This window comes from bacterium (assembly GCA_024228115.1).
Taxonomy (GTDB): Bacteria; Myxococcota_A; UBA9160; order UBA9160; family UBA6930.
This window is the reverse complement of sequence record JAAETT010000128.1, coordinates 1-42,680: the sequence shown is the minus strand read 5'-3', so window position 1 is coordinate 42,680 and position 42,680 is coordinate 1. Positions and strand designations below refer to the sequence as shown.

The following is a 42,680-nucleotide window of genomic DNA, read 5'->3' as shown; positions in this document are numbered from 1 at the left end:
GGCCTCAGGGGCGCGCCGAGCTGCGGATCGCTGCCGAGGCCTCCACCCGCCAACGATTCAATCGGGCCATCGAACAACTCGCCGCCTGACCCGGACCGATACCCTCAGGGGCCCGGATCCAATGACGGATTGGGGCTAGCCGGCAGAGCCTACGAACTCGACGGCTAACCGGCAGAGCCCACGCGTTCGACGGCTAGCCGGCTGAACCCACGAGATCGACGGCTCGGCCCAGGGTGTCGAGCTTGTCGCCGGCAGTTTCGCCATGAGGGTCGAGGCGCAAGACGCCGATTCCGGCCTTTCGATACAAGGCGATGCGCTCGGCCACATGCGCTTCGTTTCCGAACAAGCACGTCTGCTCGATCATGGCGTCGGGAACGGCCTTGGCCGCTTCTTCGCGCTTTCCGGCCACCCAGAGCTGCTGGACCTCGTTGGCCGCATCCTCGAAGCCACTGCGCTTGTAGGCGTCGTTGTAGAAATTCGTCTTTGCGGAACCCATCGCGCCAAGGGTGAATGCCATCTGCGGCTTCGCCCGCTGCACGAAAGGCGCGGGATCGTCGGTGAAGGCCACTGCTGCACCGACGCATAGCGTCAGATCGTCGAGGCTCCGCCCCGCCTTCTCCGCGCCGCGACGCAGATGTTCCAGATGGGCTTCGGCGCGCTCCGGAACGAAAGAGGTACCGAGCCAGCCATCCGCCAATTCACCGGTCAGCGCCAGGGCTCGCGGCGAGAGCGTGGCCAACCAGATCGGCAGGTTCTCGTTCGGTGGCTGGGAGATCCGCAATGCCTTGCCCTCGCCTCCCGGACGCGGCAACACGTAGTGCTCACCCTGGTGCTCCAGCTTTTCTCCGCGGCAAGCCATGCGCACGATTTCGATCACCTCGCGCATCCGGGAGAGGGGCTTGTAGAAGCGTTCGCCCTGCAAGCCCTCCACGACCTGCGGCCCGGAGTTGCCGAGACCGAGGATGAAACGATCCCCCGTCAATGCGGCCATGCTCAGCGCCGTCATGGCCGTCATGCTAGGCGCCCGCGCACTCACCTGCATGATTCCCGTGCCAAGTGTCATACGCTTCACGTGGCCTGCCAGAAAGGCCAGCGTACTGACCGCATCGAGGCCCCAGGCCTCCGCTGTCCACGCCTGATCGACCCCGAGCTTCTCCGCCTCCACGGCGAAGGCCACCGTGCGATCGAAATCCCGCTTCCCGCCGGAGCCTGCGCCCCCTGCGCCGATGGCCGTCTTCACGCTGCAGCTTTCTCCACGCGACAAAGGGTGTACTTGTGATGGGGGCAGCCCGTGATCGGATCCCGGTCGGCTGCATCCGAGATTTCGTTCAAGTTGGCACCCTGAACCTCCAACTCACCGCCGGGCCCACTCGGGTATGCCATGCCGAAGCCATTCGGGACCCACACATGGCCCGCCTGGAGCCGGTCGTCCACGGCCGCAGGCAGTTCGACGGCCCCCCGCTTCGTCGCAAGCCGTACCTGCTCGCCTTCCTCGATGCCGAGCCGCGCCGCATCTGCAGGAGCCAGGTGCAACGAGCAATGAGGGCCGCGGCCCTTTCGCCATTTCGGATCGCGCTGGACCGTGTTGCAATTCCATCTCGTGCGTAGACCGCTCGCCAGCACCATGGGGTATTCCGGGTCGGTCGGCAGCGGTGTGTCGATCGCACGAGCGATCTCGGGCAGCATGTCCTCGGGCGCCAGACGGATCTTCTTGTCTTCCCAACCGACGCATGCGTCGAACGCCTCGCCCGCCGGAACCGTACGGGCGATCTCGACGCCTTCCGGATGCTCCAGCACCCTGCGATAGATCTCCATCGCCAACTCGAACGGCCCGACGTCCTTCCAGGTTTCACCGAAGCTGCGCACGACGGAATCGCGCCGGCCGAAGGCATTCTGCAGAGCCGTCACCCAGATCGCGATCAAGGAGGGCGCTGCCAGCTCTGCCCCGAGACTGCGGTAACCCCAGAAAAGGATCTCGGTGCGGCTCGTCGCCAGCTCCTGCACCTTCCCGAAGATCGCAGCGGCACCCTCGGCCGTAGTTCCGGCCGGGGCCAGCTCGCAGAGTTCCGCCGGGACCTCCCGGACGAGACCCATCGCCTCGGCCAGCCGGACGTAGATCTCGGGCTCGGGCAGCGCTTCCTCGGGTCCCGGGATGATCGGCGGCCGCAGTTGGAGGAAGACCGAGGACGACGAGCGCGGAAAGCCCGATGTCTCCCATTTTTCGTACCCACACGGCGTCGGCAACACGTAGTCCGCCAGCAGGGCCGTTTCGGTCATGGCCGGGTCGATCACGACCAGGAGATCGAGCTGTTTGCGCGCCTCTCGAAATGCGTTTGCGTCCGAGTACGAGAGGATCGGATTGGCTCCCTCCACGATGAGCCCGCGAATGCGCTCCGGATGGTCGACCGTGATCTCCTCCGAGAGCAGCGTCGGTGAGTACATCGGGAAACCGCCGATTGCGGCAATGCCCCGTATCCCCGCTTCGCGGGTGGCCGGAAGCGGCGCCCAACGTTTCGGGCTCCACTCGGGCGGCGCCTGGGTTTCCATGAAGAGGTTCCCACCCGGTTGAACCGCGTTTCCGGTAAGGGAAGAGATCACCCGGATCAGATACGAGATCAGCGTTGAGTGGGGCAGCTGCTCGACGGCCAGATCGAACATGATCGCGGCCGAATCGGAGCTGGCCAGCTCCTGGGTCACGCCCTGCAGCTCATCCAGCGTGATGCCACTACGCTCGGCCATCTCAGCGACGTCGACCTCGGCCAGGCTCTTCTGCAGGACGTCGAAATCCCTGGTGTGGGCCTGGATGAATGCCGCATCGGCCAACCCTTCACTGGTCGTCAGCGTCGCGGCGATCCCGAGCAGGAGAAAAGCGTCGCTTCCGGGCTTCGTCTTGAGATGGCGATCTGCTTGACGGGTGGTCTCGGTCTCCCTCGGGTCCACGACGATCATGCGTTGGTCCGGGTTCTCCGAGAAACGCTTGAAGGTGTCGTTGGCATTATGCCCACGATTCGAGATCCGGGGGTTCGTCCCCAACGCGAGCAACAGCTTCGTGTTCTCGATATCGGGGTGGAACCAGTTCTGCGGCGGCGAGTCGAACATCCACTGGTCGACCAGGAAGTGTTGCGTCTTTTCCTGGCCCAACGCGTTGAACCACCAGGGTGAACCCAACCCGCTCAGGAACGACAACGCGTAGTTGCCATCCATGTGATTGGCCTGGCCCCCGACACCCGCCAGGGCAATGGCCCGCGGCGAGTGCTCCTCCCGGATGGTGGAGAGCTTCTCGCCGATCTCGCGGATCGCCGTATCCCAATCGATGCGCTCGAAGGAACCGTCCGCGCGGCGTCGCAGCGGATGCTGGGTGCGCTGCTCATGGTGCGCGTAGCGCGCGACACTGAAGCCCTTGTTGCAGATGTAGCCCTTGGAGATCGGGTTCGTCTCGTCGGCCCGGACCTTCTCGATCTTCCCTCCCTTCACATCGATCTGGATCCCGCAGTTGTGGCTGCACAGGACGCAGACGGTGGAGAGGCCCTTCGCATCGAGCGGAAGCGGCGTCTTCGAGACGGAGGGATCGACCTGGGCAACGTCGTTCATGAGGTTTCCTGGGCGCCTTGGAGTGAGTTGCAAAATGAAACCATATATGATCTCCTTTCACAACCATGAAATGGGATGAAATCGGCAGCCAGACCTGCTCCATTGCCCGAGCGCTGGGGGAGGTGGGCGACCGCTGGAGCCTGCTCGTCCTGCGGGAGTGCTTCCTGCGCACCCGACGCTTCAAGGATTTCGTGGAGCGCACCGGAGCTTCGCGCAACCTGGTAGCCGATCGCCTGGAAAAGCTGGTGGCTGCGGGGATCCTGGAGCGCCACCGCTACCAGGAGCGTCCACCGCGCGACGAGTATCGACTCACCAGGAAAGGCCTGGATCTCTATCCGGTCATGATGGCGCTCGTGCGTTGGGGCGACCGCTGGCACGACGATGGCCGCGGCAAACCCATCGAGCACCTACACCGAAGCTGCGGGCACATCATACATGCGGAGCCGAGTTGTTCCGAATGTGGCGAGCGCCTGGATCCACACGATGTCGAAGTGCGCCTGGGACCGGCGCTGCGAGACACTTCGGCGACGCTGGGCGAGTAGCGAAGATCCCGAGAACGGTTGGCGGGCCACGACGACGGGGCGGGGTATTGTTCTCCGTGATGCGCGCCCTCCTGTTCGGTTTCGCGTTTCTCGTCGCCGGCACCATCCAAGCTGTCGCGGAAGGGAACGCCACGAGTGCGGGCCCCATGGTGGCCAGCTCTCATTTGCGGGGCGGGGGCACGGCCGGAAACGTCTTCTTCCTGCCTGGCGCCCATGGCACGGTCGCAGTCGGCGCCGCCCATTCCTTCGACCGCACCCAGTTGGCTGAATCGGTCGAGGTCTCCTTCCACACCGCTTCTGGAGGAGCGTCGATCGGACGATCTCGTCGCTTCTTCGCGGCGCCGGGGCGCGCCTATCACGCACCGGGGGCGACGCTTCGCGATGACTATCTGGTCTTCGCGCTCGAGGCGCCGCCGGTTGGCGTGCGCGTGCTCACACCGGCCGTCGACCTGCCAGCCCGTGGCGATCGAATCCTCATCGTCGGTCTCGGGGAGACCGAACGGCTGCCGGGCACGGTCATCCGCAGCGAACCCGAGAGAATCGAGATCGATCTCGAGGGTCTGCCCGACCTGCGGGGTTGGGGCGGAGCCCCCGTACTCGAAGCGGGGACGGATCGCGTCATCGGCCTGCTTCAAGCGGCCTGGCCGGCCGGTGGAGGCTGGCGCGTCGGAGTCGGGCCGATCCTCGGAGCCCAGGAGGCCATCGCCCAGCCCTACGAAAAGGGCCTTGGACGACTGTTCTCGACAGGCGCGCCCCAGGCGAGCGCCGCCAACAGCCCCCTTGCGCGACGTCGGGTCGCCACGGGGTCGGCCCACGGCGACCAGGCACCGGAGCGAACCCGGGCTGAAGTCCTGGCAGCCGCCAAGAAGCTCGAACAACAGGTTGCCATGGCGCCGGCTCCCCCCGCGGTGGTGATCGAGCACCCTCCGCCCGGGAGCCAGATCGGAGATTCGGGCACGGCGTTTCTCGCCGGTCATGCCACCGCCTCGGGAAGCGGTCGCCAGAATTTCGACCTCGTGATTGCCCTCGATGTCTCCGGCTCGACGGCCTATCCCGCGGGCAATGACGTCGATGGAGACGGCGTCGTAGGGAGACCGCTTCCTGAACGCGACGGACGAAGCAGTGACCCGGGAGATACGATTCTCGCTGCCGAAGCCGCCGCTGCAAGCCGGGTGCTCGCGGGACTCGACCCCGGGCGGACACGGGTCGGCTTGATCGTTTTCGGAGGTGACGTGTCGGCGTCCCCGGGGCTGGGCCGTGGCGTCGTGCACATCGAACGTGCCGCCCTGACCGTGGAACCACTCACGGCAGACGTAGCCCGTATCGAGCGCGCACTGAGAGAGCTCGTCGTGCCGGGCGTCGCGGAAGGAACGCATATGGCCGCGGGGGTCGACCACGCCGTGCTGGAGTTGCTAGGCCTGCCCGGCTCGCTCTCGCGTGCGGACCCGGAGAGCCAGAAGGTCGTCCTCTTCTTCACGGACGGCCAACCCACCCTGCCGGTTCCGGATTCGGACGGGGCCAACGTGCGCGCAGTTCTCGACGCGGCGGGCCGCGCCCGGCGAACGGGTGTGCAGATCTACTCCTTCGCGATCGGCCCGGAGGCCCTCGCTGGCCCGATCTCGACGGTGGAGATGGCGGCGATCACGGACGGGCGCTTCACCCCCGTACGAGACCCCGGGCGGCTCTCGCGCTTCGTCGACACCCTCCAGTTTGCGCGGATCGAACGGGTCGAAGTGCGAAACGAGACGACCGGACGCTTCGCGCACCAGGTGACACTCCACGCAGACGGAACTTGGGAAGCCCTCGTACCCCTCGCCGAGGGCGAGAATCTCCTAAGCGTGCGCGTACGCACCCAGAAGGGCGAGGAAGCCCGAGAGGAGCGAACCCTCGTGCACGCCAAAGCCGCGCAGGAGCCCCCGGTACCCGCCGAGTTGGTGGGCCGGCGCGGAGATCTGCTCCGCGGCCGACTGGAAGCCCTGGAGTTCGAGAGAGTCGAACGGATTCGAAAAGACCTGGTGATCGAGATCGAACGCGAACGGGATGCCGCCGTGAGACGCGCCGCCCAGATGCGCAAGGAACTGCAGATCGAAGTCGAAAAGCGTCCCGCAAGCGGGCCCAACGCCGACCGGGAAACCCAGGATGACGTGCCTCGAGCTCGCGCCCACTAGGGTTCCACTTCCGAAGAAGCCGCGAACGCTCCGAGCGCGAGGCCCATCCCGTACCATGGCCGCTCGATCTTGGCCTAGGATACCCGCCCACTCACAGGAGAAGCATCGATGTCGCAGCCGGTCTGGCGTGTCTTCGAAGTGGAGGACGTGGTCGAAAACCTCGAAACCAGCGGTACGCCCTACAAGGAATTCCTGCGCGTACCGTCCCTGTCGTGCGGCATCTACCGCCTGGCGGCCGGCGCCAAGGACCTCCAGGGCCCCCATGATGAGGACGAGGTCTATTTCGTCCTCGACGGCCGCGCCCGCCTCCGCGTCGATGGTGAGGAGCAGGACGTCAAGCGAGGCTCGATCCTCTATGTCCGTGCCACTTCCGAGCACTCCTTCGTCGAGATCGTCGAGGACATCACCCTGCTGGTGTTCTTCGCCTCGGGCGGCCCCGGAAACAATTGACCTGCCTGCCAGAAGCGACACCTTTCGACCCATACGTGAACCAAATTGCCCCATTTCCATCAGCCACATCGCCCCAGAATGAGGACCCGGGCTGCCCGGAGTGCCCCCGAGCCGGGCATGCCGCTTGCGTTGGCGTCCCTCCAATATGCAGGCTGATCTGCGCCCTGGCCCCTCCGAGCTTGGAAGCACGATTCCGGAACCGTCCCGGCTCCGTGAGTTGATTCGACGCTATAGCGGGCCGGGGCCTCGCTACACGAGTTACCCCACGGTCCCCGAGTGGAGCACCGATTTCGGGCCCGAGGACTATCGAAGCGCGCTGGCGACCTGTGACGCCCGCAGCGTCTCCCTCTACGTGCACGTCCCCTTCTGCGAGCGGCTCTGTTCGTTCTGCGCCTGCAATCGCACGATTACGCAAGATCACGAGATTGCCGGGCCCTTCCTGGACCGGATCGAACGGGAAGTCGACCGGGTCGCCGATGCGCTGGGCTCCGAGCGCCCCCAGGTTCAGTTGGCCATTGGAGGTGGCAGTCCCAACTTTCTACGCACCCACGAACTCGACCGGCTGATCGGAATCATCGACTCTCGTTTTCCTCCCGAGGCCGACGCCGAGCGCAGCATCGAACTCGACCCCCGCCGTACACAGGAAGAGCAGCTCAAGTTGCTCATGGCCCGCGGCTTCAACCGCGTGAGCTTTGGCGTCCAGGATCTCGACGAGAAAGTACAACAGGCGATCAATCGCCATTCGCGCCCGGAACGCCTGGCGGCTCTCGTGGACCGCGCGCGCAAACTCGGAGCGAAGGGCATCAACTTCGACTTGATCTACGGGCTGCCAGAGCAGAACGTCGATTCGTTCCAGGAGACCCTCCGCCAGGTACTGGAGCTTCGGCCCGATCGGATCGCCCTGTACGGCTACGCGCACGTCACGTGGATCTCCAAGGCCCAGCGCAGCTTCGAGAAGAAGGATCTGCCCACCCCCGATCTTCGGCTTGGCATCTTCGCCGCTGCGATCGAGCGTCTATGCGGGGCAGGCTACCGCTACCTGGGCATGGACCATTTTGCGCTCCCGGATGACAGCCTTGCCATCGCCGCAAACGAGGGACGCCTGACCCGGAATTTCATGGGCTACACGGTGGCCGCCGGCGACGCCCTTCTTGCCTTCGGCCCGAGTGGGATCTCCGAGCTTGGCCGCGAGTACGCGCAATCGGAGAAGGACCCGGACGCCTGGGCCGAGAAGATCGACCAGGGCGGCCTCCCGATCGTTCGGGGAATGGTGCTCAGCGACGACGACGTGGAACGTCGCTGGCTGATTCGGATGCTCCTGTGCGCAGGCCGCATCTCCGACGACGCTTTCACCAACACCTTCGGCGTCGCCCTCCGCGAGCGCGTTCCAGGGCTCGACCGGGAGCTCGAAGGCTTCGTGACGGATGGCCTGCTCGAAGCGGACGGCGGCGGATACCGCGTCACGCCTGGAGGCCGTCTCTTCCTGCGACCCCTGGCCATGACCTTCGACGCCTACTTGAAGACCTCCGAGGATGCGCCTCGGCGCTATTCGTCCACCGTCTAGGCGGGCCCCGCGAAAAGCCTCCTTCCGATAGGCCACGAAAACGGGGCTGGGGATGTTTCTCGCCGCCGCTTCCGCCTCCTGTCCTACAATGGGGCCTCGGAGGCCCCCCATGGCGGTAACCTACGAAGAGTGGATGAGCGACGGCGACGCGTTGATGTGGAACATCGAACGCGATCCGATCTTACGCTCTACGGTGTTGAGTGTCTGGATCCTCGACCGCTCGCCGGATCTGGAGCGCTTCGAGGCCACCTTCGACCGTGCTGTCGACACGATCCCGCGGCTTCGCCAACGGGTCGTCGCTGATGGACTGGGCGTGGCGACACCGCGCTGGGAAGAGGACCCGCTCTTCGACCGCACCTATCATGTGCGGCGCCTGCGCGCGCCCGGCGAAGGCGACCTTCGGGATCTACTCGACCTCGCCGCACCGATCGGATCCCAGGCCTTCGACAAGGACCGTCCGCTCTGGGAGTTCCATCTCGTAGAAGGCCTCGAAGGCGGGCGCGCGGGCGTGATCATGAAGATCCATCACGCGATCTCGGATGGCGTCGGAATGATCCGCATGACCAACTCCCTGATCGAGCGCTCCCGAGATCCGGAGCCCGGTTGGGACCGGCCGCGAACCCTGGCCGAGGGCCCGGACGCCTGGCACCGTGCCACGGAAATGGAGCAGCTGGCGTCCGCGGTGCAACATCGGGTGAAGACCGCCACCGAACGCGGCCTGAAGCTGAGCGAGGCCCTTGGCAGGGGCCTTTGGGAAGCGGCGAAGGATCCCACCGGCGCCGCCCGCAAGATGGCTGAGACGGCGAGCTCAGTGGGCCGGCTGGTCAAGCCCGCGACCGAGCCGCACTCTCCACTCTGGACCGAACGCTCGTTCTCGATCCACCTCGATGCGCTCCTGGTCTCCTTCGACGCATTACGCGCTGCGGCCAAGGCTGTGGACGGAACGCTCAACGACGCATTCGTAGCCGCCATTGCGGGCGGCCTGCGCCTCTACCACGAGGGGCATGGACGTCCCGTGGAAGCCCTGCGCATGAACATGCCGATCAACATCCGCGAGGGCGACGAAGGCAAGAAGGCCGGCAACCAATTCGTCCCGGCCCGTTTCGATGTACCGATCGGGATCGCGGATCCGAAAAAACGCATGAGGGCCATCCGGAAGCTGGTACGCGACCAGCGGTCGGAGCCCGCTCTTCCCCTGATGGACGAGGTCTCAGGCGCGATCAACCGACTGGGTGTCGTGGCGGCCACCTCGTTCGTCAGTGGCATGATGAAATCCGTCGACTTCGTGACCAGCAACGTGGCCGGCCCGCGCTTTCCCGTCTACACCGGCGGTGCGCGCATCGAGCAGATGTTCCCCTTTGGTCCCATGGCCGGCGCCGCCGTCAACGTGACGCTCTTCAGCTACGACGGCCAACTCCAGCTTGGAATCAACACGGATCGCCACGCGGTCCCCGATCCGGACGGTCTTCTCGAGTGCATCGAAGCCGGTATCGACGAAGTCACCGCCATCGCCTGAGCCCGGAAGACCCATCCGACGCTCAACGCTCCTGTCGGGCTCCGGCGTAGATCGCCACCATGGCACCGACGACTCCGATGATCGCGGCGATGAAGAGCAGGTAGACGAGGCTGTTCCAGCTCACACCGCTGAATGCCAGCCCGCGGGTCTCCGAGAGCGGGCCGATCCAGGACGCGGTGACGTTCCCCCATGCACACACGAGCAGACCCTTCGTCACCCATGCCGCGCCGCGGGGGCCGAGCTGAAGAAGCGGCGCCGCCGCGGCGACGCCGAACAGAAGCATGCCGTTCAGGATCCCTTCGAGATGGGCCATTCTCCAACCGCGCACGTCTCCGGGCGGATCGAAATCGAAGCCACCCGGGATCGGCCAGAGTTCGACCCTGCCGAGGATCTCGAAGCCGAAGGGTAGACCCGCCATCAGCCCGACCAGGAAGACGAGTGCACCGTGGGCCACCAGGGTTCGTCGGTCTCGTTCTGTCATCGGGCCTCCTGCCTCCAAGCGCCTCACGAACGTGCGAGACTTCCGGGATGATGCGTCAACTACGACTCCTCGGCCTCGTTTTCCTCCTCTTGTCCGGCCCGGCCGGAGCCTCGGCCGAAGCCGGGTGGGAACTCGTACTTGCGGGCGGGCGGGTCCTCGACCCGGAATCGAATCTCGATGCCGTTCGATGGATCGGCATCCGCGAGGGCCGCATCGGCGCGATCTCTGAAACGCCGCTCGTGGGCACCCAGGTCGTCGACGTCTCTGGTCTGACGGTGGCGCCGGGATTCATCGATCTGCATATCCACGGTCAGGAGCCGCGCAGCTACGACTTCCTCGCTCGAGACGGTGTCACCTCTGCCCTCGAACTCGAAGCGGGCGTCCACCATCTGGACGGCTTCCTTGCACGACGCGAGGGCCGTGCCCGCGTCCACTTCGGTGCCTCCGCCGGACATATTCCGGCGCGTGCCTTCGTCTTCGACGGAGTCAAGCTCGAACATTTCCTGACCGCACGCACGATGGAGCGCGGGCTACGTCTCTTGTGGACCGGCTTTCGGGTCTGGGCTTTCTCTTCGCCGATCTATGGGTACGTCGTCGCCGACCGGGAACATCGCGACCGCATCGTGGCGGCCCTTGCCGAAGAGCTCGACCAGGGGGCGATCGGGATCGGAATGGGACTCGCCTACACCCCCGGCGCCGACGGCCCGGAAATCAGTGCGGTCTTCGAGCTGGCTGCCGAGCGCGGCGTGCCCTGCTTCGTCCACCTGCCGATGCAGGACAGTCCACTAGATACAAAGCCCCTCGAAGAGGTTCTGGGCTTTGCTCGCCAGACGGGTGCGGCGTTGCACGTGGTGCACGTCAACAGCTCGAGCCAGGACGCGGTCGTCGAATACCTGGAACGCATCGAAGAGGCACGGGCAGAGGGCATGGACGTCACGGTCGAGGCGTATCCCTACACCGCGGGTTCGACCGCCCTGGAGTCCGTGCTCTTCGACGAAGGTTGGCAGGAAAAACGAGGCGTGGACTACGGCGATCTCCAATGGGCGGCGACGGGCGAACGACTCACGGCGGAGAGCTTCGCCCGCTACCGAAAGAAGGGCGGCACGGTGATCCTCCACTTCATGAAGCCCGAGATGGTCGCGGCCGCTGTCTCCCACCCGTTGACGATGATCGCCTCCGATGGCATGCCCATGCTGGGCGCGAGCCCGCACCCGCGCGGCGCGGGCACACGTGCTCGTGTGCTGGCTGAATACGTCCGAGAGCGTCAAGCCCTCGACCTGATGAACGCCGTGCGCAAGATGTCCCTGGATCCGGCGCGGCGCCTCGAGACGTTCGTCCCGGCCATGCAGAACAAGGGCCGAATCCGGGTCGGTGCCGATGCGGACCTCGTCGTCTTCGACCCGGCGACCGTTCGCGACCGCGCGACTTTCGAAGACCCCCATCAGCCATCGGAAGGGATTCCCCACGTGTTGGTGGGCGGCGCCTTCGTCGTGCGCGATGACGCGCTCGTGGAAGACGCGACTCCGGGACAAGCTCTCCGCGCAAGCCACTGAACGAACTCAGGCCAGGTTGAAGCCCTCATAGCCCTTCGAAGCCAGCCTCCTTGTGTTGGCCCTAGGCTTCCAATGCCTTGTACGCCGAAAGCACGATACTGCCGCCGCGAACATCACCCATGATGTTCGCGGCCATCTTGTTCATGACGTAGGCGACCGACATCCGGGCGTCGAGATCGATCACCGCGAGAGAACCGCCCCAGCCACCCCAGAAGAAGGTCCGCGGGTTCGGGCTGAGTGGGAATGTCGGATCGACCAGACCGAAGCCCATTCCGAAGCGGATCGGTACGCCTAGCACCCGGTCCTTTCCCTGGGTCTGCTCCTCGAGGGCACGCGCCACCCCGGCCTCGGAAAGCAGCCGCACGCCATCGACCTCGCCACCACAAGCGAGAGCCGAGTGCACGCGCGCCACGGAGCGCGCGTTGCCCTGCCCTCCGGCCGCGGGAATCTCGGCACGGCGCCAGGCCGAGGTCCGCGGCTCTTTCCCGGTGATCGGGCAGCTGGTCATCGTGCGCACGCCGATGGAGTCTGGATCCCCCTGCGCGGCGTTCGGGCTGGAACCAGGCGGGATCAGTTCACCGACACGCTCGTCATGAACTGGGTCGAGACCGATATGGAAATCCGCGCCAAAGGGCTCGGCCACTTCTTCACGGAAGAAGGCGCCGATGCTCTTGCCCGTGACCCGCCGAATGATCTCGCCCTGCAGGAAACCCTGCGTCACGGCGTGGTAGCCCGAGCCATCGCCGGGCGTCCACCATGGCGTCTGCGCTGCCAGACGGGATGCGACTGCGTCCCAATCGTAGAGGGCAGCCGCCGTTTCGAGCGGCGGGTCGAAGCCCGAGAGCCCGGCGCTATGGCTCATGACGTGCTTGACCAACACTCCCGCCTTGCCATTCGCTGCAAATTCAGGCCAATACGTCGCCACGGGCGCATCGAATTCGAGGCTGCCGCGATCGGCCAGCATCAACATGCACGTCCCGGCCATCGTCTTCGTCGTCGAGTACACGTTGACGATCGTGTCCTCCTGCCAAGGTCGCCCGTCGGAATCCGCATCACCGGCCCAGAGGTCTACCACCGGGACGCCATCCAACGTCACGGCGGCAGAAGCACCGACTTCGTTCCCTCCTTCGAAATTCGCCGAGAATGCCTGGCGAACAGCTTCGAAGCGCGAATCACAATATCCCTGGATGTCCATCCTGCCCTCCCTTGCCGCCATGCTGGGGTAGACCGGAGCGGGAGACAAGGCCTAGGATGTGCAGAGCCGATCGCATGCGGCCGAACATCCCCCGCGCCCTCGGAGCCCCAATGTCCCTTCGCATGAGCAAGACCCAACGCGAGGCCTTCCTGATGGATCTGCACGTCGGGATCATCAGCATCGAACGCCAGGATGCTGCGCCCCTATGCGTTCCCATCTGGTACGACTACACGCCGGAAAAAGGCCTTTGGGTACTTACCGGCGAGGATTCCCAGAAGGGCCGGGCCCTGGCAGCCGCCGGGCGCTTCTCGCTATGCGCCCAGACGGAGGTTCCGCCCTATCAGTATGTGAGTGTCGAGGGTGCCATCACCGAAACCCGTCCCGGTGAACGCGAACGGGATTCCCGCCCGATGGCTCATCGCTACCTCGGCAAGGAATTTGGCGATCAGTACGTGGCGAACTCCGGAAATGACGAAAGCGTCGTCTTCGTCATGGCACCGGAGCGATGGCGCACGGTCGACTACTCGAAGCTCGGGAGCTGATGGCAACGGCCAGCGGGCTCAGCGGCTGTTGAAGCCCCGCTTCGGCGGGCCTTTTCTCGTCAGCTCGAGTGCTCTTTCGGCGAGCGCTCGAGCCGCAGCCTCAGGGCTCTCGTAGGCCTCGTCGATGAGCAGTTCCTTCGCTCTCCGGAGATCCTCCTGGCGAAAGGATTTGTCGACCCGGGGCTTCAGGGCAAAGATGTGCCCCATGTGGACGTCCTTGACGGAGGCCCCCTTCCCGGCGGCTTTCTTGGCAGCCGGCTTCTTCGCGGCCGGTTCCGTGGCTTCAGCCTTCTTGGCCGCTGCCTTCTTCGGTGCGGCTTTCCTGGCCGTAGCCTTCTTTGCCGCGGGCTTCTTCGTGGCGGAAGCCTTCTGGGTCGCAGCCTTCTTCGTTGCTGCCTTCTTGGGTGCAGCCTTTTTCGCCGCGGGCTTCTTCGTGCCGGCGGCCTTCTTCGTCACCTTGCTCGCGCTCTTGCGTGCTGCCATCGACCGATCCTAGCGGTAGAAGGCCTCCAGCACCCCCATCAGCCGATCAGAGGTGCTCGGCCAGCCCCGCCCCGATGTCTTCGGGCGTCGTCGTCGGCCCGTAGCGGGCGATCACTTGCCCGTCCTTTCCGACCAGGAACTTCGTGAAGTTCCAAGCGATCTCCTCCTTGCCTTCCTCATCCGGATTGCCAGCCTTGAGGAATCGGTAGAGGTCGGAGGCCGACTCCCCGTTCACATCGATCTTGGCGAACATCGGGAAATCGATCTCGTACTTGGAGCGCGCGAACTCGAGGATCTCTTCGTTCGTGCCGGGCTCCTGGGCTCCAAACTGGTTGCAGGGGAAGCCCATGACCGTGAGACCGTCGGTGTTCTGATGGAGGGTACGCAGACCTGCGTACTGGCCAGTCAGGCCTCACTGGCTGGCGACGTTGACGACCAGGCTGAGCTGCCCTTCGAACTGGGAGAGAGCGATCTCTTCACCGGAGATGGCGTTCGCCTTCAATTCGTACATGCTGGCCATGAGGTGCCCCGCTGAGTGAAACTGCACGCTACCACATTGCGTGTGGAAGACAGGAGAATGAGTGATGGCAGCATGGGCCTACCGATCCGCGACCGAACTGCTGGCGGCCATGGACCGCGGCGAACTGACCAGCCTGGAGCTTCTCGATCTGTTGCTTGCCCGGATCGAGCGCTGGAACGGCGAGCTGAACGCTGTCGTCACCCTGGCGTCGGACGAAGCGCGAGAGCGTGCTGGCGAGGCGGACGCGGCCCGAGCCCGCGGCGAGTCCTGGGGCCCCCTGCACGGCCTGCCGATGACCGTGAAGGAATGCATCGAGGTCGCGGGCCAACCGACGACCTCCGGTGCTCCCGAGCTTTCGGGCCACGTCCCGACCGAGGATGCCGACACCATTCGCCGGTTGAAGGACGCAGGGGCCATCATCTTCGGTGGAACCAATCTGCCGCTCTACGCTGGCGATTTCCAGAGCTACAACGACGTCTACGGGACGACGAACAACCCATGGAACACGGAGCGCGGCCCCGGAGGCTCGAGCGGGGGCTCGGCGGCCTCGCTGGCTGCGGGCTTCACACCCCTCGAGCTGGGCAGCGACATCGGTGGTTCGATTCGGAACCCGGCGCACTTCTGCGGTGTGTACGGCCACAAGCCCAGCTACGGAATCGTGTCCGGGCGCGGCCATGTCCCCGGCCCCCCGGGCCAACGGTCCCGGGCAGATCTCGCCGTGCTAGGCCCCCTTGCCCGCGCGGCCGACGATCTCGCCCTTGCCATGGACGTGCTGTCCGGCCCGTTCAAGGAGGATGCGACCGCCTGGCGCCTCGAACTGCCTGCCCCCCGCCATCAGCGTCTGGAGGATTTCCGCGTTGGGCTGCTCCTCGATCTTCCGGGCCACCCTGTATCCAGCGCCGTTCGCGGCTGCATCCGAGCCGCCGCCGATGCCGTCGCGGCGGCCGGAGTCACGATCGATGAAGCCGCACTTCCGAAAATCGACTTCGAGACGAGCCACGAGCTCTACACGCGGCTCCTCTACGGCGTAATGGGGACAGGTTTTCCACCCAACGTCATCAAGGACATGGAGGCCGCCGCGGCCAACCTGGCACCGGACGACAACAGCCCGGAGGCGCTCATGATCCGGGGGAGCGTCGGCCCTCACCGAGCCTGGCTATCGGACAACGAGCGCCGCGAGCAGCTTCGCGTTCGCTGGGCCGAGTTCTTCGAGGCCTTCGATCTCCTGTTGTGCCCGATCTCTCCCACGACCGCCTTTCCGCACGATCACAGCCCGATCCCGACGCGCATGCTGCGAGTCGACGACGAGCAGATCTCGTACATGACCCAGCTCTTCTGGGCGGGGCTCGCCACGGTGGCCTACCTGCCCGCCACAATCGTCCCCGTAGGCCAGGCGGAGGACGGTCTCCCCGTCGGAATGCAGTTGATCGGACCCTACCTGGAGGACCGCACACCGATCGAGTTCGCAAGGTTGGCGGAAGCGGCCATCGGCGGCTTCGTGGCGCCCCCCGGCTACGGGGAGTAGATCCGGTGTAGGATGGGGAGGTCGCCGGCGCGACGGGAGGATTCCGATGCAGCAGCTCTCAGGGATGGATGCTTCGTTTCTCAACTTCGAGACCGCCAACGCGCCCAACCACATCGGCTCCTTCACGATCTACGACCAATCGACGGCGCCGGGCGGCCGCGTCACCTTCAAGCAGATCCTCGCGAACGTCGAGAGTCGACTGCATCTGGCGCGCTGCTTCCGTCAGAAGCTCGTCTACGCACCGATGAATCTCGACCATCCCTACTGGCTGGAGGACCCGGAATTCGATCTCGAATTCCACGTGCGTCATATCGCACTTCCCCACCCGGGCGATTGGCGACAGCTCTGCATCCAGGTGGCGCGGATCCACTCGCGGCCCATGGATCTCTCCCGCCCGCTCTGGGAAATGTATGTGATCGAAGGCCTCGACAACGTCGAAGGCATGCCTCCTGGAAGCTTCGCGGTGATGACGAAGATCCACCACGCAGCGATCGACGGCGTCTCCGGCGCTGAGCTTGCCGGGGCCATTCACGATACGTCTCCGAATGCCGAGCCCGCGCCGCCGGACGAAGAGTGGATACCGGAGCGCGAGCCCACCTACCTGGAAATGGCGGCTCGCACCACGCTCAACAACATCCGTAGCCCTTTCAACTTCGTCCGTGTTGCCGGCCAGACCATCCCGGGCGTGGCGAACTTCTTCCGCGGCTCACCCGAAGACGAGATGGATGAGATCAAGGATGTTCCGCGCACCCGTTTCAACGGCACCATCTCCAGCCATCGGGTCGTCGAAGGCCGGAACTTCTCTCTGCAGGATATTCGTGACATCCGCAAGCGAATTCCAGGCGCCACCGTCAACGACGTGATCCTCACCGTCTGTGGCGGTGCGCTTCGAAAGTACCTGGAATTCCATCGTGAGCTTCCGGACGAACCCCTGGTCGCGATGGCACCGATCTCCGTCCGCTCCGATGACGAGGCCGGGAGCGCAGGCAATCGGATCTCGGCCATGTCAGTGACCCTCTACACCGACGAGGGCGACCCGCTCGAGCGTCTGCGCAAGATGCAGCGCGGCACGAAGGCTTCCAAGAAGACGGCAGAGGCGATCGGTGCCCAGACCATGACCGATGTGGCGCAATTCCTGCCCGGCACGCTGGTCGGATTGGCAGCGCGGCTGTACACGCGCCTCGGCCTTGCCAATTCCGTCAAGCCCTTCTGCAATACCGTCGTCACGAATGTGCCGGGCCCGCAGATCCCGCTCTACTTCACCGGGGCGAAGATGTGCGCCCTCTACGGAATGGGGCCGGTGCTGGACGGCATGGGCATCATCCACCCGGTCTTCAGTTGTTCGGGTCGCATCAGCATCTCGGTCACCGCATGCCGCAAGATGCTCCCCGATCCCGGCTTCTACGCCGAGTGCCTCCAGGCGTCCTTCGACGAGCTATTGGAGCAGGCGCTCGAGCCCGCTCCCTAGCGTCAACGTCGGTATGCGACCTCTTCCCGCGCCTGCTCGAGCAGCTCGAGGGCATGGGGGGAGAAGACGCCGGGAGCCGGGGCGTAGTACGGAAGCAGCGTCAGTACTTGACTGAAGCGCTGCACGACACCGGCATCATCGCCACGGCCGAGTTCCACCATGGCAGCCGTCAGCGCGATCTGGGCTCGGGTACTCCGCGAGTCCTCGTCTTCGGGGAGCGCCACCGCGGCTTCCTCTGCGAGTGTCAACGTCTCGAGTGCCCCTGCGTAGTCCTCGTCCTGGCGCTGCCTCTGAGCCAGGTCGATGAGGTCCGTGATCTCTCCGGGCTCAGCCGGGGATTTGGGAGTTGGCGAATCGGAGGCCGCAGGCTCCGATTCCAGAGAGTCGGAGGCCGCAGGCTCGGATTCCAGAGAGTCGGACGCCGGAGACTCGGCGACCACCCTGTCGACCTCAGGCGTGAAACCATCATCGAACTCCGAAGGCTGTATCTGGGAGTCGGCAACGGGAATACGAAGCACCCGGCCGATCTCGAGCTTGCGCGGGTCGTCGATTGGATTCTCCGCAAGCAGCGCTTCGAGGGTGATGCCGTGGTTCTGCGCGATCGACGAGAGCATGTCTCCTCGAACCACCTCGTAGCGCGTGTAGAGAACGACGGGAGCCGAGAGTTCGGGCTGCGTCACCGGTTCCGCCGGAGCCACGGGTTTCGTGGCGCACGCCAACACCGTGGTGAAGAACACCAGAATCGCGGCTCCGGTTCGAGCCGAGCGAGCCAGCTGTTTCTTGGGCGACGCCATCTTATGTCTCCGGACTCCACTCGAGTACATGGATTCTACCTCAATCGTGCCGGGACCAGCCTTCAGATAGGCAAATCCAGGTAGACCTCCGCCAGCCAATCGCGGATCTGATCATCGACCTCGTCGGGCGAAACCAGATCGACGAAATGAGCCATGCGATTCGCGGAAGTCTGGAGACTCTTGCGCACTCGCCGATCGGCGAGGGGGCGGGAGAGCTTGAACGAGAGCGCGACACAGCCGCGGCGGGGGCGGAGCCAGCAGAACGTTCGCGCCCGCTTCACAAGGATGCCGACTTGCACCGGGTCGATGTCGAACATTTTGGGCAAGTCCAAGATGTCATGCTGGGGAGATGCGGGGCCTCTGCCCCAACGTCGAGCTCCCGAGCAGATACGCGGTTTCGTGCTAATCCTCGGCCGTGAACCGGCTCCAGCTCACCTCGATTTTCCTGACCGCGCTCGCTTGCGGTTCTCCTGACCAGGCCACTCAGGCTCCTGAACCCACCGCGGAGTACGTTGGCGCGGAGGCCTGCGCGAGCTGTCACCCGGAGGAAACGGAGCGCTGGCGCGGCTCCCATCACGATCTTGCCATGCAGGAAGCCCGGCCGGGGAATGTCCTCGGTGATTTTGGTGATGTGGCTTTCGAGCATCGCGGTGAGCGTTTCCGCTTCTACCGGCAAGGCGAGGCGTTCTTCGTCGAGACAGCAGGGCCCGACGGCGCGGTCCAGGACTTCGAAATCGCCTACACGTTTGGTGCTGAGCCACTTCAGCAACACCTGGTTCGACTCCCGGGCGGTCGGCTGCACGCGCTCGGTGTGGCATGGGATTCGCGACCCGCAACCGCTGGGGGGCAGCGCTGGTTCCACCTCCATCCGGAAGAGGAGATCCCACCGGGCGACATCCTGCATTGGACGGGTCCGGCGGGAAGCTGGAATGCCATGTGCGCCGATTGCCACTCGACGAACCTCGAGAAGGGCTACCGGCTCGAGGAGGATCGATTCGACACGCGGTGGTCCGAGCTCGATGTCGCTTGTGAAGCCTGTCATGGGCGAGGCGGGGCGCATATCGCGTGGGCCAACGCCGGTGCCGATGCCGCGTTGGCTGATCAAGGCCTCGAAGTCACCCTCGGAAGCGAGCGCAAGTGGGAGTTCCAGGAAGGCGCTCGAATCGCCAGCCGCATTGCGACGTCCCCAGTCGAACTCCATGGGAGGTTGAGTCGGAACGGGGAACTCGACGTTTGTGCCCCGTGTCACTCGCGTCGCACCCGGATTTCACAAGCCGAACCTGGCGACGCGTTCCTGAATCACGCCCGGCCCGCATTGTTGGATGAAGGCTTGTATCACGCCGACGGCCAGATCCTGGACGAAGTCTACGTCTGGGGTTCCTTCGTGCAGAGTCGCATGTATGCGGCAGGCGTGACCTGCAGTGATTGCCACGATCCCCACAGCCTCCGAATCGAGGAGCCCGACGCGGTCTGCGCGGGTTGCCATCGACCGGGAGCTTTCGCCACATCGGTGCACCATCACCACGAACCCGCCACGGCTGGGGCCAGTTGCATCGCCTGCCATATGCCAACGAGTACGTATATGGTCGTCGACGACCGACGCGATCATGGCTTTCGCGTGCCGCGGCCCGACGTGAGCGAGAAGATCGGGGCACCGGATCCGTGCACGAGTTGCCATGCGGATCGAAGCCCTGGCTGGGCGAGCGAGACGATCGCCAGCTGGAACGGAAGCTCCGTGAACCCGGGCGTCCATCCGGGCGAAGTACTGCACGCGGGCCGGCGCCTGTTGCCGGGTGCGGCGGCCGCCCTGGCCGCTCTCGCGAAGGATCCGGAACGATCCTCGATCCTGCGCGCTTCGGCCCTCCGCTTGCTCGGCTCCCAGCTCGATGCCGCCTCGCTGCCGAGCCTGCACGCCGGGCTGCGGGATCCATCGCCGCTCGTGCGATTGGCTGCAGCCAGCGCGGCAGAATCACTTCCACCCCAGGATCGTTGGCTTGCGCTCGAGAGCCTGTTGCGAGATGAATCGCGGGCAGTGCGAATCGAGGCGGCCCGCGCTCTCGCACCCATGCGACGGGAGATCACCGACCCGCGAGCTGCCAAGCCTTTTGACGCGGCACTCGATGAGTATCGGCAAGCGCAGTTGCTGAGTGCCGAGCGACCTGAGAGCCACGTGAACCTGGGCCTCCTGAACGATCACCTCGGTGAGCGCGATGCGGCCCAGCAAGCCTATGAGACGGCCTTGCGCATTGGACCCTGGTTCCTGCCCGGCTACGTCAACCTGGCGGAACACCATCGCACCCGCGGCCGTGAGGACGAGAGCGAACGACTCCTGCGGGAAGCCGTCGGCTTGTTTCCTGACAATGCCGACGTGCATCATGCCCTCGGCCTTCTGCTTGCACGCCGGAGAGCATTGGATGAGGCCCTCGTTTCACTGGCACACGCTGCCGAGTTGGCCCCCGAGAATCCCCGCTACGCCTACGCCCATGGCATCGCATTGAGTTCGACCGGCCAGTTGGAGACCGCACTGAAGGTTCTCGCGGGCGCTCACGAGCGACATCCGGGCAACCTGGACCTGCTGGTCGCTCTTGCCACTCTCCACCGGGATGCGGGCCATTCCGACACCGCACGCAGCTACGCGGCAAAGCTCCTCGCACTTCGACCCGATGACCCGAATGCCCGGGCGCTGATGCGCGAGCTGGAATAGCTGCAATCTTCAGGCGCCATGTACTGGCTCATCTTCGTCCTTCTGCTTGCCTCTCCTTCCCACGCCGATGAAGGGACTTCCGAGCAGAATCCGGCCGCGATTACCCTGCACATCACGAAGCGTGTCCAACCGGTCGAAGAACAGGCGGTCCCTGCGTCGCTCGTCACACTCGACCGGGAGGAGATCCGATTTCGCAGCGTGGAGCGCCTGTCCGATTTCCTCTCCCATGTGCCCAACGTGGAGATCCAGGGCGAGAACGGGCCCATTGCCATTCGCGGCATCGCGCCGAGCCAGGTGTCCGGCTCGCCCGGTGGTTTGGCTTCCCCCGTAGCCGAACATGTGAATGGAATCTTCAAGCCGGCTGGCGAGCTCTCGCTGCTTGGACAGTTCTACGACCTGGAGCGACTCGAATTGGTGCGCGGGCCTTCGGGAACCGTATACGGGCGTTCGGCAACGGCCGGAGCATTGGATCTCCGTTGGCGGCGCCCCCATTCGGGCTGGGAAGCGTTCGGTGACGTCACGGGATCGCGCCCGGATGCCGTCCTCTTCCGCGGCGGACTGAACCTCCCGCTGCTCGGGAAAGGCGACGAGCGTCTGCTTGCTCGCATCTCCGTGCAACGGGAGCGTGCCGACGGATTTCAGGACAACCCCCTGCTTCGCAGCAGCCGAGACCCGGAGAACGGCGACGATTTCTCCGCACGAGCCATCCTCACATCGCATCTCGGTGACGACTTCTCCGCCGAGCTTCGCGCCCACTACCATCGCTCGAAAGCCCTGGGCCTCCAGGGACGACCCGCTACCCGGGTATTTCCGCTTGGTGCCGTGGCGACACCCTTCGGTGTCTTCCCCACCGACCCGTTTGCTGGCGCAGCGCCGGTCTCGAGTGACGAGTTGAAGGTGCGCAGCCGATCCACCGAGCTTGGCGAGCCGATTCTACGCGTGCGTGCAGTCGATGGCGAGCTCAGCTGGCGCCTCCCCACCTTGGCCGCCCTCGGCCGACCGCAACTCACGCTACTCGGCGGCTGGGAACGGCGTGAGCAGGAGAGCATCTTTGACGTCGACGGAACCGAACTCGTCGTTGCCGATGGATCCCTGGAGAGCCGCGCCACCACCTGGACAGGCGAGGCGCGGCTGGCAACCGACCAGGCGGAACGACGTTTCCACGCTTTGCTAGGCGTCTTTGCGTTCGAGGACCGTGCCAACGAAGCCTCGAGGAACCTGACCTCCTTCGGCGCTTTCGATGTCGATTCCCGAATCCGTGAGCGAGGTTTCGCGGTATTCGCAAGCGGCGGCGTTCGCCCCTTCGCATTCCTGGAACGCGGACCGGACATCGAGCTCTTCGGAGGCGTACGCTGGAATCGGGACCGATCCCGGGTCATGGAGAGCATCGTGCCCGGAGCGCTCTCTCCCGGCGGGCGCCTGGATGGAAACGCTTCCTTCGAGGAGGTCACCAGCGAGGCTGGCCTGCGCTGGCAGTTGAGCCCTGGACACCTTCTCTACGCAAAATGGGCGCGCGGCTACAAACCGGGGCTTCTCGAACTCGTGGTCGCTACGGGCACCACCAATGCCGTCGACCCGGAACTCGTCGAGACCATCGAGATCGGGAGCCGCAGTCACTTCTTCGGGGGCCGCGTCCAGCTTGGCCTCACTGCCTTCTCGAGCAGCTATGACGATCTCCAGGTATTGCAGATCAAGGGGTTGCAGGTCCTCACCGAGAACGCCGCCGAGGCTTCGATCTGGGGCGTCGAAGCCAGCCTCTCTCTCGAGCCACTTCCGGGTTGGCAGGTGGAAATCTCTGCTGCACATCTGGATGCGACATTCGATGAGTTCTGCTCGGACGATCCTGCCCAGTTCTTCGCGATTTCCGAGCCGGGTTGCCCCGCTGCGGTTCCGGGTACGACCTTCAACGGGCAGAGCAATCTCGCGGGCAACCAGTTGCAGGACGCACCCCGCTGGAAGGCATCGATCTTCACGACCTACGCTTTCTCTCTCGGTTCCTACGGCAGCCTCCGTCCCGTGGCGGAGTTCACCTGGACGGACGCGAGCTTCCTTCGCCCATTCAACCTGGATTCGGATCGTCGCAATGCCACGACGTCGACGGATCTGCGCTTGATCTGGATGGATACGAGCGAGCGTTTCTCCGCGGAGATCTTCGTCGAGAACCTGGAGAACGATGTGGTCTATGCCCGGCGCAGCGTGTTGCCGGAGTTCGCAGGCAGCTTTCCGGTTGGCCTGGGGCTGCTTCCGCCGCGCCGGTTCGGCATCCGGCTGGGCTTTCGCTGGGGGGAGGCTCCCTAGGAGTCCGTTCCCCCAGCCGCCTCGGCTGCCTGTTCGGAAAGGGTGTGGATGCTCGCAAGCAAGTCCGGGAGCACCTCGACCGCTCCTCCCTCTGCCAGGCTCTCGGCCAGAGCCGCGAGGAGATCCGCCGCGATGTCGAGCCTGCCGCGACGCAGCAAACGAAGCGGCGCCTTCAGCCCCTTCCGCGCCTGCTTCTTCAACTGGCGCTCGAGGCTGCTCCCCTTCCAGACCTGGATCGTCTGTTGCAGGGCTTCGATCTCCCAGGCGAGGCCATCCGCCGGCCCACGTGGGATCGCGAGAGGAGACACGCCGGAATCGTGGTTCTGGGTATTGCGACGATCGCGACCAAAGCCCTGCCACGGGATCGCAGCCTCCGTCGCCGCGGCTGGCGTGTTCCAGACATAGAGATTGCCTTCTCGGGTGGCGGCTACGAGTTCGATCAAGCCGTCCCCATCCACGTCACCGGCCGTCGGCGCCGAAATCAACCAGCCATGGGTGAATTTCGGGAAACCGGGCGCCTGGCTGCCGTCCTCGCGAAATGCGCGCACCATGTAGGCGCCGCTGCCCTGGAGGATTTCCGGCGTGCCGTCGCCATCCACATCCGCAATGGAGGGCGACGTCAGGAACATCAGATCGTCCATCACACTCGGAAAGGCCGGCAGCAAACTTCCAGTCGCTGGATCCCAGGCGGTGATCTGGTGGTCTCCGAACGTCTGGAGAGCGGGACCCGCCGTATCGAAGAGCTTGCGCAGCCCGAATGTGGGCGCCGCATACTCCGGCCGCCCGTCACCATTGAGATCACCGAAGGCCCCGGACCCGACCGCGGGGAAGAACGGTGCATCCCCGGAAACTGCCGTCGAGGGGACGACCGGAAATCCAACCGGCAGGAAGTCGACCGCGAATGCCCGCGGAATGCCGCCCACGTCACCGAGCCGTGGCAGGCCATCTGGCCCCCATAGCATCGCCGGGCCGGCCGTCGAGAAGAACGCTGTCGAGACTCGACCGTTGCCATCGAGATCGGCCAATGCGGGAGAGCCAGGCGCACCGGTTCCAATCGTCGGCAGCAGGCCGGGCACGAGCAGGGGAACGCGCACGGGCCAGCCCGCCAGGAACGGCCCACCCGCGCTCCGCTTGCCCTCTGCTTTCACGGCGTAGAGGCGGCTCGAGAAATCAAAATCGAGGCCGACATCGAGTGCTGCGAGAAGCTGCAGGAGCGTCCCCTCTCGGACGAAGCCGTTCGGCTCGCCAGCGTACTCTTCGTTGCTAGGCACGAGGATCTCGGCTCGCCCGTCCCCGTCGAGATCGCCTACCGCAGGTGAGCCAATCAACTTGGCACCGCGCTCCTGGACACCGGCCGCCCGGGCCGTTGCATGCCCGGTTGCGGGATCGATATCCACCTTCGTCGTATCGGCGATGCGGACCGGGAAGCCGTCGACAACCTCACCATTCGCGCGCCACGCGTAGAGGTGGCCGTCCATGGCCGCGGCCACGATCTCGAGCTGTGGTTCCGGACCCGGCGCATCCAGGTCGACCAGGGTAGGCGCGGCGAAGATCCCGGGATCCGTATCGTTCAGCGGGTCGCGATGGACAGGATCGGAGAATGCGGAATCTGTCGAGACCGGGAAACCTCGGCGCAGACGGCCATGATCGTCATACACGAAGACGCGGCCCTCGACCGTCGCGACGACCACATCGACCCTGCCGTCGCCATCGAGATCGTCGGCGGCCGTAGCCGCCAGGATCATCTCGTGGGGCACCGGAACTTCGCGGTTCTTGAAAGCACGGCCCCGATGCACTGGGAGCGCTGGCGTGCGAACCGGGAAGCCCTCGAGTTCTTCGCCGCTATCCCCTCGCCAGGCGTGGACCGAGCCATCGGCAGTTCCATAGATGATGTCGAGGACGCCATCGCGATTCAGATCCGCGAGAGCGGGCGATCCTTCCGCGGAGCTTCCGAGAGCGACTGCGGGGAAGGCGAGTGCGCTGTCGGTATGAATCGCCACGGTGCGGCGATCCTCTCCCACGAGCCCGCGACGATCTGTCACTTGCAGGCGAAGCGTGACGGTATGCGCATCCGGATCGTCGATGGTGGCAGCAGGATCGAATCCGCAGGCCTCGGCGGTCACCGCCGGATGCCATACGGCCAGGTCTTCGCGGAGAAGCGGCTCATCCGCACTGTCTCGGCCGATCTCGTGGAAGCTCGTAGGCTGCACGCCACAGCCCACCTCGAGCAGATAGTCGAAGCTGCCGCCAGCGCGAACGGCGGCAGCGGAACCCAGCACAAGGGTCTCCGGTGACTGCACAGGATCTACGCTGTCGAACCAGCGCAGCCCACCGGAAAGATCGGCCTCGGGCGGGATGTCGCTGGCACCGATCGCAAGCAATCGGCCGGCATCGGGTTTCCCGTACCCGGTGAACTGGTCCCAACCGGACTGGGTGGGATAACGCTCCGACCCGAAGAACAACCCGAGCAAGGGCGCAGAGAGCACGGATTGAAACAGCGGGTTGATCGAGATGTCGAAGAGATCCGCCGAGTGATCGATATCCAGAGCGGAGCGGCGCAACAGCTGGCGGATCTCCTCTGCGGAGAACGGCGTGCGATCGGTCAATCCCGGATAGGGGCTGAGCAGACCCGCATCGACCAGGTTGCGCCCGTGAGAGACGAGTAGCGCTGCCAGCCCTGCACCCCGCCCCGTGGCTTCGGAACTGCACGAATTGGAAGAAATGGCGACCCAGGCGCGTCCACCGAAGTTCGTGCAGCCGTTCAACAGGTCGTATTCGTCCTCTTGCTCCACGATGTCGCCATCGCCGTGCACGATCGAATTCAACCAGATCGTATGATCGAGAACCGCGGGGAAATTGTGGTGACGGCTCGACTCGTCGGCGGCGCTGGCCATGACCGGCACGCCGCGCCGGTAGGCGAAATCGATTGCGGCCTGGCTCGACGGCGAGGCGCCGATCGAGCCGAGCGCCTCCTGGACGACGGCGGCGCCATTCTCGGTGGCGTAGACCACGGCCTGGGCGAAATCCGTACCGAAAGCAACGAAACTATCCGCGACCTTCAAGGGCATGAAGAGAACGTTGGGTGCGACGCCGGGCATCCCGCTGCCATTGTTCGCCTCGCCTGTGCTGTCCTCGGCTTCACCCGTTCCATGCCCATAGTCGACGAGATCTTCCGGGTCGTTGTCATCGTCGGCGAAATCCCAGCCGGCGATGTCATCCACGAAACCGTTGCGGTCATCGTCGATGCCATCCGAGTAGGCCAGAATGAGATCCTGCCCGTCGAGGAGACCGTTGCCATTCGCGTCCGGGATTCCCGCATAGTCGTCGACCGAAACGAAACCATCGCCATTGCAATCGTGCACTGCACAGCCGGAAGGCAAGGGAAGCTCGCGCCGGTTCAGTGCGACCTTTCGGGCGACGTCCCGGGCGTGCCAGCGAATTCCGCTATCGAGCACGGCGACCACCACGTCGGGTCGACCCGTCGAGATCTGCCACGCGGAGACCACATCCATCCCGCTTCCCGGGTTGTATTTCCATGAGCTTCCCGCCGCCGGGTTGAAATCGTCCGGCAGCTGTCCGGGAGCGAGGAAGAGGTAGGACCCGAAATCCCGCGGATTGCTGCAGCTGGAATCGGCACAGGTGGGAAAGGGGACGTCTGCGGCTGCCGCCTCCACGAAGAAGAAGATGGAGACGAGCAGGAACAGGATGCGCATGAAGGCCCTTCCTGGGGGGGGGGGGTAGTGGGGCAGAGACCCCACGGTACCGCATCTACCGCCAGCGATGCTCCGCCTGCGGGACGGGCGCGCTCAGTCCTTTTCGAGACCCCGGAGGAAGATCTCCGCGATGGCGTCCGCGGTCTCCTTCGGCGGCGCGGCAGAAAGCTCCGCCACTTCCGAGCGGGCGCATTCTCTACCCAACCCGCCCAGAACGTGCGCAACGGGCGCTGCGTCGATTGCCCGGATCTCTCCCTCGGCGGCCGCTTGCTCGAGCAATCGCTGGGTGACAGCCATGACGTAGTTCTCGTGGCCATCGAGCAGGCGTTTCGCGCCCGGCACGAGGCCGAAATGCTCGGAGAAGGACGCGGCCTCCGGCAACACGGCCTCGTTGACCACTCGCAGATAAGCCCGCAGCGCAGCGAGGGGCGATAGCGATTCGTCGAGCGCCTCGATCGCGCGACGACCGATCCGATGCAACCGGCGGTCGACGACCGTCAGCACGAGCTCTTCCTTGCTAGGCGCGATGCCATACAGCGTCCGCAACGAGCAGCCGACTTCGGCAGCGATCTGCGCGATCGTCAGGCCCGCGAGTTCTTCCTTCGCGACCAGCTGCTGAAGCTCGTCGAGGAGTTCGAGCTGGCGTGCCGTGAGCCGGCGTTCGGCATCGGGCGAAAGCAGGGGCTTCGGCGCGCGAAGGCCGGGGAAACGGCGATACGCTCGCTGCGGCTCCCCGCTTTTCACGGGAGCAGGGCCACCGGTAGATCGACGACCCGAGCTCGCAACCATTCGCCGAGGCTCTTGGCCTGGCCATCTTGCCGCGTCGAGGCGGCGACACCCTCCTCGAGCAGACCATGGATGACGAAGTTGATGCTCCGCAGGGAAGCCAACCGATGGCGATCGATCGGTAGCGGCGCGACCTCGGGTAGCAGCTCGCGCAGGCGTTCTTCGGTGAGGAAGGCATCGAGCCATGCCCAGGCTTCGTCACTGCGCGCGAATACGCCGAGGTTGGCGTTGCCACCTTTGTCGCCCGAGCGAGAGCCGAACACGACGCCAAGAGGCGCACGCCTCGTCTCGCCTTCCGGCCGCGCAGCTTCGGGGCCTGGGGTCGGTTCGACCCGAACGTCCGGTCTGGGCACGACCGAGGAGATTTCTCCGCTCTCCGAACCGAGTATCACCACCTCCTGGGGAACCAACTCAGCAGCAATCCGGGCCGGCTCGTAGACGCCGAAGGGCCGCCCGGCGGCGGGGCCGCCACCGACACCAAAGAAGCCCGGAATCGTGGACAGGCCCAATTCGCCCATTGCATTCGAGAACGCGCGGCCCACCTTCTTCTCATCCGGGTCCTTCGCGCTGATGCGCCACAAGGCAACGGCTTGCTCGTTCGTCTCCGGATCGGATTTGTCGGTGCGAACGAGCCGGGTCGTCACCTGCGCATAGTCTTCAGGCCCGTAGGGGCAAGCCTCCCAGAAGGCTTCTTCGACGAGCTTCGCCTTCGCCTCGATATCGAGACCGGTCAGGCAGACGTTCATGTCATTGCGGAATCCGCCGGCCCGGTTGAGGCAAACCTTCAAGGTCGCGGGCGGAGGTTCTCCCTGGATGCCATGCATCCGCACACGATCCGGCCCCACCTGTTCGAGTTCGATGGTGTCGAAACGGGTGGTCACATCCGGCCCGAAATACTCCGGCCCGCCGATCTCGTAGAGAAGCTGCGACGTGACGGTTCCGATCGACACTTCGCCACCGGTGCCCTCGTGCTTGCCGATCACCGTCGATCCATCGGCCGCGACGTCTGCCCAGGGAAAACCGGTGCGAACGAGGCCAGGAACCTCGGTGAAGAACGCATAGTTCCCTCCCGTCGCCTGGGTGCCACACTCGATGACATGGCCCGCGGTCACGCCACCCGCCAGGGCATCCCAATCCGTGCGGCTCCACCCGTGATGCCAGGCAGCCGGACCGCAGACGACCGCGGCATCGGTCGTGCGGCCGGTGATGACGATATCCGCCCCACGGTTCAACGCATCGACGATCCCCCAACATCCGAAGTAGGCGTTGGCCGTCAGGAAGCTGGCCTCCTTGATCGGCTCGCCGGTCTCGAAATGATGCAGTTGATCGGCGGCAACCAGTTCCGCCATACGAGGCATCAGATCGTCACCGCGCACGAAGGCGATCTTCGGATGCAGGCCGAGCTTCTTGGCGACCTCCGCGACCGCCTCGGCGCAGCCTTCCGGATCGAGACCACCCGCATTCGAAACCACTTTGATGCCCTTGTCGAGACAGGTACCCATCACCTGCTCCATCTGCATCACGAAGGTGCGGGCATGACCACCGCCGGGGCGCTTGGCCTGCGTGCGGGCGAGGATCAGCATGGTCAACTCGGCGAGCCAGTCGCCCGTGAGCACATCGATGCGGCCGCCTTCGACCATCTCCTTTGCAGCGGAGAGGCGATCTCCGAAAAAGCCCGAGCAGTTCGCGATGCGTACCGGATCCTTCATGTCGTTTCCTCTTCGCCGGAAGCGGGTTCGACCACGAGCAGCACGGCTCCGCTCTCTACCTGGTCACCCAGGGCAACACGCACTTCACGCACGATTCCGTCTTCCGTGGCGTTCATCGGATGTTCCATCTTCATCGCCTCGAGCACGACGACGGTCTGCCCGGCCTCGACGACATCGCCCACCTCGACGCGCAGGTCGATGACCTTGCCGGGCATCCGCGCAACGAATCCGCCTGCGGCATCTTCCCGGCCGGGAATCTCGAAGCGGGGCAGCAGAACGAGCTTCAGATCTCCGCGCGGACCGTGGACGATCAGGAAATCCTCCCCTCGCGTGATCCGAGCCCGGCTTCGCCTGGCGTCGATCTCGACATCGATTTCGCTCGGGCTGAACGAGCAGACTCGGGCGAGCAAGCCATCCGAGAACCGGAAGCTGCCGTCTCTGAGGCGTCGATAGCTGACCTCGATGTCGCGCTCCCCGCTGCGCAGACACACCCGCTGATCGGGCATGCGGGCGTTTCGCCAACCACTCGGTATCTCTGCCCACACCTGGACCTCGCTCCGGTTCATGGCCTGGATCCAGAGTGCGGCCACCCGAGCCAAGCGGTCGGTCTCCTCCTCGTCCAGGTCGAGCGAGCGCGCAGGGCCCACTCGCTCAATGAAATCCGTGGTGGTATCACCGGCCAGGAACTCCGCGGTCCGCAGGGTTGCAGCCAGGAAATCCCTGTTCGTCGTCACCCCACCGAGATGCGTGCGTTCGAGAGCCAGGGCCAAGCGGCTGGCGGCTTCGATTCGGGTGGGTGCGTGGGCGATCACCTTGGCCAGCATCGGATCGAATTCCGTACCAACGACCGTGCCCTCGATCACGCCGGAATCCCAGCGGACCTCGGGCGAGGCGGCTGGCGTGAAGGCAACCAACTGGCCCGTCTCCGGCAGGAAGTCGTTCGCCGGATCCTCGGCGTACAATCGCGCCTCGACGGCCGACCCGTTGAAGCTGACATCGGCCTGGTCGTAGCCAAGGCTCTCGCCTCGTGCGATGCGCAGCTGCTCACGCACCAGATCGATTCCGGTCACGGCCTCGGTCACTGGATGCTCCACCTGGAGGCGGGTATTGACTTCGAGGAAGAAGAACTCGCCCGTGTCGTCATCCAACAGGAACTCGACCGTTCCCGCGCTCTGATAGCCAAGGGTCTCGGCCAGACGCAACGCCGCACTTCCCATCTCTTCTCGAAGGGCCGCATCGACCCGGGGCGACGGTGATTCCTCGAGGATCTTCTGATGCCGACGTTGGATCGAACATTCGCGCTCACCCAGATGGACGAGGCCGCCATGGGCATCACCGAGGATCTGGATCTCGATATGCCGAGCATGGGACACGTAGCGCTCGAGGAAGACCCGATCATCACCGAACCCGCTGGCTGCCTCCCGTTGAGCCGCCGCGACGGCCTCTTCGAGATCCCCGGGCTTCGAGACGATCCGCATGCCCTTGCCGCCACCCCCGGCGGCCGCCTTGACGAGCAGAGGAAAGCCAACGGCATCCGCCGCGCCGAGATCCTTGCTGCTGGGAAGCGTCCGCACGTTCGCCCGCTCAGCCAGTGCCAGGGCCTCGAGCTTGTCGCCCATCTGCGCGATCGCGTCCGGGGAAGGACCCACCCAGGTGAGGTTCGCAGCGACGACATCGGCAGCGAAGCCGGCATTCTCCGAGAGGAAGCCGTAGCCCGGGTGGACCGCGCCGGCACCGGTCAACTGAGCGGCTTCCAGAATCGCCTTGCCATCCAGATAGGAGCCGGGAAGACAGACCGCCTCGTCCGCATCGGCAACATGCGGTGCATCCCGATCAGCAGCCACGTACACGGCAACGCAGCGGATCCCCATGTCGTGAGCCGTGCGAATCACGCGGCGGGCGATCTCACCCCGATTGGCAATCAAGAGAGTCGAGAAGCTCACAGCCTGAATACTCCGTAACCGTCCGCACCCTCGACTGGAGCGTTGCGCACCACCGAGAGACAGATCCCGAGGGCCGTACGCATGTCTCGAGGGTCGAGAATGCCGTCATCGCTGATCGTGCCGGTGGCCTCGAGCGCGAGCGAACCCTTTTCCTGAATCGCCTCGACGGCCGCGACGAGCTGAGCGTCCGCTTCCTCGTCGAACTCTTCGCCCAGGCGCGCCGCCCTTGCCCTTCGTACGATCGACATCACCCCGGCGATCTGCTTCGGCCCCATGACGGCGATCTTCGCGGTCGGCCAGATGAAGGTGAAGCGGTTGTTGAAGGCGCGACCGGACATCGCATAGGTGCCCGCGCCGTAGGACGCGCCGATGATCACGGTCAGGTGGGGCACCGTCGAGTTCGTCACGGCGTTGAGCATCTGCGAGCCCTTCTTGATGATGCCCGCCTGCTCGACTTCCTTGCCCACCACGAAACCAGTCAGGTTCTGCAGGAAGAGAAGCGGCACGTCGATCTGGTTGTTCAGCTGGATGAAGTGCGCAGCCTTCTCGGCGCTCTGTGGGTTCAGCACTCCGTTGTTGCCGAGAACGCCCACCGGATAGCCCTGAAGCGAAGCCCAACCACATACCAGGGTCGTGCCGTAGCGGGGCTTGAACTCCTCGAAGCGTGAGCCATCCACGACCCGCCCGATGACGTCGCGCACGTCCACGGGCCGTCGCAGATCCGGGCTGACCATGCCCAGCAACTCTTCCGGATCGAGCACCGGCTCGTCGGATTGCAGACTCGGTGGCGGGCCGGGTTTTCGCCAGTTCAAATGGGAAACGACCTCGCGACAAAGGCGAAGCGCATCGCGCTCGTCCTCGGCAAGGTACTCGCCAAGCCCCGACACCTCTGCATGCATCTTTGCACCGCCGAGGGTTTCGTCGTCGGATTCCTCGCCGGTCGCCATCTTCACCAGGGGCGGGCCCGCAAGAAAGATCTTGGATTGTTCCTTGATGACGATGTTGTAGTCGGACATGCCGGGCTGGTAGGCACCTCCGGCCGTCGACGAACCGAACACCACGCAAACCGTGGGGATCTCCAGCTTCGAGAGCTCGATCATCTCGTAGAAGAAGCGGCCGGATTCCGCGAAGTGATCGATCCGTGCCGAGACGGCCGCCTGGCCTCCGTCATCCCCGCCGCCCGTCTTTACGCGCAGGTCGGCACCCGCCGACTCGACGAAGCTCACATAGGGAATGTGGTTGTCGCGGGCGATCTCGAGCGCGCGCATCCACTTCTTGCTCACATAGGGCGTGAGTGCACCGCCTAGCACGGTGGGATCGTTGGCAAAGATCACGCATTCGACCCCGGCGATGACGCCGATCCCCATCACCGCTCCGCCGCCGATCGTGTAGGACGAGTTGTACGCCGCCAGCGGGCTGATCTCGAGGAACGGGCTGTCCGGATCGAGGGCCAGGGTAATCCGCTCCCGAACCGGGAGCTTTCCGCGTTTGGCCAGGCGCTCGTGGTGGCGAGCTCCCCCGCCGGCTTCCGCCTGATCGAGCAGGCCGTCGATCTCGGCCAGCTTCTCGAGCATCGCAGCCCGGTTCTCCTGAAAATCGGAAGAACGAGGATCGAGACTCGACTGGAGCGGAGGCGCCAAAAGAGGGGGGTTCATGGGGGTCCCTTCGGAAAAAGCTGCCCGGAATCAGCAGGGGTAGCAACGTACAAGAAATAATACCACCCCCATATAGGGCTGAATCGTGGCCTGAGCCGCCTCTTCCATCCGAAGCAGGAAAAGGCCCGGATGACCGTGGTCACGGCGTTTCGGAAGCTGCCTTCGCTCGGCTCACGATGACGCGATCCGGCGGCAAGCAGCGAAGCTCATCGCAGGCCTGGATGCGAAGGGCCAGATGGTCGGGCCGGACGATGCCATCCTCGAACGCCACAGGCACCAGGATCGTGCCGTCGTACACCTGGATGGCGTCCTCGGCGAACTCCGGCCGGAAACTCCGACCCGGCGGGTACTCGATGGTTCCGACCGGACCGCCTTTCAGGGCTTCGATCGTCGTGGGCAGGAGAGCCGGCAGGGAAGCCGGGTTGGCGTTGACGTGCCAGCCCTCGTCCATCGTGATTCGAATGACGAGTTCCTGACCCTCTTCGCCGCCAACGCCCAGAAGCCGTGCGCTCACATGGTCCTTGCTGCGGGGCAGACGGATCGCATCACTCGCCCGGGTCTCGGCTGCGCTCGCGAGGGCCACAACTCAGCTCATGCGGAAGCGCGTCGCGTTGGGCCTCGCAGAACCGCTCGTTGCGAACCGTTTCCTGCTCTGGGCGATCGCTTCGCTTTGTACGGTCGCGTCGGTCTGGACAGTGAACGCACCCGTCTTCCTTGGCTACGAGCCAGGCTCCGCGGGAGAAATCTCCGCAAGGTCCATCTCGATGCTCGTCACGTCCGCCTTTGGGATCGCGACCATCTGCGCCTACTGGCTCACCTTCTTCCCTCCGGCCTGGTACCGAGCACGCTTCCCATCCAACGCGACCCGCCCGGAGGGTGCGTAGGCGTCGAGCCAGCGGCCGGGTGCGCCGACGCCCGGGGGCTACGCTCTACAGCGTCGTGTTGCATTGGTTCCGCGATCGCCGCCGCAGGAAGCTCCTCGAGCAGCCCTTCCCCGATGGATGGGAGGAGCTCATCTCACACAATCTCGCCCATGATGCCTGGCTCGACGAAGCGGAGCGGGGACGGCTTCGCGATCTGACCCGGATCTTCGTTGCGGAGAAGAAATGGGAGGGGTGCGGGGGCCTCAGCCTCGACGACGAGATCCGCGTGACGATTGCAGCCAATGCCTGTCTGCTGATCCTCGGGCGCTCCCACGATCTCTACAAGAATGTTCGCTCGATCCTGGTCTACCCCTCTACGGTGGTCATCCCCGAGCGCCACCCGGGCGCTTTCGAGATCCCGCGAGGGGAAGTGCGAGGGCCGATTCCCATTCTCGGGGAAGCCCAGCTGCGCGGACCTGTCATCCTGGTGTGGGACGCCGTCGAACATCAGACCCGCCACCCGGGACGAGGGCATAACGTCGTGTTCCACGAATTCGCCCACAAACTCGATATGCGAGATGGCGGAGTGGACGGCACCCCGCCCCTTGAGAGCCGGGCCGAGTACCAGCGCTGGATCGAAGTATGTGAGCGGGAGTACCGAAGCCTGCGCGAACGCGCTGAGAAAGACCAGCGCAGCCTGCTCGATGTGTATGGCGCCACCAACGAGGCCGAGTTCTTCGCCGTCGCCACTGAGCTCTTCTTCGACCAGCCGATTTCGATGCGCAAACGCCATGCGGACCTCTACGAGATCCTCCAGGCTTTCTATCGCCAGGACCCGGCCGCCCGCGTCGAGAGACGCTGCGGCGCCCCTGAACGCCGGGAGACGGATCCCTGAGACCACCTGCCTCAGGTCAGCTCGGGAAAGCGCGTGCTTCCGGCTTCGAGATCGATCTCGAACGCGTTCGTGAGGAACGAGATCGTGTGGTAGAAGCCCGTGAGCGTGACGAGCTCCACGAGTTGGACCTCATCGAAGTAGCCTCGCAACGTCTGCCAGCGAGGTTCCGAGACGGCGGCTCCGTCGTGGAGTTCGTCGACGAGTCCGAGCAACGCCCGATCCCGCTCGGACCAGAAGCTCTCGTTGCCGCTTCCGGTGCGGGTCGCCGCGATCTGCTCTTCTGTGAGCCCGAAGCGCTTGCCGAAGAACAGAACGTGAACACCCCACTCATATTCCGACCCGCAGCGCGCGGTGGTGCGAAGAATCACGAGTTCTCGGTCGCGTCGTTCGATGGATCCGCGATCGAGCAGGTTCGAGTTCTTGATCTTCCCAAGGATGCGCGAGTTCTTCGCGATGACCCGAAACAGGCGCAAGGGCTCGATGCCCGGAGGCATCATCGCCTCGAGAATGGGGGCAACGTCCTCGGCATAAGGGGCTTCGACAGGCTCGATCCGGGGCATGAGAACCTCGATGGGGAGCGCTATGATTTCCGTAGCATGGAGCGATACATCATACGCTACATTTTTAGTAGCGCAAGCCTGTCTCCAGACGCATGAGCGCGCCCCGCCCTGGCCAGCGCGTTCATGGCTCGCGCACGGGCCGGCCGATCATGGCGGCCTTCGATCTGCTCGGACGACGCTGGGCCCTGCGCGTGCTCTGGGAGCTGGGCGAAGCTCCGCTGACCTTCCGGGAGCTTCGGGGGCGCTGCGACGACATCTCGCCCACCGTGTTGAACACCCGGCTCCGTGAGTTGCGCGAGGCGCGACTGATCGAGAAGACAGATCGGGGCTATGCCCTCACGGAAACGGGACATTCGCTCGGGCGCGCGCTCCGCCCCCTCGTGCGCTGGGCCGAGGATTGGGGCGACGCCGACTGAGGCCCACTGGCGAGGAAATCAAGTCCCGCCGCAAACGGTTTCCTTCCTGCCTGACCTGGCGCCGCGGGTGGCTACTCTCCACCCGCGATGGGCCTCGAGATCAATCGTGAGACGTTCAGCGAGGACGAGTACCAGCGATTCTCGGAACGCCTGGATCGCTCGCTCGACGTTCTGGAGCAGCTCCTTGCCAGGCCGGACTTTGGTGCGGGGGAGGTATCGATCGGCGCCGAGCTGGAGGTATCGCTGGTCGATGAGGCCGGCCGACCCCTGCCCCTGAATCGGGATGTCCTGGCGGAAAGCGTGGACCCGCGGCTCACGGTCGAGCTCAATCGGTACAACCTGGAATCCAACCTACGCCACGGTCCCTTGGCCGGTCGGCCCTTTGCTTTCCTGGCCGATGAGATGCGCAACTCGCTGCGAGAAATCGAGCGAGCCGCCGCGCTCCACCATGCGCAGGTAGCGATGATCGGCATCCTGCCGACCTTGACGGAAGCGGATCTCACGAGGGACGCGATGACAGAAGCCCCTCGCTTTCGAGCCCTTTCCGCGAGCCTGCGACGCCTGCGCCGCGAGCCCTTTCTGCTCCAGATTCGCGGTGAGGATGAGCTGGAGCTGCGCTGTCACGATGTCACCTCCGAAGGAGCCGCGACTTCGTTGCAGCTCCACTTGCGCGTGGCCCCCGCCGACTTCGCCTCGGTCTACAACGCCGTGCAGCTGACGACCCCCCTCGTGCTCGCGGCCTCCGGAAACTCGCCCACCTTTCTCGGCCGGCGGCTCTGGGACGAAACGCGGGTGGCGTTGTTCAAGCAAGCCGTGGATCATCGGCGGGAGCGCGGGCGCGATGGCGAGCCTGCCCGCGTCTCCTTCGGCAACGCGTGGATCGGTCGTGCCTTCGAACTCTTCGAGGAGAACGTGCGACGTCATGCAGTCCTCCTACCGGTCGTAAGCAACGAAGATCCCGAAGCCGTCCTCGCCGCCGGGCGGGTTCCGACACTTTCCGAACTGCGCCTGCACCAGGGAACGGTCTGGCGCTGGAACCGCTCGATCTTCGATCCCGCGGAGGGCGGGCACCTTCGCATCGAGATGCGCGCCTTCCCGGCGGGTCCGACGATCGTGGACATGGTCGCGAATTGCGCGTTCCAGATTGGACTGGCACTCGCACTGGCGCCTGAGATCGCCGCCTGGACAGAACGGCTCTCCTTCGAGGACGTGCATCGGGATTTCTACAGGGCCGCCCGGGACGGCCTGGCGGCGCACCTGGGTTGGCCCATGGAGCCGGGCGCACCGGCCCAGAGCCACTCGGCCCAGGTGCTGCTCGAAAGCCTGTTGCCCAGAGCCCAGCAAGGGCTCGACGCCGCAGGCGTAGAACGGGACGATTCCTCCCATTGGCTCGAAGTCTTCGAGTGTCGGGTGCGCAGCGGGCAGACGGGTGCCACCTGGCAGCGTCGGGCGCTCGCCAGCGCCGAGGCGACGATGCCCAGGAACGATGCGTTGACCCACATGTTCCGGCGCTACCGCCAGCACTCGAAGGATGCCCAGCCGGTCGCGAGCTGGCCGGAGCCGAAGCTGTGAAAGGCGTCTTGCAGAAGATCGATCGACCGAGCGCTGACGGGTTTCCCGCCGAAGCGGAATCCTTTCTGCGCAAGCTGGGCGGACCCACCGCAATCCACGTCAAAGGAAAGGACCGAACACGCTCCCGGATCGTGACCACGCTGCTGCACGGCAATGAACCTTCGGGCACCCGTGCGATCCATGCCTGGCTTCGCAATGGCCACCAGCCGGCGGTCGATACTGTCCTGATCGTCGCCAACGTGGAAGCTGCGCTGGCCGGCCCGGGCTTCGCTCATCGCACCCTGCCCGGCCGACGGGATCTCAACCGCTGTTTTCTCGGTCCCTGGGACGATGCGGAAGGCCACCTCGCGCGCGAAATCCTCGAGCTCACTTACGAGAAGAAGCCCGAGGCGCTGATCGATCTACATAACAACACGGGCCACAACCCGCCCTATGGCGTGGGTGTAGAGCCTTCTCCGGAAGCCCTGCAGTTGGTCACTCCGTTCGGGAACCGTTTCGTCTGGAGCCACCTGACGCTCGGCGCCCTGATGGAGGCGGTGCGCGATATCCCCAGCGCGACGATCGAGGTCGGGCGAACGGGCGACCCCGCCGCAGACGCCGTCGCGCTTCGCGGGCTCACCCGCTTCCTGGAAGACGATCGGGTGATCGAGCCGGGGCTACGCCCGGACGTCCAGGTGCTCACGACGCCCATGCGCGTCTGCATTCGCCCCGGAGCTTCCCTGGCCGTGGTCGACGCAGACCGCGGCAAGCAAGAGTCGGCCGATCTGACCATCCTGGCCGATCTCGACCGACACAATTTCGAGAGCGTCGAAGTGGGTACCAAGCTGGGCTACGTGCGCGGCGAGGCCTGGCCCCTGGAACTTCTCGACGAGGACGGACGAGATCGGGCGTCCTTCTATTTTTCGCTCCAAGACGGCGTACTACGGACCCGACGGCCGATCATCCCGATCATGATCACGACCGACCCGGGTATCGCCACCAGCGACTGTCTCTTCTACGTGGTCCGCGAGCTCAGTTCCCCGGACGAAGCGGGTCGCTGCTAGCGCCGGCCGAGCATGCCGGGAGACGGCACTTTCGTCGCCACTCGATGTGGCGAGCGAGCCTGGGAACGAGATAGGGTGGCACGCCATCTGCCAACACTTCTCGAGAGGCTCATCCATGAAGGCCCTGCGGACCCCCGACACTCGCTTCCAGAATCTGCCCGGCTATCCGTTCGAGCCGAACTACACGGAAGTACCGGATGGCGACGCTGGAACCCTCCGCATCCATCACGTAGACGAAGGTCCCCGCGACGGGCAGATCGTACTCTGCATGCACGGTCAGCCGACCTGGTCCTACCTCTACCGGCACATGATTCCGGTGTTGGTCGAGGCCAGCTTGCGCGTGATCGCGCCGGACCTCGTCGGGTTCGGCCGCTCCGACAAACCGGCAGCTCGCGAAGACATCACCTACCAACGCCAGGTCGATTGGCTCTGCGCCTGGCTCGAACAGAACGATTTCAGCGGTGCGACCCTCGTCGGACAGGATTGGGGAGGGCTGATCGGGCTGCGGATGGTCGCCGCAAAGCCCGAGCGTTTCGCGCGTGTCGTCGTCGCGAACACGGGTTTGCCCGTGCCCGCGGACATCCCCGAAGAACGCGTCGCCTGGGTGAAGAGCTTTCGCGCCAACGATCCCACGCCGACCATCCCCGAAGTCATGGCCCAGCTCTCGAAACAGGGCAGCGATACTCCGGAGCGCAGCTTCGCCTACTGGCAGAAGATGTGCTGGGAGACCGAAGACGTTCCGGTCGGAATGATGGTCGCGAGCTCGGTCGATGGCCGCACGCTGACGCCGGAGGAAGTGGCCGCCTACGACGCACCGTTTCCGGATCCGAGCTTCAAGATGGGACCGCGGGCCATGCCCAGCCCGACGATCCCTCCCGCGAGGCCCAGATGGCGGCCTGGAAAGTCTTCGAGGCCTGGGAGAAGCCGCTCCTCTGCGCCTTCAGTGACAACGACCCGGTGACCGGCGGCGGCGCCGCGGCCTTCATGAGTGGTGTTCCCGGTGCCCAGGGACAGCCTCATGTCACGATCGAGGGCGGTGGCCACTTCCTGCAGGAAGGCCGCGGAGTCGAACTCGCCACCATCATCGCAAGCTGGGTGAAGTCCACCTGACCAGCGATCAGCCGATCGGCGGAGATTCCGACGGTGCAGGTAGCCGACCGCACCGATCGAGGGCCGTATACAGCGCGAGGCATACGACATTCGCGAGGTTCAGGCTGCGCACCTCGGGCAGGATCGGCACGGTGAGTCGCTGGGGTGCGAACTTCCGCAGCAACGCGGGCGGTAGCCCCTTCGACTCGCCCCCGAAGACCAGGATCTCGTCGCCCCGGAATGGCGCTTCGAAGATCGACGATCCGCCGCGGGCTGTGAGAAGGCGCAGTCGTGGCTCGGCAGGTCCGACCTCCGCCAACGCGGAGAGCAGGCTCGGCAGGTCCGGATGCACCGTCATGTCGACGTCGGGCCAGTAGTCGAGCCCCGCCCGCTTCAGATGCTTGCTATCGAGGGAAAACCCGAGCGGCTCGACCAGATGCAGCCGTGTACCGGTCGCCGCCGCAAGCCGAGCCGCACATCCGGTGTTCTGGGGGATCTCCGGTTCGACGAGAACGATTTCCACGCGGGCCAGTCTAGAACGTCCCGGCGAGTAGCGACCCTACCCGGCCTCGGGGCGCCAAACGACCGCCCGTCCATGGGGATGCCCCTCGCCGAGGAGCGTTTCGCCACCGTCCGGCCAGCTGCGAAGCCGAAGCTCGATCCTGGTGCCGTCGGTCGAACCCTCTGCCCGCAGCCACGCGAGGGGCCGCTCGTTCGTCGCATCCGCTCCTCGAGCCTCGATCGCGCTCTGGATCGTCTGCTGCTCAGCGGAGCTGAGATAGTCCCATACCGAAGAGTGGTAGACGACGTTGCAGACTCCTGCCTGCGGCTCGGCCAACCGATCGGGCAGCCACTGGCCCGCCGACGCCTGCTCGATCTGAGGAGGGTCGCTCCGCGCAACCTCGATGGCGGCGCGGAGCTGAGCCAGACGCTCGGGTTGATCGGCCCAGATGAAACTCTCGAGGTCGCGCGCCGCGGCTGCGCTGTCGACCCGGCGCGGCGCAACATCGCATCCGAGGCGTTCGGAGATCTCCACCTCGACCGCGGCCAGAGGCGGAACCTCGCCTTGCCAACTCGTCGTAATCTGCACCTTCGCCTTCGGATCTCCCCAGCTCCAGCTGTCGAGCTCGTAGCGGAACCGACTCCATTGAAGATTGAGCCCGGCGCTGCAGCCGATCTCGAGCAGTCGCAGTGGCAGCCGTGTCTGCTGGGCAACCTGGAGGAAGCCACCCAACAGGCCTGCGCAACGTCGCACCTCGTTGGTTTGCGGAGTCTGCTCCAGCCAAGGACGAATCCGGTCGCCATGCTGCTCGACGACCGCTCGAAAGCAAGACCACGCTGCGGCGGCGTCGGCTCTCCCTCCGACCGTCGGGTAGAAGGCCGCGAGTTCCGGTGCAGCTCCCTCGAGTACCAGGGCGTGCACACCCGCAAGAATCCGGAGTGGAAGAAAACCACGGAGGGGATCCCCGTTGAAGTCGCAGACCAGATCTCGCAGCGGGCCGCCCGCCTCCAGATCGTCGTAGGCATCCTGCAGCAGCTCGCCGTAGAACGGTGACCCGAGATATCGGCAAACGCCTGTCTGAAAGCGGAACGCCGTCAGCGTACGCTCCAGATCCAAGCCCTTGCTCCGCATCATCCGTGCCCTCGCCGAAGACTCAACGGGTGTCTACTCGAAGGCGACCGCTCAGCGAGAGCCCTCTGCCGCGTCGAGCATCCCTTGCAGCCTGGCCACGCTCTCGACGAACTCGTCGATGAACTCGTAGATCACCTCCGCAGAACTCTTCTCTTCGTTCATGCGACCCACGACCTGGCCAACGGGCATGCCGAGCAGCTCCTGTGCCTTGGAACCCTGCTTTCGTGCAGCCAGGCCGATTCGCGTCTGGGCGTCGGCGCAGGCCATGTACTGGAGCGGCATCGGAAGCGTGCCGGGGCACTCGTCGCGCTCCCAGGCTTCGGTCCAGGCCGTGCGCAGCAGTCGGGCGGGCTTCCCGGAGAGCGAGCGCGAGCGCACGGCATCGCGCGGGCCAGCCTTGTAGAGCTTCTGTTTCACGAGGGGGGAGACATCGGCCTCCCGCACACCGAGCCATACGGAGCCGGTCCAGATGCCCTGGGCACCGAGTGCCATGGCCGCTGCGGCCTGGCGGCCGCTGGCGATTCCTCCGGCGCCTAACACAGGCGTGGGCGAGACGGCATCGACGATATCAGGCAGCAACACCATCGAGCCTATTTCGCCGGTGTGGCCGCCTGCTTCCGTACCCTGAGCGACAATGATGTCGACGCCCTGCTCTTGCTGGCGCAATGCGTGCTCTACCGTGCCGGTAAGCGCCGCAACCTTCACGCCACTGCGGTGGGCCAGGTCGATGATGTCCTTGGGCGGTGGACCGAGCGCATTCACCAACAGCTTTACGCGCTCGTGTCGGAAGGCCACGTCCACATGACTGCAACCGCCGCCTTCGGTCCAGCCGAGCAAGCCCCCTTCACCACCCCCGATGCCGGAATCGGGTTCGTAGCCTTCGGGGAGCGGGGGAACCTCATATTCCTCCAGCACGGTCTCGATCCACGCAGTCACCTCGGGCGAGATCAATTTCTTGAACTCGAAGGCATCCTCTGCGTCGCCCTTCTTTCCGAGACCTGTCTCCTTGCCGATATGGCCCATGGGCATCACGGTGTCGACGCCGTAGGGCTTGTCACCGGTGTTCTCATCGATCCATGCGAGCTCCATCTCGAGCTGCTCTGGCGTGAAGGCGAGAGCGCCCAGGACGCCGAGCCCCCCGGCGTTGGTCACGGCGGCAACGACATCCCGGCAGTGGCTGAATGCAAAGATGGGGACATCGATGCCGAATTGGTCACAAAGATCAGTGCGCATGGCGGTATCTCCACTTCGTTGACTCGAGACGTGTTGCTAGTGATATGATTCATAAATAAAGGGCACTATTGGACTATCCACGTTACCCTCGCGGCGAACGGCCAGAGGGGCACGATGCGGGTCGCAGCCGAGATTCACCTCAGCAAGAGCCAGCGGGCGACGCTTCAGCAATGGTC

33 protein-coding genes and 2 pseudogenes are annotated in these 42,680 nt (G+C 65.0%); 17 read left to right on the top strand and 18 right to left on the bottom strand.

All coding sequences use genetic code 11. The features are described from left to right. Positions 1-193: 193 nt before the first annotated feature. Entirely contained in the window at positions 194-1,228 is a 1,035-nt protein-coding gene (locus GY937_06260; protein ID MCP5056315.1) for an LLM class flavin-dependent oxidoreductase, read from the bottom strand. Positions 1,229-1,236: 8 nt separating this feature from the next. Continuing rightward, on the bottom strand, positions 1,237-3,591 hold the full coding sequence (locus tag GY937_06255) for a molybdopterin-dependent oxidoreductase (GenBank protein ID MCP5056314.1): 2,355 nt from the start codon (positions 3,589-3,591) through the stop codon (positions 1,237-1,239). Between the two features lie 65 nt (positions 3,592-3,656). On the opposite strand from GY937_06255, the gene GY937_06250 reads away from it, so the two are divergent. From GY937_06250 to GY937_06230, 5 genes are all read left to right on the top strand, one after another. Next, on the top strand, positions 3,657-4,133 hold the full coding sequence (locus tag GY937_06250; protein MCP5056313.1) for a helix-turn-helix transcriptional regulator: 477 nt from the start codon (positions 3,657-3,659) through the stop codon (positions 4,131-4,133). A 56-nt stretch (positions 4,134-4,189) separates the two neighbouring features. Then, entirely contained in the window at positions 4,190-6,301 is a 2,112-nt protein-coding gene (locus GY937_06245; protein MCP5056312.1) for a VWA domain-containing protein, read from the top strand. A 108-nt stretch (positions 6,302-6,409) separates the two neighbouring features. Beyond that, entirely contained in the window at positions 6,410-6,751 is a 342-nt protein-coding gene (locus GY937_06240) for a cupin domain-containing protein (GenBank protein ID MCP5056311.1), read from the top strand. A 145-nt stretch (positions 6,752-6,896) separates the two neighbouring features. Next, positions 6,897-8,315 (top strand): oxygen-independent coproporphyrinogen III oxidase, encoded by a 1,419-nt coding sequence (gene hemN / locus GY937_06235; GenBank protein ID MCP5056310.1) that lies wholly within the window; start codon positions 6,897-6,899, stop codon positions 8,313-8,315. 109 nt (positions 8,316-8,424) lie between these two features. Then, positions 8,425-9,831 carry a wax ester/triacylglycerol synthase family O-acyltransferase gene (locus GY937_06230; GenBank protein MCP5056309.1) on the top strand — a complete coding sequence of 469 codons (1,407 nt, stop codon included), beginning with the start codon at positions 8,425-8,427 and terminating at the stop codon, positions 9,829-9,831. A gap of 22 nt (positions 9,832-9,853) precedes the next feature. On the opposite strand, the gene GY937_06225 is transcribed toward GY937_06230, so the two are convergent. Beyond that, positions 9,854-10,312, bottom strand: coding sequence for a hypothetical protein (locus tag GY937_06225; GenBank protein MCP5056308.1), 459 nt, complete (start codon positions 10,310-10,312; stop codon positions 9,854-9,856). 50 nt (positions 10,313-10,362) lie between these two features. Between GY937_06225 and GY937_06220 the strand changes: the two genes are divergently transcribed. Further along, complete coding sequence (locus tag GY937_06220; GenBank protein MCP5056307.1) at positions 10,363-11,865, top strand: amidohydrolase family protein; 1,503 nt, start codon at positions 10,363-10,365, stop codon at positions 11,863-11,865. A 61-nt stretch (positions 11,866-11,926) separates the two neighbouring features. Here GY937_06220 and GY937_06215 read toward each other — a convergent pair whose 3' ends face one another. Next, positions 11,927-13,081: a beta-lactamase family protein gene (locus tag GY937_06215; protein MCP5056306.1), complete on the bottom strand. Its 1,155-nt coding sequence runs from the start codon at positions 13,079-13,081 to the stop codon at positions 11,927-11,929. Between the two features lie 101 nt (positions 13,082-13,182). On the opposite strand from GY937_06215, the gene GY937_06210 reads away from it, so the two are divergent. Continuing rightward, positions 13,183-13,602, top strand: coding sequence for a pyridoxamine 5'-phosphate oxidase (locus tag GY937_06210; GenBank protein ID MCP5056305.1), 420 nt, complete (start codon positions 13,183-13,185; stop codon positions 13,600-13,602). 231 nt (positions 13,603-13,833) lie between these two features. Here the strand turns inward: GY937_06210 and GY937_06205 are convergent. After that, positions 13,834-14,037: pseudogene (locus tag GY937_06205) on the bottom strand (histone). A 94-nt stretch (positions 14,038-14,131) separates the two neighbouring features. After that, positions 14,132-14,605 (bottom strand): glutathione peroxidase, encoded by a 474-nt coding sequence (locus GY937_06200; GenBank protein ID MCP5056304.1) that lies wholly within the window; start codon positions 14,603-14,605, stop codon positions 14,132-14,134. A 64-nt stretch (positions 14,606-14,669) separates the two neighbouring features. Between GY937_06200 and GY937_06195 the strand changes: the two genes are divergently transcribed. Continuing rightward, positions 14,670-16,130, top strand: coding sequence for an amidase (locus GY937_06195; protein ID MCP5056303.1), 1,461 nt, complete (start codon positions 14,670-14,672; stop codon positions 16,128-16,130). Positions 16,131-16,176: 46 nt separating this feature from the next. Next, positions 16,177-17,598 (top strand): wax ester/triacylglycerol synthase family O-acyltransferase, encoded by a 1,422-nt coding sequence (locus tag GY937_06190; protein ID MCP5056302.1) that lies wholly within the window; start codon positions 16,177-16,179, stop codon positions 17,596-17,598. A gap of 2 nt (positions 17,599-17,600) precedes the next feature. Here GY937_06190 and GY937_06185 read toward each other — a convergent pair whose 3' ends face one another. Next, a complete protein-coding gene (locus tag GY937_06185) occupies positions 17,601-18,392 on the bottom strand; it encodes a LysM peptidoglycan-binding domain-containing protein (GenBank protein ID MCP5056301.1) in 792 nt (263 codons plus the stop codon). Between the two features lie 62 nt (positions 18,393-18,454). Further along, a complete protein-coding gene (locus GY937_06180; protein ID MCP5056300.1) occupies positions 18,455-18,724 on the bottom strand; it encodes a hypothetical protein in 270 nt (89 codons plus the stop codon). A gap of 83 nt (positions 18,725-18,807) precedes the next feature. Here GY937_06180 and GY937_06175 point away from each other — a divergent pair, with 83 nt between their 5' ends. Together GY937_06175 and GY937_06170 are read left to right on the top strand one after the other, a co-directional pair. Next, on the top strand, positions 18,808-21,096 hold the full coding sequence (locus GY937_06175; GenBank protein MCP5056299.1) for a tetratricopeptide repeat protein: 2,289 nt from the start codon (positions 18,808-18,810) through the stop codon (positions 21,094-21,096). Positions 21,097-21,114: 18 nt separating this feature from the next. Next, entirely contained in the window at positions 21,115-23,394 is a 2,280-nt protein-coding gene (locus GY937_06170) for a TonB-dependent receptor (protein MCP5056298.1), read from the top strand. Here GY937_06170 and GY937_06165 read toward each other — a convergent pair. The 6 genes from GY937_06165 to GY937_06140 form a co-directional block, all read right to left on the bottom strand. Further along, entirely contained in the window at positions 23,391-27,107 is a 3,717-nt protein-coding gene (locus GY937_06165) for a S8 family serine peptidase (GenBank protein MCP5056297.1), read from the bottom strand. The genes GY937_06170 and GY937_06165 overlap by 4 nt on opposite strands. Positions 27,108-27,200: 93 nt before the next feature. Beyond that, entirely contained in the window at positions 27,201-27,851 is a 651-nt protein-coding gene (locus tag GY937_06160; GenBank protein ID MCP5056296.1) for a TetR/AcrR family transcriptional regulator, read from the bottom strand. Continuing rightward, positions 27,848-29,602 carry a DUF1446 domain-containing protein gene (locus GY937_06155; protein ID MCP5056295.1) on the bottom strand — a complete coding sequence of 585 codons (1,755 nt, stop codon included), beginning with the start codon at positions 29,600-29,602 and terminating at the stop codon, positions 27,848-27,850. The genes GY937_06160 and GY937_06155 overlap by 4 nt, the downstream gene beginning before the upstream one ends. Beyond that, positions 29,599-31,545 (bottom strand): ATP-grasp domain-containing protein, encoded by a 1,947-nt coding sequence (locus tag GY937_06150; GenBank protein ID MCP5056294.1) that lies wholly within the window; start codon positions 31,543-31,545, stop codon positions 29,599-29,601. Before GY937_06150 ends, GY937_06155 begins: the two co-directional genes overlap by 4 nt. Beyond that, a complete protein-coding gene (locus tag GY937_06145; protein ID MCP5056293.1) occupies positions 31,542-33,200 on the bottom strand; it encodes an acyl-CoA carboxylase subunit beta in 1,659 nt (552 codons plus the stop codon). Before GY937_06145 ends, GY937_06150 begins: the two co-directional genes overlap by 4 nt. Positions 33,201-33,339: 139 nt before the next feature. Continuing rightward, a complete protein-coding gene (locus GY937_06140) occupies positions 33,340-33,783 on the bottom strand; it encodes a hypothetical protein (GenBank protein ID MCP5056292.1) in 444 nt (147 codons plus the stop codon). Positions 33,784-33,793: 10 nt separating this feature from the next. On the opposite strand from GY937_06140, the gene GY937_06135 reads away from it, so the two are divergent. Beyond that, positions 33,794-34,084, top strand: a complete 291-nt coding sequence (locus GY937_06135) for a hypothetical protein (GenBank protein ID MCP5056291.1) — start codon at positions 33,794-33,796, stop codon at positions 34,082-34,084. Between the two features lie 55 nt (positions 34,085-34,139). Next, entirely contained in the window at positions 34,140-34,958 is an 819-nt protein-coding gene (locus GY937_06130; protein ID MCP5056290.1) for a zinc-dependent peptidase, read from the top strand. 11 nt (positions 34,959-34,969) lie between these two features. Here the strand turns inward: GY937_06130 and GY937_06125 are convergent, their stop codons facing one another. Continuing rightward, the gene (locus tag GY937_06125) at positions 34,970-35,518 is read right to left on the bottom strand and encodes a carboxymuconolactone decarboxylase family protein (protein ID MCP5056289.1); all 549 of its coding nucleotides are present in this window, start codon (positions 35,516-35,518) and stop codon (positions 34,970-34,972) included. Positions 35,519-35,610: 92 nt separating this feature from the next. Here GY937_06125 and GY937_06120 point away from each other — a divergent pair, with 92 nt between their 5' ends. From GY937_06120 to GY937_06105, 4 genes and pseudogenes are all read left to right on the top strand, one after another. Further along, on the top strand, positions 35,611-35,934 hold the full coding sequence (locus GY937_06120) for a helix-turn-helix transcriptional regulator (protein MCP5056288.1): 324 nt from the start codon (positions 35,611-35,613) through the stop codon (positions 35,932-35,934). A gap of 87 nt (positions 35,935-36,021) precedes the next feature. Next, the gene (locus GY937_06115; protein MCP5056287.1) at positions 36,022-37,506 is read left to right on the top strand and encodes a glutamate--cysteine ligase; all 1,485 of its coding nucleotides are present in this window, start codon (positions 36,022-36,024) and stop codon (positions 37,504-37,506) included. After that, a complete protein-coding gene (locus GY937_06110) occupies positions 37,503-38,549 on the top strand; it encodes a succinylglutamate desuccinylase (protein MCP5056286.1) in 1,047 nt (348 codons plus the stop codon). The genes GY937_06115 and GY937_06110 overlap by 4 nt, the downstream gene beginning before the upstream one ends. A 115-nt stretch (positions 38,550-38,664) precedes the next feature. After that, positions 38,665-39,659: pseudogene (locus GY937_06105) on the top strand (haloalkane dehalogenase). Positions 39,660-39,666: 7 nt separating this feature from the next. Here the strand turns inward: GY937_06105 and GY937_06100 are convergent. Genes GY937_06100 through GY937_06090 form a run of 3 tightly spaced genes read right to left on the bottom strand, consistent with a single transcriptional unit; the run spans position 39,667 to position 42,504 of the window. After that, complete coding sequence (locus GY937_06100; protein ID MCP5056285.1) at positions 39,667-40,161, bottom strand: tRNA (cytidine(34)-2'-O)-methyltransferase; 495 nt, start codon at positions 40,159-40,161, stop codon at positions 39,667-39,669. A gap of 36 nt (positions 40,162-40,197) precedes the next feature. Further along, positions 40,198-41,274 carry a DUF2332 domain-containing protein gene (locus GY937_06095; protein MCP5056284.1) on the bottom strand — a complete coding sequence of 359 codons (1,077 nt, stop codon included), beginning with the start codon at positions 41,272-41,274 and terminating at the stop codon, positions 40,198-40,200. Positions 41,275-41,322: 48 nt separating this feature from the next. Further along, a complete protein-coding gene (locus GY937_06090; protein ID MCP5056283.1) occupies positions 41,323-42,504 on the bottom strand; it encodes a nitronate monooxygenase in 1,182 nt (393 codons plus the stop codon). Positions 42,505-42,680: the final 176 nt, after the last annotated feature.

Excerpts from the sequence above, each read along its gene's own strand:
- GY937_06255 (MCP5056314.1), bottom strand. The coding sequence starts at position 3,591 with ATGAACGACGTTGCCCAGGTCGATCCCTCCGTCTCGAAGACGCCGCTT.
- GY937_06250 (MCP5056313.1), top strand. The coding sequence starts at position 3,657 with ATGAAATGGGATGAAATCGGCAGCCAGACCTGCTCCATTGCCCGAGCG.
- GY937_06240 (MCP5056311.1), top strand. The coding sequence starts at position 6,410 with ATGTCGCAGCCGGTCTGGCGTGTCTTCGAAGTGGAGGACGTGGTCGAA.
- hemN (MCP5056310.1), top strand. The coding sequence starts at position 6,897 with ATGCAGGCTGATCTGCGCCCTGGCCCCTCCGAGCTTGGAAGCACGATT.
- GY937_06230 (MCP5056309.1), top strand. The coding sequence starts at position 8,425 with ATGGCGGTAACCTACGAAGAGTGGATGAGCGACGGCGACGCGTTGATG.
- GY937_06225 (MCP5056308.1), bottom strand. The coding sequence starts at position 10,312 with ATGACAGAACGAGACCGACGAACCCTGGTGGCCCACGGTGCACTCGTC.
- GY937_06220 (MCP5056307.1), top strand. The coding sequence starts at position 10,363 with ATGCGTCAACTACGACTCCTCGGCCTCGTTTTCCTCCTCTTGTCCGGC.
- GY937_06215 (MCP5056306.1), bottom strand. The coding sequence starts at position 13,081 with ATGGCGGCAAGGGAGGGCAGGATGGACATCCAGGGATATTGTGATTCG.
- GY937_06210 (MCP5056305.1), top strand. The coding sequence starts at position 13,183 with ATGAGCAAGACCCAACGCGAGGCCTTCCTGATGGATCTGCACGTCGGG.
- GY937_06195 (MCP5056303.1), top strand. The coding sequence starts at position 14,670 with ATGGCAGCATGGGCCTACCGATCCGCGACCGAACTGCTGGCGGCCATG.
- GY937_06190 (MCP5056302.1), top strand. The coding sequence starts at position 16,177 with ATGCAGCAGCTCTCAGGGATGGATGCTTCGTTTCTCAACTTCGAGACC.
- GY937_06185 (MCP5056301.1), bottom strand. The coding sequence starts at position 18,392 with ATGGCGTCGCCCAAGAAACAGCTGGCTCGCTCGGCTCGAACCGGAGCC.
- GY937_06170 (MCP5056298.1), top strand. The coding sequence starts at position 21,115 with ATGTACTGGCTCATCTTCGTCCTTCTGCTTGCCTCTCCTTCCCACGCC.
- GY937_06165 (MCP5056297.1), bottom strand. The coding sequence starts at position 27,107 with ATGCGCATCCTGTTCCTGCTCGTCTCCATCTTCTTCTTCGTGGAGGCG.
- GY937_06155 (MCP5056295.1), bottom strand. The coding sequence starts at position 29,602 with ATGAAGGATCCGGTACGCATCGCGAACTGCTCGGGCTTTTTCGGAGAT.
- GY937_06145 (MCP5056293.1), bottom strand. The coding sequence starts at position 33,200 with ATGAACCCCCCTCTTTTGGCGCCTCCGCTCCAGTCGAGTCTCGATCCT.
- GY937_06135 (MCP5056291.1), top strand. The coding sequence starts at position 33,794 with ATGCGGAAGCGCGTCGCGTTGGGCCTCGCAGAACCGCTCGTTGCGAAC.
- GY937_06125 (MCP5056289.1), bottom strand. The coding sequence starts at position 35,518 with ATGCCCCGGATCGAGCCTGTCGAAGCCCCTTATGCCGAGGACGTTGCC.
- GY937_06120 (MCP5056288.1), top strand. The coding sequence starts at position 35,611 with ATGAGCGCGCCCCGCCCTGGCCAGCGCGTTCATGGCTCGCGCACGGGC.
- GY937_06115 (MCP5056287.1), top strand. The coding sequence starts at position 36,022 with ATGGGCCTCGAGATCAATCGTGAGACGTTCAGCGAGGACGAGTACCAG.
- GY937_06095 (MCP5056284.1), bottom strand. The coding sequence starts at position 41,274 with ATGATGCGGAGCAAGGGCTTGGATCTGGAGCGTACGCTGACGGCGTTC.
- GY937_06090 (MCP5056283.1), bottom strand. The coding sequence starts at position 42,504 with ATGCGCACTGATCTTTGTGACCAATTCGGCATCGATGTCCCCATCTTT.